The organism is Hymenobacter radiodurans (genome assembly GCF_004355185.1).
GTDB lineage: Bacteria > Bacteroidota > Bacteroidia > Cytophagales > Hymenobacteraceae > Hymenobacter > Hymenobacter radiodurans.
In genome coordinates, this window is record NZ_CP037922.1 from 3,948,985 (window position 1) to 4,006,655 (window position 57,671).

General features: G+C 55.7%; 48 protein-coding genes and 5 pseudogenes (2 of these 53 only partly in view). 35 read left to right on the forward strand and 18 right to left on the reverse strand.

What is annotated here, in order from left to right; all coding sequences use genetic code 11:
• The 5 genes from EPD59_RS17950 to icd form a co-directional block, all read left to right on the forward strand.
• On the forward strand, positions 1-76 hold the 3' portion of the coding sequence (locus tag EPD59_RS17950; RefSeq protein WP_133273991.1) for a hypothetical protein. Its footprint begins 1,568 nt before the window's first position; only the last 76 of its 1,644 coding nucleotides appear in the window; the start codon falls outside the window, past its left edge; its stop codon occupies positions 74-76.
• Positions 77-96: 20 nt separating this feature from the next.
• Entirely contained in the window at positions 97-1,626 is a 1,530-nt protein-coding gene (locus tag EPD59_RS17955; protein ID WP_133273992.1) for an immunoglobulin domain-containing family protein, read from the forward strand.
• Between the two features lie 235 nt (positions 1,627-1,861).
• Positions 1,862-3,511 (forward strand): glycosyltransferase family 39 protein, encoded by a 1,650-nt coding sequence (locus EPD59_RS17960; protein ID WP_133273993.1) that lies wholly within the window; start codon positions 1,862-1,864, stop codon positions 3,509-3,511.
• A 274-nt stretch (positions 3,512-3,785) separates the two neighbouring features.
• The gene (locus EPD59_RS17965) at positions 3,786-6,860 is read left to right on the forward strand and encodes a M16 family metallopeptidase (protein ID WP_240731481.1); all 3,075 of its coding nucleotides are present in this window, start codon (positions 3,786-3,788) and stop codon (positions 6,858-6,860) included.
• A gap of 72 nt (positions 6,861-6,932) precedes the next feature.
• Positions 6,933-8,198: an NADP-dependent isocitrate dehydrogenase gene (gene icd / locus EPD59_RS17970; protein ID WP_133273994.1), complete on the forward strand. Its 1,266-nt coding sequence runs from the start codon at positions 6,933-6,935 to the stop codon at positions 8,196-8,198.
• A 146-nt stretch (positions 8,199-8,344) separates the two neighbouring features.
• Here icd and EPD59_RS17975 read toward each other — a convergent pair whose 3' ends face one another.
• Positions 8,345-9,001, reverse strand: coding sequence for a hypothetical protein (locus EPD59_RS17975; protein WP_133273995.1), 657 nt, complete (start codon positions 8,999-9,001; stop codon positions 8,345-8,347).
• A gap of 426 nt (positions 9,002-9,427) precedes the next feature.
• Here EPD59_RS17975 and EPD59_RS17980 point away from each other — a divergent pair, with 426 nt between their 5' ends.
• Positions 9,428-9,856 carry a putative quinol monooxygenase gene (locus EPD59_RS17980; protein WP_240731482.1) on the forward strand — a complete coding sequence of 143 codons (429 nt, stop codon included), beginning with the start codon at positions 9,428-9,430 and terminating at the stop codon, positions 9,854-9,856.
• A gap of 111 nt (positions 9,857-9,967) precedes the next feature.
• Here the strand turns inward: EPD59_RS17980 and EPD59_RS17985 are convergent, their stop codons facing one another.
• Together EPD59_RS17985 and EPD59_RS17990 are read right to left on the reverse strand one after the other, a co-directional pair.
• Positions 9,968-10,456, reverse strand: coding sequence for a porin family protein (locus EPD59_RS17985; RefSeq protein WP_165963653.1), 489 nt, complete (start codon positions 10,454-10,456; stop codon positions 9,968-9,970).
• Between the two features lie 304 nt (positions 10,457-10,760).
• Complete coding sequence (locus tag EPD59_RS17990) at positions 10,761-11,594, reverse strand: phosphatase PAP2 family protein (protein ID WP_133273997.1); 834 nt, start codon at positions 11,592-11,594, stop codon at positions 10,761-10,763.
• A 260-nt stretch (positions 11,595-11,854) separates the two neighbouring features.
• Between EPD59_RS17990 and EPD59_RS17995 the strand changes: the two genes are divergently transcribed.
• The 7 genes from EPD59_RS17995 (at position 11,855) to EPD59_RS18025 (ending at position 19,294) form a co-directional block, all read left to right on the forward strand.
• Positions 11,855-13,153 carry a PQQ-dependent sugar dehydrogenase gene (locus EPD59_RS17995; protein ID WP_133273998.1) on the forward strand — a complete coding sequence of 433 codons (1,299 nt, stop codon included), beginning with the start codon at positions 11,855-11,857 and terminating at the stop codon, positions 13,151-13,153.
• 705 nt (positions 13,154-13,858) lie between these two features.
• Positions 13,859-14,839: an aspartate carbamoyltransferase catalytic subunit gene (locus tag EPD59_RS18000; RefSeq protein ID WP_133273999.1), complete on the forward strand. Its 981-nt coding sequence runs from the start codon at positions 13,859-13,861 to the stop codon at positions 14,837-14,839.
• Between the two features lie 77 nt (positions 14,840-14,916).
• A complete protein-coding gene (locus tag EPD59_RS18005) occupies positions 14,917-16,197 on the forward strand; it encodes a dihydroorotase (protein ID WP_133274000.1) in 1,281 nt (426 codons plus the stop codon).
• Positions 16,198-16,294: 97 nt separating this feature from the next.
• On the forward strand, positions 16,295-16,591 hold the full coding sequence (locus EPD59_RS18010; RefSeq protein WP_133274001.1) for a hypothetical protein: 297 nt from the start codon (positions 16,295-16,297) through the stop codon (positions 16,589-16,591).
• Positions 16,592-16,613: 22 nt separating this feature from the next.
• Complete coding sequence (gene purE, locus EPD59_RS18015; protein WP_133274002.1) at positions 16,614-17,135, forward strand: 5-(carboxyamino)imidazole ribonucleotide mutase; 522 nt, start codon at positions 16,614-16,616, stop codon at positions 17,133-17,135.
• Positions 17,132-18,382 (forward strand): 5-(carboxyamino)imidazole ribonucleotide synthase, encoded by a 1,251-nt coding sequence (locus EPD59_RS18020; protein WP_205703441.1) that lies wholly within the window; start codon positions 17,132-17,134, stop codon positions 18,380-18,382. The genes purE and EPD59_RS18020 overlap by 4 nt, the downstream gene beginning before the upstream one ends.
• Before the next feature lie 438 nt (positions 18,383-18,820).
• Entirely contained in the window at positions 18,821-19,294 is a 474-nt protein-coding gene (locus EPD59_RS18025; protein WP_133274003.1) for a c-type cytochrome, read from the forward strand.
• Positions 19,295-19,354: 60 nt separating this feature from the next.
• On the opposite strand, the pseudogene EPD59_RS18030 reads toward EPD59_RS18025, so the two are convergent.
• A pseudogene (locus tag EPD59_RS18030) lies at positions 19,355-19,857 on the reverse strand (DinB family protein).
• A 107-nt stretch (positions 19,858-19,964) separates the two neighbouring features.
• Here EPD59_RS18030 and EPD59_RS18035 point away from each other — a divergent pair.
• Both EPD59_RS18035 and EPD59_RS18040 read left to right on the forward strand, forming a co-directional pair.
• The gene (locus tag EPD59_RS18035; RefSeq protein WP_133274004.1) at positions 19,965-21,194 is read left to right on the forward strand and encodes a pyridoxal phosphate-dependent aminotransferase; all 1,230 of its coding nucleotides are present in this window, start codon (positions 19,965-19,967) and stop codon (positions 21,192-21,194) included.
• Between the two features lie 84 nt (positions 21,195-21,278).
• The gene (locus EPD59_RS18040; protein WP_133274005.1) at positions 21,279-21,575 is read left to right on the forward strand and encodes a DUF3817 domain-containing protein; all 297 of its coding nucleotides are present in this window, start codon (positions 21,279-21,281) and stop codon (positions 21,573-21,575) included.
• A 466-nt stretch (positions 21,576-22,041) separates the two neighbouring features.
• Here the strand turns inward: EPD59_RS18040 and EPD59_RS18045 are convergent, their stop codons facing one another.
• From EPD59_RS18045 to EPD59_RS18075, 7 genes are all read right to left on the reverse strand, one after another.
• Positions 22,042-23,085 carry an NAD(P)-dependent alcohol dehydrogenase gene (locus tag EPD59_RS18045; protein WP_133274006.1) on the reverse strand — a complete coding sequence of 348 codons (1,044 nt, stop codon included), beginning with the start codon at positions 23,083-23,085 and terminating at the stop codon, positions 22,042-22,044.
• Positions 23,086-23,227: 142 nt separating this feature from the next.
• Positions 23,228-23,887: a DUF1990 domain-containing protein gene (locus tag EPD59_RS18050; RefSeq protein ID WP_133274007.1), complete on the reverse strand. Its 660-nt coding sequence runs from the start codon at positions 23,885-23,887 to the stop codon at positions 23,228-23,230.
• A complete protein-coding gene (locus EPD59_RS18055; RefSeq protein ID WP_133274008.1) occupies positions 23,877-24,446 on the reverse strand; it encodes a DUF1990 family protein in 570 nt (189 codons plus the stop codon). Before EPD59_RS18055 ends, EPD59_RS18050 begins: the two co-directional genes overlap by 11 nt.
• A gap of 187 nt (positions 24,447-24,633) precedes the next feature.
• Positions 24,634-26,244: a RagB/SusD family nutrient uptake outer membrane protein gene (locus tag EPD59_RS18060; RefSeq protein WP_133274009.1), complete on the reverse strand. Its 1,611-nt coding sequence runs from the start codon at positions 26,242-26,244 to the stop codon at positions 24,634-24,636.
• Between the two features lie 19 nt (positions 26,245-26,263).
• Positions 26,264-29,656 (reverse strand): TonB-dependent receptor, encoded by a 3,393-nt coding sequence (locus tag EPD59_RS18065; RefSeq protein ID WP_133274010.1) that lies wholly within the window; start codon positions 29,654-29,656, stop codon positions 26,264-26,266.
• A 97-nt stretch (positions 29,657-29,753) separates the two neighbouring features.
• Positions 29,754-30,815: a FecR family protein gene (locus EPD59_RS18070; protein WP_133274011.1), complete on the reverse strand. Its 1,062-nt coding sequence runs from the start codon at positions 30,813-30,815 to the stop codon at positions 29,754-29,756.
• 142 nt (positions 30,816-30,957) lie between these two features.
• Positions 30,958-31,557 carry an RNA polymerase sigma-70 factor gene (locus tag EPD59_RS18075; RefSeq protein WP_165963654.1) on the reverse strand — a complete coding sequence of 200 codons (600 nt, stop codon included), beginning with the start codon at positions 31,555-31,557 and terminating at the stop codon, positions 30,958-30,960.
• A 241-nt stretch (positions 31,558-31,798) separates the two neighbouring features.
• On the opposite strand from EPD59_RS18075, the gene nfi reads away from it, so the two are divergent.
• The gene (gene nfi, locus EPD59_RS18080) at positions 31,799-32,476 is read left to right on the forward strand and encodes a deoxyribonuclease V (RefSeq protein WP_133274013.1); all 678 of its coding nucleotides are present in this window, start codon (positions 31,799-31,801) and stop codon (positions 32,474-32,476) included.
• A gap of 156 nt (positions 32,477-32,632) precedes the next feature.
• Here nfi and EPD59_RS18085 read toward each other — a convergent pair whose 3' ends face one another.
• Complete coding sequence (locus tag EPD59_RS18085) at positions 32,633-33,580, reverse strand: glutamate--tRNA ligase family protein (protein ID WP_133274014.1); 948 nt, start codon at positions 33,578-33,580, stop codon at positions 32,633-32,635.
• 99 nt (positions 33,581-33,679) lie between these two features.
• On the opposite strand from EPD59_RS18085, the gene EPD59_RS23845 reads away from it, so the two are divergent.
• From EPD59_RS23845 to EPD59_RS18105, 5 genes are all read left to right on the forward strand, one after another.
• A complete protein-coding gene (locus EPD59_RS23845; RefSeq protein WP_317128393.1) occupies positions 33,680-34,162 on the forward strand; it encodes an MBL fold metallo-hydrolase in 483 nt (160 codons plus the stop codon).
• Positions 34,057-34,731, forward strand: coding sequence for an MBL fold metallo-hydrolase (locus EPD59_RS23850; RefSeq protein WP_317128394.1), 675 nt, complete (start codon positions 34,057-34,059; stop codon positions 34,729-34,731). The genes EPD59_RS23845 and EPD59_RS23850 overlap by 106 nt, the downstream gene beginning before the upstream one ends.
• 110 nt (positions 34,732-34,841) lie before the next feature.
• Positions 34,842-36,344: an OmpA family protein gene (locus EPD59_RS23855; RefSeq protein ID WP_133274015.1), complete on the forward strand. Its 1,503-nt coding sequence runs from the start codon at positions 34,842-34,844 to the stop codon at positions 36,342-36,344.
• 404 nt (positions 36,345-36,748) lie between these two features.
• Positions 36,749-37,996 (forward strand): efflux RND transporter periplasmic adaptor subunit, encoded by a 1,248-nt coding sequence (locus tag EPD59_RS18100; protein ID WP_133274016.1) that lies wholly within the window; start codon positions 36,749-36,751, stop codon positions 37,994-37,996.
• A 6-nt stretch (positions 37,997-38,002) separates the two neighbouring features.
• Positions 38,003-39,487, forward strand: a complete 1,485-nt coding sequence (locus tag EPD59_RS18105; protein WP_240731483.1) for a TolC family protein — start codon at positions 38,003-38,005, stop codon at positions 39,485-39,487.
• A gap of 117 nt (positions 39,488-39,604) precedes the next feature.
• Here EPD59_RS18105 and EPD59_RS18110 read toward each other — a convergent pair whose 3' ends face one another.
• Positions 39,605-40,000, reverse strand: a complete 396-nt coding sequence (locus EPD59_RS18110; protein ID WP_133274017.1) for a YybH family protein — start codon at positions 39,998-40,000, stop codon at positions 39,605-39,607.
• A gap of 409 nt (positions 40,001-40,409) precedes the next feature.
• Between EPD59_RS18110 and EPD59_RS18115 the strand changes: the two genes are divergently transcribed.
• The 8 genes and pseudogenes from EPD59_RS18115 to EPD59_RS22860 all read left to right on the forward strand — a co-directional run bounded on the left by EPD59_RS18115 (position 40,410) and on the right by EPD59_RS22860 (position 46,881).
• Positions 40,410-41,078: an ABC transporter ATP-binding protein gene (locus EPD59_RS18115; RefSeq protein ID WP_133274749.1), complete on the forward strand. Its 669-nt coding sequence runs from the start codon at positions 40,410-40,412 to the stop codon at positions 41,076-41,078.
• A 137-nt stretch (positions 41,079-41,215) separates the two neighbouring features.
• Positions 41,216-42,463 (forward strand): ABC transporter permease, encoded by a 1,248-nt coding sequence (locus tag EPD59_RS18120; RefSeq protein ID WP_133274018.1) that lies wholly within the window; start codon positions 41,216-41,218, stop codon positions 42,461-42,463.
• Between the two features lie 26 nt (positions 42,464-42,489).
• Positions 42,490-43,686 (forward strand): ABC transporter permease, encoded by a 1,197-nt coding sequence (locus tag EPD59_RS18125; protein WP_133274019.1) that lies wholly within the window; start codon positions 42,490-42,492, stop codon positions 43,684-43,686.
• Positions 43,687-43,791: 105 nt separating this feature from the next.
• Positions 43,792-44,677: pseudogene (locus EPD59_RS24285) on the forward strand (sigma-54-dependent transcriptional regulator); the annotation flags it as partial.
• A complete protein-coding gene (locus tag EPD59_RS24290) occupies positions 44,666-45,016 on the forward strand; it encodes a hypothetical protein (RefSeq protein WP_449404376.1) in 351 nt (116 codons plus the stop codon). The pseudogene EPD59_RS24285 and the gene EPD59_RS24290, both read left to right, overlap by 12 nt.
• Positions 45,013-45,171, forward strand: a complete 159-nt coding sequence (locus EPD59_RS22850; RefSeq protein WP_240731484.1) for a helix-turn-helix domain-containing protein — start codon at positions 45,013-45,015, stop codon at positions 45,169-45,171. Before EPD59_RS24290 ends, EPD59_RS22850 begins: the two co-directional genes overlap by 4 nt.
• A gap of 409 nt (positions 45,172-45,580) precedes the next feature.
• A pseudogene (locus tag EPD59_RS22855) lies at positions 45,581-45,997 on the forward strand (HAMP domain-containing protein); the annotation flags it as partial.
• A 599-nt stretch (positions 45,998-46,596) separates the two neighbouring features.
• Entirely contained in the window at positions 46,597-46,881 is a 285-nt protein-coding gene (locus EPD59_RS22860; protein WP_240731485.1) for an ATP-binding protein, read from the forward strand.
• On the opposite strand, the pseudogene EPD59_RS18140 reads toward EPD59_RS22860, so the two are convergent.
• Positions 46,882-49,844, reverse strand: a pseudogene (locus tag EPD59_RS18140) (glycosyltransferase family 117 protein).
• 352 nt (positions 49,845-50,196) lie between these two features.
• Between EPD59_RS18140 and EPD59_RS18150 the strand changes: the two are divergent.
• From EPD59_RS18150 to EPD59_RS24215, 3 genes and pseudogenes are all read left to right on the forward strand, one after another.
• Positions 50,197-51,990, forward strand: a complete 1,794-nt coding sequence (locus EPD59_RS18150) for a S9 family peptidase (protein ID WP_240731486.1) — start codon at positions 50,197-50,199, stop codon at positions 51,988-51,990.
• On the forward strand, positions 51,936-52,640 hold the full coding sequence (locus EPD59_RS22865) for an alpha/beta hydrolase family protein (protein ID WP_240731487.1): 705 nt from the start codon (positions 51,936-51,938) through the stop codon (positions 52,638-52,640). The genes EPD59_RS18150 and EPD59_RS22865 overlap by 55 nt, the downstream gene beginning before the upstream one ends.
• A gap of 464 nt (positions 52,641-53,104) precedes the next feature.
• Positions 53,105-53,296, forward strand: a pseudogene (locus EPD59_RS24215) (hypothetical protein); the annotation flags it as partial.
• Between the two features lie 231 nt (positions 53,297-53,527).
• Here the strand turns inward: EPD59_RS24215 and EPD59_RS24220 are convergent.
• Entirely contained in the window at positions 53,528-54,070 is a 543-nt protein-coding gene (locus EPD59_RS24220; protein WP_394347232.1) for a TraY domain-containing protein, read from the reverse strand.
• 134 nt (positions 54,071-54,204) lie between these two features.
• On the opposite strand from EPD59_RS24220, the gene EPD59_RS18160 reads away from it, so the two are divergent.
• Positions 54,205-54,945: a hypothetical protein gene (locus EPD59_RS18160; RefSeq protein ID WP_133274023.1), complete on the forward strand. Its 741-nt coding sequence runs from the start codon at positions 54,205-54,207 to the stop codon at positions 54,943-54,945.
• Here EPD59_RS18160 and EPD59_RS18165 read toward each other — a convergent pair.
• The 3 genes from EPD59_RS18165 to EPD59_RS18175 all read right to left on the reverse strand — a co-directional run bounded on the left by EPD59_RS18165 (position 54,908) and on the right by EPD59_RS18175 (position 56,016).
• Positions 54,908-55,096 (reverse strand): DUF72 domain-containing protein, encoded by a 189-nt coding sequence (locus tag EPD59_RS18165; RefSeq protein WP_205703442.1) that lies wholly within the window; start codon positions 55,094-55,096, stop codon positions 54,908-54,910. The genes EPD59_RS18160 and EPD59_RS18165 overlap by 38 nt on opposite strands.
• Positions 55,097-55,265: 169 nt before the next feature.
• The gene (locus EPD59_RS18170) at positions 55,266-55,790 is read right to left on the reverse strand and encodes a DUF2243 domain-containing protein (protein ID WP_133274024.1); all 525 of its coding nucleotides are present in this window, start codon (positions 55,788-55,790) and stop codon (positions 55,266-55,268) included.
• Positions 55,783-56,016 carry a hypothetical protein gene (locus tag EPD59_RS18175; protein WP_133274025.1) on the reverse strand — a complete coding sequence of 78 codons (234 nt, stop codon included), beginning with the start codon at positions 56,014-56,016 and terminating at the stop codon, positions 55,783-55,785. The genes EPD59_RS18170 and EPD59_RS18175 overlap by 8 nt, the downstream gene beginning before the upstream one ends.
• A 147-nt stretch (positions 56,017-56,163) precedes the next feature.
• Here EPD59_RS18175 and EPD59_RS18180 point away from each other — a divergent pair, with 147 nt between their 5' ends.
• Both EPD59_RS18180 and EPD59_RS18185 read left to right on the forward strand, forming a co-directional pair.
• On the forward strand, positions 56,164-56,940 hold the full coding sequence (locus EPD59_RS18180; protein ID WP_133274026.1) for a PPK2 family polyphosphate kinase: 777 nt from the start codon (positions 56,164-56,166) through the stop codon (positions 56,938-56,940).
• A gap of 157 nt (positions 56,941-57,097) precedes the next feature.
• Positions 57,098-57,671 carry the 5' portion of a 1-phosphofructokinase family hexose kinase gene (locus tag EPD59_RS18185; protein ID WP_133274027.1) on the forward strand. It continues 386 nt past the right edge of the window, so only the first 574 of its 960 coding nucleotides appear in the window; the start codon lies at positions 57,098-57,100; the stop codon falls past the right edge of the window.

Consider the following 57,671-nt stretch of genomic DNA (forward strand, 5'->3'; position numbering starts at 1 on the left):
CGATAGTCTGGGGCGGGAGGTGTATACCATCCGGGCTGATGGCTTGCGCATCTTCTCCGTATTCAAGCGTTGGTAAGCTGCCTGTTTCTTCATCCTATGCCATCGGTTCGTTTGTCTTTGCAGTCGCTGCTTTCCGTCCGCCGAGTCGTTGTGGGGGGCTTTTTTATCCTGCTCCTACTCACGGGGCTGCTGCTGCACCGCGACTACGGCGTCTCCGTAGACGAGCCACGCCACAAGCTCAATGGCATGGTCAATATCAAGTATGTGGGGGAGATGCTGGCGCCGGAACTTGTGCGGCGGCAAGCGGGCACTGAGTTGATTCCGGCTCTCAAGGGCTACAGCGAAAACGACCACGGCGTAGTATTTGAGGTACCGATGGCCCTGCTGAATTTTGCCTTCACGCGCAACGATACCCAAGCCGCTTACTGGCTGCGACACCTATGTATTTTTCTCGTTTTTGTGGCGGGCGTGTATGCGCTGTATGGCTTAGCTACCCTGCGCTTCCAGAACTGGCGCTGGGGCCTGCTGACAGCTCTGCTGCTGGTACTGTCGCCCCGCTTCTTTGCCGAGGCTTTTTATAATGCGCAGGATATCGTGTTTATGGCACTGTTTACCCTGAGCATCTACTGCCTCGTATGTTTCCTACGGAGGCCCAGCTACCTACGCGCCTTGTTGCACGCCTTGGCTACCGCACTGGCCATTGACGTGCGCATTTTAGGAGTAATGAGTGTAGCCTTTACCTTAGGAATGGTGGGGCTTGAGTTGTTGCTGACACCTCAGGCTGAGCGCTCCAGCGAGCAACCACTCTTCAAAGCCACGTTACTCTACTTAGTGGCAGCTAGCGCTTTCGTTGTGATGGGCTGGCCCGCACTTTGGGAAGCGCCACTCATCAACTTTGTAGCGATTTTTCGAAGCATGAGCCACTTTAGCTGGCACTCCAAGGTGTTTTACTTCGGCCAGTATTTACCGGGCACGCAGCTTCCGTGGCACTACATTCCGGTCTGGATCAGCCTGACCACGCCCCTGCCCTACCTGCTGGCCGCTGGGCTGGGCCTGGCCGCCACGCTGCGGCGCTTCTGGCGGGGCGGGTGGGCGTACTGGCGCGCCCGCGAGGCCCGCTTGAGCCTGCTGCTGCTGCTCTGGCTGCTCACCCCACTTGTGCTGGTCATCGCCCTGCACGCGGTGGTCTACAACGGCTGGCGCCACCTCTACTTTCTCTACCCCGCCCTGCTGCTTTTTGCCGTGCAGGGCCTGCGCGCCCTGCTGCACGTGGGCCGGCACTCCCCCTCCTGGGCGGGGCGCGGGCTAGCCGTGGGCCTGGTGGCCGCTGGCGGGCTGGAAGTCGGGCATACGGTGTGGCGCATGATCCGCCTGCACCCCACCAGCAGGTGTACTTCAGCTTTCTGCCCGCCCCGGCCGTGGAGCAGCAGTTTGACCGCGACTACTGGGGCCTGGCCTATCGGCAGGGCCTGGAGTGGGTGCTGGCCCACGATCCCAGCCCCTCCATCACCTACAGCGGCGATCCATGGATGTTGTATTGTGGCACTTTACTGCTACCGGAAGATCAGAAAAGCAGGCTTAAATACAGCTGGAATGCCAACCGTCCGGAGGTTCAATATTTTCTGACGACCTATCACCAGCATAACTACCCTCACTCCTACCCCGATAGCGTGGGAGTAGGCCGCGAGGTGCATACTATTCGGGTAGAAGGCCTCCCAATTTTATCGGTGTATCAGCAGCAGTAGTTTTTCGGCTACTCCAATCCCAAATCATCCAAGCAGTTACTTTGTACTTTTTAATTCATACCCACAAGTGATTATAGTGCTGGTTCGATAGCTCAAAAAAGCCGCCGTTTTTTCCTATGCCATCAAGTCGTTCTTTTCTACAGTTGCTGCTCACTGCTCGTGGGGTAGTTAGTCTGTTCTTCGGGCTGCTTATTCTCACTGGTGTACTATTGCACCGCGACTATGGCGTATCCATCGATGAGCCGAACAATCATCTCAACGGCTTGGTAAGCGCAAAATATCTGGCCCAGTTGGTAGTGCCCGAGCTGGTAGCGCGGCAGCCAACCAACCACCTGATACCTGATATTCGCTCCTTCCGTGATGCTGACCACGGGGTGGCTTTTGAGCTACCGATGGTGGTAGTGAGCTACCTGTTTACGCGTCATGATGCACAGGCTTACTACTACCTGCGCCATTTGCTTATCTTCTTCCTATTTGTGCTGGGCGTGTGGGCGTTGTACCGGCTTGGCACCCGATGGTTTGGCGACTGGCGCTGGGGGTTATTGGGCGCGGGGCTGCTCGTGCTCTCGCCCCGGTTTTTTGCCGAAGCTTTTTACAACGGCAAAGACATCGTGTATATGGCCTTCTTCACGCTGGCTATCTACACGCTGGTGCGGCTGCTGTACCACCCGACGCGGGGGCGCGCCCTCGTCCACGGGCTCGCCACGGCGCTGGCCGTCGATGTGCGCGTGCAGGGGGTGCTGCTGCTGGTCGTAACGCTGGTTATGCTCGGGCTGGAAGCCGTTAACCGACCGGCCACTGAGCTGCCGCGCCGGCGTGTAGCTGGCGTGGCAGCTCTCTATGTAGCGGCCGCCCTGATCTTTATTATTATCGGCTGGCCTTACCTGTGGGCAACGCCATTGCCTGAGTTGCTCAATGTATCCCGGCGTATCAGTCAGTACTCGCTTTGGCCGGGCCGAGTAGTGTATTTTGGGCAAGTACTACCGGGCACGCAGCTTCCGTGGCACTACATTCCGGTCTGGATCAGCCTGACCACGCCCCTGCCCTACCTGCTGGCCGCTGGGCTGGGCCTGGCCGCCACGCTGCGGCGCTTCTGGCGGGGCGGGTGGGCGTACTGGCGCGCCCGCGAGGCCCGCTTGAGCCTGCTGCTGCTGCTCTGGCTGCTCACCCCACTTGTGCTGGTCATCGCCCTGCACGCGGTGGTCTACAACGGCTGGCGCCACCTCTACTTTCTCTACCCCGCCCTGCTGCTTTTTGCCGTGCAGGGCCTGCGCGCCCTGCTGCACGTGGGCCGGCACTCCCCCTCCTGGGCGGGGCGCGGGCTAGCCGTGGGCCTGGTGGCCGCTGGCGGGCTGGAAGTCGGGCATACGGTGTGGCGCATGATCCGCCTGCACCCCCACCAGCAGGTGTACTTCAGCTTTCTGCCCGCCCCGGCCGTGGAGCAGCAGTTTGACCGCGACTACTGGGGCCTGGCCTATCGGCAGGGCCTGGAGTGGGTGCTGGCCCACGATCCCAGCCCCTCCATCACCTACAGTGGTGATGCTGATATGCTATACTGCGCGGGTTTCCTGTTGCCCCCAGCGCAAAAAGCTCGTTTACAGTACATCTGGAAGGAAAATCAGCCCGCAGCCCGCTACTTCCTTACGAACCACCGACCACGCAACTATTCCAATTCATATCCTGACAGTATGAAGCTCTGGCGCGAAGTGCATACTATTCGGGCAGAAGGTCTTCCAATTCTTACCGTATATCAGCAGAAGCGTTAAAAAAGCCCCCCAATATCATGTTGGGGGCTTTTTTATCGATACTAAATTGATCTTTACATAACGGATTGCCGTGAATAGTGGACGGGCCATTTACCCAGGCACCTCACTTTGCAAGCCGAAACTATTCCAGCTATCGACCCAAGAATTCGTGGCCATCTTTTCGGCTTAGATACAGCATAATCTTACCTAAATGCTGTATCGTTTTTAATTCCAGCCCCCACCAAGTATCTTTGATTTCTTATTGCTCTGCCCTGTTTTCTGCACCGGAAATTCTGTGAAAAAACCTTTTCTGCTTCTATTTCCGGCCATAGCCGCGCTTGGCCTGACTACCGAGTGCCAATCAACGAAGACGGCCTCTACTGGCAATGCCCCCACTGATGCTACAACCCAAGCCAGTGCCCCAGCCGCCAAAGAATACAAATACGAGACAGTAGAAGGCGACCCGCTCAAAGCACGCATTTATACCCTCGACAATGGCCTGACGGTCTATTTGTCGGATTACGATGATGCGCCACGCATCCAGACTTATATGGCGGTGCGGGCAGGGTCCAAGAACGACCCGAGTACTGCCACCGGCCTAGCGCACTACCTGGAGCACATGGTGTTCAAAGGCACCTCGCGCTTGGGTACTCAAAACTGGGAGGCAGAGAAGACCGAACTAGCGAAGATTGAAGCACTTTACGAGAAGTATCGTGGTACCCGCGACGTAGCGTTGCGCAAGCAGCTTTACCACCAGATCGATTCTGTATCGGGGGTAGCGGCTAAGTATGCCGTGGCCAACGAGTACGACAAAGTGATGGGCGCTATCGGCGCTAAAGGCTCCAACGCTTACACCTCCGTGGAGCAGACGGTGTATCAGGAAGACATTCCGAGCAACCAGCTGGAGAAATGGGCCGCCATTCAGGCTGAGCGCCTGGGCGAAATGGTGCCGCGCTTGTTTCACACGGAGTTGGAGGCCGTTTATGAAGAGAAAAACCGGACCCTCGACGACGACTTCAGTAAGGCGTACCAGGCGCTAAATGCCAGTCTGTACCAGAAGCACCAGTATGGTACCCAAACGACTATTGGTACCATTGAGCACTTGCAAAACCCCTCCATCACGGAGATTAAGGCTTATTTCGACAAGTATTACGTTCCGAACAACGTAGCGCTGGCCCTGAGCGGCGATCTGGATTATGATCAGACCATTCGCGTCATTGATCAGTATTTCGGCAAGCTACCCCGCAAGGCCGAGCCCACGTTTAACGTCGCGCAGGAAGCCCCCATTACGGCACCCATCGTGAAGGAAATTGTGGGGCCGGATGCCGAGAACGTGATGCTAGGCTTCCGCTTCCGCGGCACGACCACGGGCACGCCCAATACGGTGGTACTGCGCATGATCGACAAGATTCTGACCAACGGACAGGCCGGTTTGATTGACCTGAACCTGAACCAGCAGCAGAAGGTGTTGCAGGCGGCTTCATTCACCGATATCAACAACGACTACTCTTCCCATATTCTCTACGCTACGCCTCGCCAGGGCCAAAGCTTAGACCAAGTGCGCGACTTGCTGCTGGGCCAACTGGACAAGGTGAAGAAGGGCGACTTTCCGGATTGGCTGATTCCGGCCATCATCAACAACGAGAAGCTGCAGCGCACCAAGAGCTACGAGAGCAATGAGGCTCGTGCTGGTGCTTTTGTGTCAGCTTTCGTGGCGCGGCAGTCGTGGAAAGAGTACCTGCGGCAGCAGGAGATGTTTGCCGCCACCACGAAGGAGGATGTGCTGAAAGTAGCCAACGAGTATTACCAGAACAACTACGCGCTCATTTACAAGCGCACGGGCAAAGACACGAGCACGCCCAAAGTAGTGAAGCCCGCTATTACGCCGGTGCCGGTAAATCGGGAGGTAGCCTCGGCGTTCTACAAGGAAGTGGTGGACAAGCCCACGCCGGAGTTGCAGCCGGTGTTTGTGGACTATAAGAAGGATATTCAGGATCTAAAGCTGGCTTCGGGCGTGCCGGTGTTTTACACCAAGAATACCGAAAACGAGCTATTCAACCTGTACTATATCCTCGACCTCGGCACCAATAACGACCCCAAGCTGGGTTTGGCGGCTGATTACCTGCAATACCTCGGTACTGATAAATACTCGGCGGCGCAGTTGCAGCAGGAGTTCTATAAGCTGGGCTGCTCGTTCAGCGTGAGTAGCGGCGCTGACCGCGTGTACGTGAGTCTGGCTGGTCTGGACAGCAATTTTGAGCCAGCGTTGCAGCTTTTTGAAAGCCTGCTCGCTAATCCCAAGCCTGATGCTAAGGCCCTGAGCGACATGGTGGCTGGTGTGCTGAAAGCCCGCAAGGATGCCAAGCTGAATAAGCAGGTGATTTTGAGTCAGGCGATGCTGAACTACGCCAAGTATGGCCCGAAGAATCCCTTCACAACCCAACTTTCTGAGAAGGAGCTAAAAGCGCTCAAGCCCCAAGACCTGACGGCTCTTACCAAGAAGCTGACTTCCTATCAGCACCGGGTTCTGTATTATGGACCGCGTATACCATTCGAAGGGGAACTTCCCGCAAAAGAAAAAAATCCAATAACGGGTAAGGAAACCAACGTAGTTAAGCAACCTATTACTCGTAGTAGCCCTAGAAACGGCTTACATACAATTCTCAACACTTATCACAAAACGCCCCCCACGCTCACGCCCGTGCCTGCAAACAAGGATTTTGCCGAGCAGCCTATGAAGGACCGCAAGGTGTATTGGGTGGACTACAATATGGTGCAGGCTGAAATCCTGTTCCTCACCAAGGGCGACGTATACGACAAAACCCTGGTGCCCACGGTGAGCTTGTACAACGAGTACTTTGGTGGTGGCATGGGTAGCATCGTGTTTCAGGAGCTGCGCGAATCCAAGGCGCTGGCCTATTCTGCCTCTTCGCGCTACTCTAATGCTGACAAGCTCGGCCGCTCCAACTATGTGATGAGCTACATCGGTACGCAGAGCGACAAGCTGCCCGAAGCCATGACCGGCATGGCGACCCTACTCAACGACATGCCCGTGGCTGAGGCTAACCTGCAAATCGCCAAAAACTCCATTCGCAATAGCATTGCCACGGAGCGCATCACTAAGTCGGATATCCTGTTCAGCTACGAGCGCGCCAAACGCTTGGGCCTCGACTACGATTTGCGGCGCGACGTGTATGAGAAAACGGCCAATATGAGCTTCGACGACCTGAAGAAATTTCAGGAAGCGAAGGTGAAAAATCAAGCGCAGACTATTCTGGTTATTGGCTCGAAAGACCGCTTGAACTTTAAGGAGCTGGCCAAGTATGGCAAAGTAGAGCAGCTCACTCTGCGCGAGATATTTGGGTACTAAAAAGCCCCCAGCACAGTAACAACTCCAATTTCATACTAATAACTGTCAACTAACCACTGACAACTCTTGACAATGGCAGAACAGAAGATCACCATCAAAAACGGCAAGCTGAATGTACCCGATAAGCCTACCATTCCCTTCATTGAAGGCGACGGTACGGGACCGGACATTTGGGCTGCTTCCCGGCGTGTGCTTGACGCGGCCGTGGAGAAAGCCTATGGCGGTAAGCGCCAGCTGATGTGGAAAGAGGTGATGGCCGGCGAAAAGTCGTTTAAGCAAACCGGCAACTGGCTGCCTAATGAGACCTTAGATGCCTTCCGCGAGTACTTGGTGGGCATAAAAGGCCCCCTGACGACGCCCGTAGGCGGTGGCATTCGCTCCCTGAATGTGGCCTTGCGTCAGGAGCTAGACCTGTATGCGTGCGTGCGTCCGGTGCGTTGGTTTGAAGGTGTGCCTTCTCCCGTGAAGCAGCCCGAGTTGACCGACATGGTTATCTTCCGGGAGAACACCGAGGATATCTACGCCGGCATTGAGTACATGAATGGCACGCCTCAGGCTCAGAAAATGCTGGAATTCCTGCAAGATGAGATGGGCGTAAAGAAGATTCGCTTCCCGGAGTCGTCGTCGTTTGGCATTAAGCCAGTCTCGAAGGAAGGCACGGAGCGCTTGGTACGTGCGGCTATTGAGTATGCCATCGAGCACAAGAAGCCTTCCGTGACCATCGTGCACAAGGGCAACATTATGAAGTTCACCGAGGGCGCATTCAAAACCTGGGGGTATGAGTTGGCCGAGCGTGAGTTTGGCGACAAAGTGTACACTTGGGCACAGTACGACCGCGTAGCAATCAAGCAGGGCCAAGACGTAGCCAATGCTCAGCAGAAAGCAGCTCTCGACGGTGGCAAAATCCTGATCAAAGACAGTATCGCTGATGCGTTCCTACAGCAGATTCTGCTCCGTCCCGCCGACTACTCGGTGGTAGCTACCCTGAACCTGAACGGCGACTATATCTCCGATGCGCTGGCGGCTATCGTGGGCGGTATCGGTATTGCGCCGGGGGCCAATATCAACTACCTCACCGGCCACGCCATCTTTGAAGCTACCCACGGCACGGCTCCCAAGTATGCCGGCCAGGACAAAGTAAATCCCGGCTCAGTGATTCTCTCCGGCGCCCTGATGCTGGAGCACCTAGGCTGGCAGGAAGCCGCTGACCTCATCTATAAAGGCCTTGAAACCGCCATCGCCTCCAAGCGTGTCACCTACGACTTCGAGCGTTTGATGGAAGGTGCTACGCTGTTGAAATGCAGCGAATTTGGGGATGAGATTATTAAGGATATGTAGTAGCTTGGCTTTTGCCATTAAATAAAAAGCCCGCGTTAGTTGCAAAGCTAACGCGGGCTTTTTATTTAATTTTTTTGCAAACTTTAATTTATAGTTAGATTATCACACCTAATGAAATAATACAAATGTTTTAGTAGCTAATTATTCTATAGTATTCTATCCCAAACTTCACCTGATTTGCTAATCATTCTCACAAGTCCAGCTTTTTGATCATAATAGAGTGTGTTGATATAGGGCTTTCTAGTTTCCCAAATAGGTCCATTAGGCTGGCTAGGTATAATTGTTATAATATTATTATATGTCTTACCCCGCACTATCAGTTTACTAGTATTCCGCAAATCAAGCTGTTCAGATGAAACATTAATATTACCAGATACTTCTCTTAACGTCTCCCCCCCATTATAGTTCGTCCAGTCACCTCCAAATTTAAATTCACCTTTATCGCCTGGAGGATAACCATTAAGGATATTAGCACCTTGGGGAAGCGTACGACGAAATTCAAATCTATTATAACTAAGTGTGTCAAGTCTCTTCAATTCGACCTTAATTCCATCATAATAATGATCAGGATTTCCTCGTCCAAAAAAACCAAATGAAGCATAACCTGCGCCTTTTTTAATTTCTTCTTTTATCTCGATGACAATGTATAACTGCTGTTTGCCGGTAGAATTCTCGAATATTAATGAATCCGCTACTTTATAATTAAACCAAAGCTTATCCTGGGCAGTAAATTGATAATATGGCGTGTGCGGCTTGTATTCCTCCCCGTCGTCATACTTACAGCTTTGTAAGCTGACTAGCATAAAGTAGATTACTACTAGAAATAATGGATGCTTCGTCGCTCTCATGATAACTGTTGAAAGTGGTTATTTGATGATTCAAATCTATATCAATCGTAGGTCAACAACGGAACCAGAATTCTAAAAAATAAGACTTTTCGACAAAGTAATCACCATATCAATAGCCTGTAATACAACAAATTGGAATCATAAAAAAGGATTTTACAATTCTCCCCGCAGTCGCTCAGCTGTGCCGAGTGACGCTTACGCTCAAGCAGTTGTGCTACGCGCGCCTGCTTTGCCCGCGCCGTTTGGCGACTTATCTTTCCTACGTCCGCAGACGGATTCGCGGCGCAGCCGCTCAAGCGTAGTGGTCACTCGGCGCAGCCGAGCAACTGCGGGGCAATAAAATCAGAAAAATAAAAATTCGGCTTAAATCCAAAAACCAACATGAAGTTCCTAAATATATTATTCGCGGCGTTTACAGCCATCTTATTACTTAATTCTTGTATTAATACGAAACAACCAAATAAGGATATTGAGATGAAAGATATGATGATCAGAATCTCTGAAATAGAACTAGATCCTGATTATCTACAAGAATATAATGCCATTCTGAAGGAAGAATCTGAGGCTTCCGTTAGGTTGGAGCCGGGCGTTATTTCCATTTACCCAATGTACCAGAAAGACAACCCAACGCAGATAAGAATTCTGGAAATGTACGCTAACAGAGCAGCGTATGAATCACATTTAAAAATGCCTCATTTTTTAAAATACAAGACTACCACACTTAAAATGGTGAAAGCATTACGGCTTATTGATATGGAAGCTCTTGACCCAGAAACGATGCCGCAAATATTCTCGAAATTAAATAAATAGATCTCGAGGATTTTAAATATAAAGAATTCGCCAATCTTATTCAGAACTATGGGGACTTTTTTATGCTTGTTGCAAGTTCACAGCTACATCCTTCTAACGCCGGTATTGCAATCAAAAAATAGCGGCAACTGAAAGCTGCACTGATTGAAACATAAATTCCTGCATGCCTGCGCTTTTCCTAAGCCTAATATGATTTAGGCCATGCGTATAGCGGGCGCTGAGGCTTAGGTTATTCAATAGCCTCACTCCTACGCCGGCCGTAGCGCCAATGCTTCGTTCCTCCGTGTCGCGAGTAATATTGAGCGTTTGGCCGTTCGCCCGCTTTTCGGCTTGAATTAACAAATCAAACTGTGGCCCGGCCAAGAGGCTGACGCGGGGGAAAACAGTGTATTGAATCAGGACTGGCAGGGAGAGATAATCGAAGCTGTAGTCCGTGGCGCTATTGGTTTCCTTGCCCTGCATGCGTGACCACAGGTATTCCTGCTGAAAAGCAAGTTTTTCATTCAGCCTGATTCCTACCAGCAAGCCAGCGGTAAAGCCCGGCTTCCAGTTATTTTCAACGGGAGCAGGGGGCTTCGGATAGCCTTTGTTGAAGTTCATGACGGAAAAATTGCCCCCCACGCTGGCCCCAAAGTAGACAACCTTATTTCTGAAGGGTCTTTGTTGCAGAGGTTGTACCTGCGTCACAGTTATTGGTTGGGATAAAGGAGCGGAATCCTGCGCTTTTCCCTGCAAACAAAGACACGTAATCAGACTCACCGCTAGAGCATACTTCATCCTGGAAATATACATAATATCCTATGTATTATGCATAGTCTGGCCACCCGCCTGCTACACGCATTTGGCGTAACAAGTAGTTGTGCCAGTAGGAAGCTGTGGGGGCTTTTTATTCAGGCACTGAAGTCTATAGCAGCTTGGTCAGCAGTAAGCCACCATACGAGTATCCGTTCACATTTACGCCCTGCACAGGCACCATAGAGAAGCCCCGGCGGCCAGCAGTTTTATGGAGCTGTGGCACTACAATCCCGACGGTGGCGCCCACGGCATAGCCCACAATATTGTCGGAAAGGAAATGCTTGCCGGCTTCCATACGGGAGTAGGCAACGGCGGCGGGCACGAGGGCGGCGGCACCCCACACGAAGGGCTCAGCGGGCGAATCGGGGTGGAAATCGTGGAATACTTTGGCGGCGAAGAAAGTGGCCGTGGCGGTGTGGGCGGTGTGGCCGGCGAAGAAGGAATTAGTAGAGATCTTGCTGTTGCGGTCGCCGCCGCCTTCCGTGCCATAGAGAAACGGACGGTAGCGATACACGGTGCCCACTGTCATGGTGAAGGCGGCCGAGGACGTAGCCATCGTTTGAAGATAGAGGCCGAGAATCTGGCCGTAATGTCCACGCACATCCTTATTGAGCGCCAGCAAACCGGGCGCAATCACCAGGGAAGGATAGCAGAGCAGGTCGCCCACGGTTTGGGCCCGGTCGCTGTAGTTGCCGGCCACAAAACGGTCGAACTTGGGCACGTCATTTTTATCGAGGGCAGCCAGTTCGGCGTCGTTCAGCCCACTTTTCTGCTGCACTAGGTACAGGCCCAGGCTGCCCAGAGCGCCCATGCCCAGCGTAATAGGTGCATCGACGGCGAAGCTGGTTCGGTAGGGCGAGGCAGGTGCTTGCTGGGCAGTAGCATTGGGCTTGGGCGCCAGCAGGAGCGTGAAGGAAATCAGGAGGGCGGAGAAATGCTTCATAGAAAAGTATAAATGAATGAGGCTGAAACGGCGAACCCAACTGTAAGGTTAATGTGGGCAGAACTCCTGCTGCGGGGGGCTTTTTTAGGTGGTGATGTTCAGGTAGTAGCCACCGGAAAGCCAATCCGTGGTAGCGCATTACCCCGGCAGAATTTACTCGCCATCAATACTCCTTGCGTAGGGCTGTTACCTTCTTGCCGGCAATTAGTTTACTTGCTTCCTCATCCCGTATACACAGCTCTAACGAACCATTTTCATCTATGAAGAACCATTTGTCCCGCTACTTGCTGCTCCCAACGGCCCTGGTCGGGAGCTTGTCTTTGTTTGCTCTTAAAACCGAGAATAAGGTGCTGGCCGACCCCGATAATGCTGGTCTGAAGCTACCAGCTGGCTTTGGCGCCCTGAAAGTAGCCGAAACCGGCGCTCGCACCCGCCATATCACCGTGACGCCCCAGGGCACTATGTATGTCAAGCTGAACCGACCCAACAAAGAGGGCAAAGGCATTCTGGTGCTGCGCGAGACAACCGGCGGCAAGGCGGAAGTTGTAAATGGGTTTGGCAGCTACGGCGGCACGGGCATCTACAGCGTGCCCGGCTTTTTGTATGCTTCCTCCGATGAGGAAGTGTTTCGCTACAAGCTGAACGCCAAAGGCGAAGTAACCAACCCCACCCAGCCCGAGAAGATTATTACCGGCCTCATCAATCGGCGACAGCACGAAAGCAAGTCGATAGCCCAGGATAAGGCGGGAAATATCTACGTCAATATTGGGGCGTATTCCAATGCCTGTCAGGTGAAAGACCGGCAGAAAGGCTCGCCGGGTAAGCCCAATTGTCCGGTGCTAGATTCGGCGGGGGGCATTTGGCAGTTCCGGGCCGATAAGCTCAACCAAACCTATGGCGACGGCGTGCGCTATGCCACCGGCCTGCGCAACGTGGTAGGCTTGGATTGGAACACCCAGGCGAACCAGCTTTTTGTAATGCAGCATGGCCGCGACCAGCTCCACGACAACTTCCCGGAATTGTACGACACGAAGCAGTCGGCGGAGCTGCCAGCCGAGTGCATGTACGCCCTCAATAAAGGGGATAACGCCGGCTGGCCCTACATCTATTACGACAACGTGCAGCGCAAGAAGATGATGGCTCCCGAGTACGGCGGCGACGGCAAGAAAGTAGCAACCGGCAACTACATAGATCCGGCGGCGGCCTACCCCGCTCACACGGCGCCCAACGCGCTGCTGTTCTACACGGGCACCATGTTTCCGGAGAAATACCGCAACGGGGCTTTCATCGCCTTCCACGGCTCTTGGAACCGCGCCCCCGAGCCACAAAAAGGCTATTACATAGCTTTCCAGCCGTTTAAAGACGGCAAGCCTTCCGGCGAGTGGGAAGTATTTGCGGATAATTTTGCTGGCTCACCGGAAAAAGCCACTGCCGGTCGGCCGGACCACAAGCCCTGCGGCCTAGCCCAAGGCCCTGATGGCTCGCTCTACGTCACCGACGACAAGCAGGGCACGATTTACCGCATTGTGTATGCTAAAGGGTCAAAAAATACCAACTAGCCACGAATACCCGGTTCTCATATAGCCTGACTGAATTTTAGCGAATAATGCGAAGAGAATAAGACCGGGTAACCGCTATACTAACAATTGCTATATAGTTGCCGGCCGAAAATCAAGCAGCCCATGAACGATCGAGTAGTTCATAGGCTGCTTGCCGCCGGAGCGTGACGGCCCGCTAGCTGAGGCGAGCGGAATAAAGAGCTAAAGTTAGGATGGATTGTACTTGCAAAGCAATTGGTTACGCGAGCCATAATTTTTTTTGCTGGCGGAAGGGATGACAAAAAGCGCGTCGTTTAGCCCGTAGGGTCGAAAATAAAAGTTGAGAAAAGTAGCACGAAAAAAAATCAACATTGCCGATGGGGTGCCGGGCGCAACAATGCCGTAGTTTTGCATCATGCTTCAACCAAAAAACTTGTTCCTGAAGCGTGGGACCCTGCTCGGCAGGGAACCGCGAGTAGACCGGAAGGTCTTTGTCACCATCGGTTCTCCCGATTTTGCCTCTGGTATTTCCGTTGTTTTTTCTGAGAGTTGCCCCACTACCGTTTCGGATTCCGAAACGGTTTTTTTATGTCCCTTGAGTTCCTCGGCTGCCGCGCTGCGGCCACTTCACACCTCATAACGCAAACGCGGGGTAGGCACATCGAAAACGGATAGTCTTACCCGTCTCTTACGACTGAACACGTACTTATTTTCCCTAATTCCGGTATGGCACGTAAAGACCTGCTCGACATCGCATCCCTCCACCGTGAGGAAATCGAGTTCCTGCTCGACCAATCCACGTCCTTTAAAAAATTATTCACCCGCTCGGTGAAAAAAATACCCGCCCTCGAGGGTAAGTCCGTGCTCATGCTGTTCTACGAGGCCAGCACCCGGACGCACTCCTCCTTCGAGGTCGCGGCTAAACGCCTCTCGGCGGAAGTAACGAATTTCAACATCGACCACTCTTCCATCACCAAGGGCGAGTCGGTGCGCGAGACAATCGAGACGCTCCAGGCCATGCGTACCGACTACATCGTCGTCCGCCACGGTCACTCCGGCCTGCCCGGCATGATTGCCCGCCAAACCACGGCGTCGGTTATCAATGCCGGCGACGGGGCGCATGCGCACCCCACCCAAGCCCTGCTAGACGCTTTCACCATCAAGGAAAAATTCCCCGACCCTCGGGGCAAAAGAGTCCTCATCATCGGGGATATTCTCCACTCCCGCGTCGCGCGCTCTACCAGCACCCTGCTGCAAAAGCTGGGCGTCGAAGTTGCTTACCTCGGCCCGGGCTCGCTGGTGCCCAAGTACGGCCCAGCCACCATTCCCCGGTTCACCGACTATGAGGCGGCCATGGCCTGGGCGCCCGATGTGGTATACCTGCTCCGCGTGCAGCTGGAGCGCCAGGACGTGCAGTTTTTCCCCAGTGTCCGCGAATACCATCGGGTCTACGGCATCACCAACACCCGGCTGGCGGAAATCAGCGACCGGGGCCTCTACATCATGCACCCCGGCCCCGTGAACCGGGGGGTCGAACTGTGCGACGCCGTTATGGACTACGAGCGCAGCTTGATCACCAACCAGGTAGAAAACGGGATTTCCGTTCGCATGGCCGTACTCGACTGGCTTACGCCGGGCGGAGAGTTCCCACGGCAGGAGGCGTATGCCACACCGCAGCGCGCCAGCTCGACGGTGATTATGCCCTAACCGCTGGATCCGCCGGCTGACTCCACTCTTTAATTTACATCTTCCATAACCCTCTGGTTTACAGAAAATATCACTTCATGCTTCTCCTTCAAAACACCCGCATCGCCTCCGAAAATTCACCCGTGCTACTTGAGAGCGATGTCCTGATTGTCGAAGGAAAAATCCAGGACATCGGCAGCAGCCTAGCCATTCCCGAGGGCGCCCGCGTCATCGACGCGCGGGGTCGCGTTCTTATGCCGGCCATGTTTGATGCCCACGTCCATTTCCGCGCCCCCGGGTTTGAGAACAAGGAAACTATCACCACGGGCAGCGAAGCGGCCATCAACGGCGGCGTGACCGGCGTCGTCATGATGCCCAACACCCGCCCGGCCCTCGACTCGGCAACCGCCGTGGACACTGTGCTGGAAAATGCCACCCACCGGTCCCGCATTCCGGTGTACACCTCTGGCTGCGTCACCAAGAACCGCGAGGGCAAGGAACTGGCGGAAATTGAGGGCATGCGCGGACTCGGGGTGAAGATGCTCACCGATGACGGCGACACCACCGCCGACCCGGCGGTACTGCTGCGGGCAATGCAGTACGCCACTGAGTTTGGGATGTTTTTCGCTAGCCACTGCGAGGTGTCGGAACTGGCCGGGCCGCGCGCCCTCAACGAAGGGGTGATGAGCTACCGGCTCGGCATCAAAGGCTCGCCGGCGTGTGCGGAGGAAATCATTATCGACCGCGACATCCGCCTGGCCCGGGCGGCCGGCGCGCACGTGCACATCCAGCACGTTTCCAGCAAGCTTGGTATGGAGACCATTCGCTGGTGGAAATCGCGCGGCGATGTAAAAGTCACGGCGGAAGTGACCCCGCACCACCTGTTATTCATCGACGAGCACATCGGCGACTACGACACGAACTATAAAATGAACCCGCCACTGCGGACGCAAGCGGATTGTGATGCCCTGCTCGAGGGACTCATCGAAGGCGTATTCGACCTCATTGCCACCGACCACGCGCCGCACACGCCGTTCGAGAAAGCCCAGGATTTTATCAGCGCGCCCAACGGCATCACCGGCTTGGATACGGCCCTGGTATCGCTCCACCATTTCTTCGTTGAGCCCGGCAAATTCGGGTGGGACTTGGTGGTGAAGCGCTATTCGGCGGAGCCCCGCCGCCTGATGGGCCTGCCGGTCGCCGCCATCGAAGTCGGTCAGGAAGCTAACTGCGTTTTGTTTGATACCGCGGCGGAAACGACCTTTACGCGGGAGTTCATGAAATCCAAATCCCAGAATACGCCCTTCATCGACCAGACATTGAAAGGCCGGGTAGACCTGGTGATTCTGGGCACGGAAATCCTGCTGGAGCGGGAGTAGCTAGAGCTTACCCAGATACTAGTCGTCTGTCATGCTGAGCTTGTCGAAGCATCTCTACTGCTTCCTTCCAGTTCAGCATCTTTAACAATCAAGCCTGATGCGTCACGCAGATTTACCCGAACGTTGGAAAATCAAAGTTCGTGAATACCTGACTGCAACTGGGGAAACCAATTATGAAAACCTCAGTTGCCATCATTTTCCAACAGACAGTTTGGTCCGGATCAATTTTGAGGATGGCTCCACAGCTGAGTTCAAGTATGCTTTCGTGATAAAAGCACCTGAATGGCAGGAATTGGCCGTTTTTACGGAACACTGCGGTTACCACCTGTTTCGGTTATATGACGAGCTTGATTTAATAGTCTACCGAAGCGGTAGAGATACTTCGGCAAGTTGAGTATGACACAACTATTTTTTTAATGAGCAATCATTCCACCTCCGATACCCCCGCTTCACCTAAACCACTAATCGGCGTTGTCATGGGCTCCAGCAGCGACTGGGATACCATGCAGCATGCCGTGCAGATTCTCGCCCAGTTTGGCGTGGCCCATGAAGCGCGCGTGGTGTCGGCCCACCGCATGCCCGACGACTTGTTTGCCTACGCCGAACAAGCCGGTCCGCGCGGCTTGCAGGCCATCATTGCCGGCGCGGGAGGGGCGGCCCACCTGCCGGGCATGCTGGCTGCCAAGACAATAGTGCCCGTACTAGGGGTACCGGTGGCCAGCCGCCATTTGCAGGGGGTGGATTCGCTGCACAGCATCGTGCAAATGCCCAAGGGAATACCAGTAGCCACTTTTGCCATTGGCAATGCCGGGGCGGCCAATGCCGCGCTGTTCGCCGTTAGCCTGCTGGCTCTGCACGATCCGGACCTGGCGACCAAGCTGCTAGCGTTTCGCGCCGAACAAACCGAAGCCGCTCGCGCCATGACCTTGCCGCTATGAGCGCCGATACTCACGTTGTAGCCATGACCCCGATTTACCCAGGCAGTGTAGACGCCGCGGGCCAGCGGGCCACCCTGGGGGTGCTGGGGGGCGGCCAGCTGGGTCGGATGTTTGTGCACGCCGCCCAGCGCCTGGGGTACTTCACCGCCGTGCTGGAGCCCGACGCGCAAAGCCCAGCCGGGCTGGTGAGTCACCACCACATCCGGACCGGCTACGACGACCCGACCGGGCTGGCGCAACTCGCCCACCTGTGCCAGGCCATCACCACCGAGTTTGAAAACGTGCCGGCTCAGACCCTGCAAACGCTGGCCCTGACCCGACCCGTGGCGCCGAGCGCGGCCGTGGTGGGTATTGCCCAAAACCGCATCGAGGAAAAAGCTCACTTCACGGCCTGCGCCGACCTATCGGGAGTGAGCTGCGCGCCCTATGCGGTGATTGAAACGGCGGTTCAGCTGCAGGCCGTGCTGGACGAGCGGGCGGATTTGTTGCCCGGCATTCTGAAAACCGCGCGCATGGGCTACGATGGCAAGGGTCAGGTCCGCGTCAAGTCCGCCGCTGAACTGGCTGCTGCCTGGGCGGAGCTGGGCGGCGTGGCCTGCGTGCTGGAAAAGATGCTGCCCCTCACCGCCGAGTGTTCGGTGCTGGTGGCGCGCGGTTGGGATGGGCAAGTCGTCAGCTTCGCCCCGCAGCGCAACGTGCACGTCGATGGTATTTTGGCCGTGACCCACGCCTACGAAGGAAATTTGCCCCCCGCCCTGACAACTAAGGCGCGCGACGCGGCCGTGTCCATCGCGCATCATCTGGGCTATGTCGGAGTGCTGTGCGTCGAGTTTTTTGTGGTGGAAGACGGCAGTGAGCACGGCTGTCTGGTAGTTAATGAGATGGCTCCGCGCCCGCACAACAGCGGCCACTATACCCTGGATGCCTGTGAGGCGTCGCAGTTTGACTTGCAGGTTCATGCCATGGCGGGCTTGCCCTTGCCGCAGCCGCGCCAGCATTCCCCGGCCATCATGCTGAACTTGCTAGGCGAGGTGTGGTTTGACGCCAGCGGTCAACCACAGGAGCCGGACTGGCGCTCTGTGCTGAGCCTGCCGGGAACCCACCTGCATCTGTATGGCAAAGCGCAAGCGCGCGCAGGTCGCAAGATGGGCCACCTGACCATCACCGGCCCGGATGTGGCCAGTGTTAAAACCGTGGCGCGGCAAGCCGCTGGTCTGCTCAACTTGCCGGGGCTGGACGCCATCTAGATACCATTGTCTGATCCTGACCAGAGGGGTGCCCGCTGCTGCTAGCTACCCTAACCATCGTCCAAGACCCGAGCAACGCCGGCACCACCGTTTAAGCATTAATTATTCGTAGTTGTGCCGCCGTGGCTCCCTCTCTTCTTCGGCAGAAGCGACCGGGGGTAAGGCGAATCCTGGGGCCTTTACCGCCGCTGCGGGCGAGGTCTTGGGAGGCTTATCTAAAAGCCGCAGCGAAGTCATAACATTCTAGCCGAATGAGGAGTAAGACGAGCGCAAACCAGAAGGTTTTTTCATGAGGTAAGCGAAAGGCAGACAGCGCTGAAAATTGATTGTTTGAGCACTTTCTTTCCTTTAAGCATTGTTACTACAGACTCAAAATTGAGTTTTTGACATAAGAGCAGAAATTACAATGATTGTTTACGCTAAAAGATAAGCTCTTTGATGAAGCAGATATTGCTCGTTGTGTGCGCGCTGACCTGGGGTAGCCATTCGGCCTTTGCTCAACAAAAAACGCCCCCCAAAACTAAATCAACCACTAAAAGCGCCTCCACTACCGCTGCCAAACCAGCCGCTGTGTCTGCCACTACGCTTGCGGCAGGCAAAGCGGTGTATGTGCAGAACTGCCTGACCTGCCATCTGGCCGATGGCGGCGGCGTAGACCGGATGAACCCTCCTCTAAACCAAACAACTTGGGTACTTGGCGATAAAGCCCGATTGGTGAAAGTGGTACTCAACGGTATGGAAGGCGAGGACATCGACGGCGAATCATACGCCAACATAATGCCTGCCTTCGACGCTCTCACCGACAAGCAGATTGCTGATTTACTGACGTATGTACGCAATAGCTTCGGCAACAAAGCCACTGCTATATCCGCGGCTGAAGTGAAAGCAATTCGGGCCACGAATAAGAAGTAAACGCTCGCGTACAAGGCAAACTCGGCCGTCGTTGCTCCTTGGCAGCGGCGGCCAGTTTATTTAGTATGCCTCAGCGGCATGCTTTAGCACCCGAGCTGTCACGGAAAGCTGCCCCACGTGGCGCATGGTGTGCTCGGCAGCGTGCACGAGCAAACCCAACACCGTAGATGGCAGCATGGCCCGCCCGACGCCCCGCGGCTCCGTTAGGGTGGCTTCGTCGGTGATGCGGAGCTGAGCAAGCGCTTGCTCTACCTGATTCTGGAAAACATCTACTAGCTCGGCTACTAAACAGCCCTCTGGGGGCATTTTCCTTCCAAAGCCAGCATCTCCAATTGCTCAGGTGTGAGTTGCTGGCCTCTGGCGTATGTGAAAATGCGGTCGAGCACGCCGGTGAGGTGCTGGAGGTGAAAACCGACCGAAGCCACACCCGCCGGCTTCTCCCAAAGTAGTGTTTCGGGGAAGCCGTGCAGCAGCTTGGTTACCTCTTCGCGGGCTTGGAGCAGGGCATGGGCGACGGGCTGGAGCAGAGGCGGCACATCGGGCAGCGGACCGCGCAGCCACACTTCCCGGGTATCGGTGGGGGCATTTTAGTTGATCTGAAGTGACAGGTAATAGATAGGAAGTTAGGCAAGATACTGGGGCAATTCTACTTACGGCCGTATCTTTGGGTATGTTGGAAGTATCGAAGCGAGGCCACGCTATGCCCGTGTCGCCTTTTAGGAAGTTGTTGCCCCACGCCGAAGCGGCCCGCAAACGCGGCCTTCAGGTGCATCACTTAAATATCGGGCAGCCTGATATAGAGACGCCTCCCGCAGTGCTCGAGGCAGTACAGAAAGCCAATATCCGGGTGCTGGAGTACAGCGCCAGTGCCGGCCACGAGAGCTACCGCCAGAAGCTGGCCGCCTATTACCAGCGCGCCGGCATCCACGTGACGGCCGACGAAATTCTGGTGACGGCGGGTGGCTCGGAGGCTATTCTGTTTGCCATGCTGAGCTGCCTGAACCCGGGCGACGAGATTATTATGTCGGAGCCTTTCTATGGCGCTTACACGGCCTTTACCGTTGCCGCCGGGGTGAATATCGTGCCCGTATTGGCGCACATCGAGAATGGTTTTGCGCTGCCACCGATTGATGAATTCGAACGGGTAATCACCCCGCGCACCAAGGCAATTCTAATTTGCAACCCGAACAATCCAACGGGCCATGTATATCGGCGCGAGGAGTTGGAACAGCTGCGCGACATTTGCCTGCGCCACCACCTATACTTGTTTTCCGACGAAGCCTACCGCGAGTTCTGTTACGATTCGCCCTACGTGAGTGCCTTGCACCTGGATGGCGTAGACGAGCATGTGGTCTTGCTAGATACTATTTCGAAGCGCTACAGTGCTTGCGGAGCTCGTTTGGGAGCTTTCGTTACCAAAAACAAGGCCCTGTATGCTGTTGCCTTGAAGTTTGCGCAGATGCGGATAAGTCCGCCCGGCTTGGCGCAACTACTCGGCGAAGCTGCCACCGATTTGCCCCCCACCTACTTCGATGCTACCAAAACGGAGTATCTGGCCCGACGCGACTTCATGGTGAGCCGCTTGCTAGCTATGCCCGGCGTAGAGTGCCCCATGCCAGGAGGAGCATTTTACGTCATGGCTCGTTTGCCCATCGACGACTGCCAGGTTTTTGGGCAATGGCTGCTGGAGTCATTTTCGTATGAAAATCAAACGGTGATGATTACGCCCGCCGCAGGCTTTTATGCCACCCCAGGCCGCGGCCGTGACGAAGTACGCCTTGCTTACGTGCTCAACCTCGATACGCTGAATGCCGCATTGACCTGTCTGGAAAAAGCATTGCTAGCTTATCCAGGAAGAACCCAACCGCAAACGCCTGCTTTGGAAGTGGCTACCCTGTAATTTTTGCAGCTGAGCTGAGCTTGCTGCACTGTCATTTAGTTGGCCTTCCTCCTTTATTTTTGCCCCCCAGACACATCATTTTCTATGCTCGCTTTACTTTCTTCTACCCTTGGTCGCCTGCGCATCGTTGGCTTTTTGGAGGGGCTTTCGTTTCTCGTTTTACTCGGCATTGCGATGCCGCTAAAGTACATAGCTGGCTGGCCTGAAGCCGTGCGCATGGTGGGCATGGCCCACGGGTTGCTGTTCGTGCTGTATGTGCTGCTGGTAATTATGGCGACCATCGAATTGGACTGGTCTTTCAAAAAGGCTGTGTTGGCTTTTCTGGCTTCCCTTGTTCCATTCGGCACTTTTTACGCTGATAAAAAGCTATTTCGAGAGTAAAGACTATTTGCCCTTATCTAAAAACGCAAAAGGCCTCCTAGCTATGCTGCTAGGAGGCCTTTTTCAGTTAATATTCGTTCGTTTTACAACTTACAAAGAGGTATTAGCCGAGCGAAAAGAACCTGTTTTGCCATTCAGTAACCGTTGGCTAAGACCAGTACTTGACTGCCAATCCTGCGAAAGCTGTGAGCATAAAGAGCAACAATGCGAAGCGGTTAGCCCGCTTTCGCTGTTTCGGCGACTGGCTGCATTCTTCTGTGAAGATGGGAAAAGCATAAATCATGACGTTTTAAATGGGTTGAGTGAGAGATGCAGGTGATGAATCGCTTAGATGAGCAGCGCATTACAAACCGGCTACCACAACTGCGAAACGAAATGCAGTAACCTCAACCTGTCGCTTTCCTACTAGCCAAAGAAAAAGGGTCGTCATTGCTGACGACCCTTTTTCTTCACTGAAGCTGCAATTTTACAGCGTAACCATATCAATTACGAAACGATACTTCACGTCGCTTTTTACCATGCGGTCGTAGGCTTCGTTAATCTGATCGATGGGAATGATTTCCACGTCCGACATAATGTTGTGCTCGGCGCAGAAGTCAAGCATTTCTTGGGTTTCCTGAATGCCCCCGATGAGCGAGCCAGCCAGGCGGCGACGCTTGCTGATGAGGTTAAAGGCATGAACCTGGGGCGCTTCTGGCGGCACGCCGAGCAGTACCATAGTACCATCGAGGCGTAGCGTAGCCAGGTAGAGATTCAGGTCGAGGGGCGCGGAAACGGTGTTGATGATGATGTCGAAGTAGTTCTGGACTTCTTTCATAGCTTCCTTGTCCTTAGTCACCACGAATTTGTGAGCGCCCAGAGCCTTCGCATCCGCTTCCTTGTTAGGCGAAGTGCTGAGTACCGTTACTTCGGCGCCCATCGCGGCGGCCAGCTTCACGGCCATGTGGCCCAGGCCACCGAGGCCCATTACGCCTACCCGGTCGCCTTGCTTCACGTTCCACTGGCGCAGCGGCGAGTACGTAGTGATACCAGCGCACAACAGCGGCGCTACGCGCGCTAAATCAAGCTTATCCGATACACGCAGCACGAAGTTTTCATCAACCACTACTTGGTTGGAATAGCCGCCATATGTTGGCTCCTGGGTTTTGTACTCGCGGCCGTTGTAAGTGCCTACGAAGCCAACTTCGCAGTATTGCTCCAACTGCTGCTCACAGCTTGAACATGTACGGCAGGAGTCAACCATACAGCCGACGCCAGCTAGGTCGCCGGTTTTAAACTTTTTGACATGGTCGCCGACTTGCGTTACGCGACCCACAATTTCGTGACCGGGTACCATTGGGAAGATGGAGCCGCCCCACTCGTCGCGAACCTGGTGCACGTCGGAGTGACATACGCCACAGAACAAAATCTCTATTTGCACATCGTGCGGGCCTACTTCGCGGCGCTCAAAGTTGAAGGGAGTCAGGGGCGCGTTGGCCGTCTCGGCCGCGTAGCCTTTTACTTGGGTCATGGTCTTGGTTTTGGAGAGTTCTAAAAAGAGCGAAATTCAATAACTCACTGCGGGGCGGGAAGTTTAGCAACTCAACTGCCCACTTTGGTTTAAACGGGCTTTTGCCTTAGTTATCAACAGGTTATAAACAAATTGTGGATAGCTAGTTAGCGAGCTGCGCTGTAGCCAGTTTTTCTTCCACTTGTTCACGCATCCGTCGCATAGACTCCCGCGCAAAGCGCCGCTGTAGCATGCGCCCGAACAGTTTAAAGCCCAGCCAATAAAACGGGTTGCGAATGCGACCTAGCTGCGAGTACGCATGAATACGAAACTCAACCCGGCCGGTTTGCAAATGCTTGTGCACGGTGAAATTAATTTCTCCACGTTCGAAATGGCCTTCCAGCGTCCGGTAGTTGTAGCCCCACACCTGCTCCGAACCAGTATCGGTAGTCCGGGTTTCGTCAAAAACGCCCCCCACGCGCACTCCAAACCAGAAAGTGAAGCCCAGAAACTGTCCGCGCAGCAGCAGCGTGCGCTTTTCCAGGGGCGCGTCGGGTACGAAGATGCCGGTAATCAGGTCGGGCGGCGGGAAGGTATAGTTGAGCAGCACTTGGCGCGCAGCAGCCCAGGAGCCGTGCTCGGCGGGCGGACCGGGCGCTTCGGGGGGCAAATCGGTGGCGTAATCATCGACGTGCCAGCCTGTGGCGGTGGTGTACTCCTGGGCACGCTCGGGGTCAAAGTTATATTTGGCCTCATTGAACGAAGCCAAGCGGGCGCGGTGTACTTCCCAAAGTGGCGGCGCAGTCGTGGTTTCAGGCCTCATGGCGCACGTCAGTTTTGGTATCGTCCTGCTTTATGGTTTCCACGGCCACTGGGCCCAACGGCAAGCCACCGCAATACTCGGCCACCCGCTCACAGAATGTACGCCAAGTCTGCTCCTGCACCTGTTTGCCAATGCCGAGTGTATCGTAGGTAAACGCCACCAGTCCGTCGCGGGAGCGCGCCCAGGAATGAATCTCAAATTGCAGGGTATCGGGCAAGTGCGGGTGCTGACGCAGCGAAAACCGGATTCGGCCCGCCTCGGGGTGGTTTTCGAGAGTCACCAGCTCAAAGAAATCCGAGCCCATTTCCGAGACGCGCACGCTGCCGTTCCAAGGCCCCAGAATGCGAATTTTAAATTCGTCGCCCACAGCTAAGCAATGATCCTGGCCTTTCGTTTTCTCAAAATCGGCTAGTAAATCGGGCGAGAATTGCTCCATCTCGCAGGTGATGGTGTGAAATAGCTCGTCGGCCGACAAGTTGGAGTGCTGGAAAGAAACCTGGTAGCAGCGCTCAAAAAAGGGTCCGGAGCCCGTACTGGCTGGTTGTTCGGCTTTGCTCATGGGAGGTTGGGTCTAAGGCATCCGTAGAGTTTCCTTAACGCAGGTGGGCGGGCAGAGTTGAGGTGCAGGGGGCAAGCGCCGGAATCTAAATCAACTTACCTAAAAAAGCCCCCAGAAATGTTCTGGGGGCTTTTTTAATCACTTCGCTCTACTACTCAGATAATCCTCTTGGGTAACGAGCCAAAGGCTAGTAGCCTGGGTTTTGCGGTACCTTCCAGCTTTGGGCATCATTCAAGGAAATGGGCAGCAGTGGAAAAGGATTCACGGAGGTTTCGGTAGCCACGTGCGACATGGCCCGTGCGCGCACTTCGGGCGGCAGGCTGCTCATGTAGCGGCCCGTCCGAATCAGGTCCCACAGGCGCAACGATTCCTCGCCAAACTCCACCCGGCGCTCGTGCCAGATGGCATTCAGCAACGCCTGGCCCGAAAGGCCAGCGGCTAGGTCGGGCAGGGTGCCGGCTGGCGCGTTGGTGGGGTCGTAGGTGAGGGTGCCCAAGCGGGTGCCCGGCGGCCGGGTAGAAACGCGCGCCCGCTGCCGCACCTGATTGACGAGGGCTACAGCTTCGGCGGGCCGGTTGAGTTGGGCAGCGGCTTCGGCTTTCATCAACAAAATGTCGGCGTAGCGCAGCTTACGAATGTTCTGGGGGCCCGACTCGGGGGCATTGGGGGCGATGATGGCCGCCTTGCGGTTGAAATAACCTGTAGCATTCTGCGTGAGGTCGACGGGGTTGAGGATACCCAGCACGATATCGTTGTTCTTGATAATCGTGACTTCGCGGCGGGGGTCGTTGGGCTCAAACTCGTCCACCAGGCTCTGCGTGGGGTTATTGAACCCGTAGCCAAACGTCCGGCGGTTGTTCTGAAAGATATTGCTGGTCGTACCCACCGAAATGGGGCCGTAGCCGTCGTTGGAGGTGGCAAACTGAATCTCGAACAGCGACTCACTGCTATTCTCGCCAATCTCCTGGTGAATAGCCGCGTAGTTGGCTAACAGGCTGTACTGGTTGGAGCTAATGACACCGCTCGTGATGTCGTACACTTCCTGCCAGGTGTGGTTGTTGCCATTAACAGTGCCCAACTGGTACATGATGACGCGGGCCAAGTAGCCGTTTGCAGCGCCTTTGGTAGCACGGCCCAGGTCGGCGGCGGCGTAGGCGCTTTTTTCCGGCAGCAAGGAAGCGGCTTCCTTCAAGTCCTTTTCAATGAAGGCGTAGGTCTGGGCGATGGTGGCCCGGGTTACGTTGGGTGCTTCCGTCGGGGTTGGGGTTTTGTCGAACAGTGGCACGCCCCCGAAGCCTTTCACCAAGTTGAAGTAGAAATACGCGCGCAGAAACAGAGCTTCGCCCCGCAGGCGCGATTTCAAGGCCGCATCGATGGTACCCGCGTCGATGTTGTTAATCACCGTATTAGCCCGCGCAATACCCGTAAAGCTGTGCACCCACAGGGTGGTAACGGGCGGATTGGATGGCGGAATGTTCCAGGTTTTAAGCTCAATTAAGGAAAGGAAGTCGCTGGGCGAGCTGCCCCCTTTTTCAGCATCATCGGTCATTAAGTCGCCAAACATCCATTCGTAGGTCTGGGCCACGTACTGGCCGCTGGGGTCGCCCCATTTGGGGCCCTGGTCCCAGGCGGCTACGTCGTACACGGCATTGATGGCCTGCACGGCATTGGTTGGGTCTTTGAAAAGATTATCCTGAGTAGTGGTGCCGAGGGGTTCTTTATCCAAGAAGCTCTCGCAGCCAGAAGACAGGATGGTAGTCAGTAGCAGGCCGAGCAAAGCGGCGCGAGTGGATTTCATAGAGGTAGGAAATGACTAATTAGAACTGCACGTTGAAGCCCAGGCGGTAGGTGCGGGCCTGAGGATAGTTGCCGTAGTCGACGCCGTACGCCAGGGGGTTGTTGTAAAAGGCCGACGTTGAAATTTCGGGGTCGTAGCCGGTGTAGTCGGTGATGGTAAACACGTTGTCAACCGAGACAAATAGCCGGGCACCTTTCACCTGCACTTTATCCAAGAAAGCTTGGGGTAGCATGTAGCCCAGCTCCATGTTGCGGGCGCGCAGGTAGCTGGCGTCTTCCACATAGCGGCTGCTCAGACGGTCGTTGCCGTTGGTGTCGGTCGAGGTGACGCGGGGCTGGTTGCTGTTGGGGTTGCTGGGCGTCCAGCGGTCCATGCGGCTCGCGTAGAAGTTGCTCCACACGCCCACAAAGTCAGCCGACTTATTGAGGTTAAAGCCCGCACCGTTCAGCGCTTCAGCCCCCTGCACACCGTAGAGCAATATCTTGAAATCGAAGCCCGAGTAGCTCAGGTTCAGCGAGCCACCGTAGCTGAAGTCGGGGGTGCCGCTGCCCAGGTAGGTGTTGTCGGCAGCCGTAATCACGCCGTCGCCATTGGTGTCCTGGTAGCGCACGTCGCCGGGTAGGGCCCCCGGCTGCACCAGCGCCCCATCGGCGTTTCTATACGCGTCAATCTCAGCCTGATTATTAAATACGCCATCGGCCTGTAAGCCGTAGAAGTAGGCTATTTCGCGGCCCACGCCGGTGAGGGTAGTGTTGCCGATTTGCGTCAGCACGTTGCCGCTGGCAATGGGGTTGCCGCCGCCCAGGCTGGTCACTTCGTTGTTTATTTTAGTGAAGTTAACCCCTACGTTGTACTGCAACTTGCCTATCTCGTTGCGGTAGTTCAGAGCCAACTCCAAGCCGCGGTTGCGCAGAGCGCCCACGTTGGCGCTGGCGGGAGCCTGCCCTACGTAGTCGGGCACGGGCAGCAGGGCAATCATGTCGCGGGTGCGGCGCTCAAAGTAGTCAGCTGTTATGCTCAACTGATTGTTAAACAGTTCGGCATCGATGCCCACGTCGGTAGTGACAGCCGTTTCCCACTTCAGGTCCGGATTGTTGATCTGGCTGATAGCCAATCCCGGTGCAGCCACGCCATTGAAGGAGTAAGTTTGGTTGTTGGTTGCCACCGAGGCGTAGCCGTAGTTGGGGGCGGCGTTTTGGTTGCCCACTTGGCCGTAGCTGGCCCGCAGCTTCAGCACCGATACGTAGCTGACACCTTTCAGGAAGTTCTCGTTGGAGATGTTCCAAGCGGCGCCCACCGATGGGAACGTACCCGTCCGCACCGGCCCGAGAAACTTCGAGGTTTGATCGAAGCGCAGCGTACCCGTCACGAGGTACCGGTCGCGGAAGTTATAGTTGGCCCGGCCGAAGTAGGACAGCAAGCCGCCGTCGTACTGGGAGCTGCGCACCACGTTGCCGGTACTACGCGAGGCCGAAGCGTATTGCAGGGAAGCATCGGCCGGCACATTGAAGGCCGTGATGGAGATGCCATTACCGTAGCCCCGTTGGGCCTCCTGTCCGAGGGTAGCCGAGAAGGAGCTATTGTCGGCGAATTCTTTGGTGTAGTTGGCGTAGTTCGACCACACCCACGAGATATTCTCGTTGCGCGTTTCGATGAGCGCGCTCTGGGCCCGCTGGTCTACCGGTCCGATGTAGTACTGTGGCTGGTATACTTTGGGGTGGTTGTTGAAGTAATTGATGCCAAACGTGGAGCGGAACGACAGCCCCTTGAGCAGCTCAATATCAATATAGCTGCTGCTGAACAAGTTATTGTTCTGCGCCTTATTGAACTTCTGCTCGTCGAGGTAGCGTGGCACGTTCAGCGCATTGCGCGTGATGACGTCGTCGTTGTAAGTCCCGTTGGGGCCGAACGGGTTGAGAACCGGGTTCGTTTGCAGGGCGTATTGCAGCACCAGATAAGGCTGCGAGCCACCCTGACCGTCGCCGGCACCCGTTTGGTTGTTGTTGGTAAACGTAGCCGCTACGCCCGCCTTGATGCGCTTAGTGAGCACGATGTCGTCATTCACCCGAATCACGAACTTTTTGAAGCCCGAATTCTTGATGATGCCGTCTTGCTGAAAATAGCTGCCGCTTATCAGGTAGCGGTTTTGCTCGGTGCCGCCCGAGGCCGACAAGCTGTAGTTGGTAATCAAGCCCTTCTGCGTTACCAGATCCTGGTAGTCAATGCCTTCAGCATTGGTAGCAATGGCCTCCTGCAGTTGTGGACCGTAATCCGGTAGTGCCTTCCCGGCGTTGGCGAAGGCCTCCGTTACGAGCGTGGAATACTCGGCGGCGGTGGTAAGGGGCAGAGTCCGCCGAATCTGCTGGAAGCCCGTGTAGCCTGAAAAGTTAAACTGCGTCTTGCCTGCCTTACCGTGTTTGGTAGTGATAATTACCACGCCATTTGCCCCCCGCGAGCCATAGATGGCCGTGGCCGAAGCGTCCTTTAAAATCTCGGTCGATTCGATATCAGCGGGCAGCAGAAAGCCGATGTCACTTGTTTGGATACCGTCCACCACGTACAGTGGGTCGCTGTTGTTGATGGTACCTACGCCCCGCACCCGAATGCGGGTGCCGGAGCCCGGCTGTCCGCTGTTAGAGGTTACTTCCACACCCGCCACGCGGCCTTGCAACGATTGTACGGGGTCAGAGGTAGCTACTTGCGTGAGTTGGGCTCCGCTCACCGAGGCCACGGAGCCAGTCAGGTCGCTCTTACGGGCCGTACCGTAGCCGATTACAACTACTTCGCTTAGCGCCTGCGTGTCTTCGGCCAGAGTAACTGTCAGGCTGCTGGTGGCGCCGGTTACGGGAATTTCTTGGCGACTGTAGCCTACGTAGCTGAATACCAGCACGCTGTTCTCGGGAGCTTGTAAGGTAAAGCTGCCATCGGCGGCGGTGCCGGTACCAGTAGTAGTGCCCTTCACCACGACGGTTACGCCCGGCAAGCCACCCCCATTAGCATCCACTACCCGACCAGAAACAGTGACGTCTGCCGATACTGAAACGTTTGCGGTAGGTGACCCAGAAGGAACCCGCAGTACCACGCGGTTATTATTCACCTCGTATTGAATCTTGAGTGGCGCCAGAATTTCGTCCACAATAACGGATACAGGTTTATCCTGGGCCTGAATACTTACTTTGCGTCCGGCATTCAGGAGTTGCTGACTGTACACAAAACGAATATCAGCCTGCTTGGCAATCTGATGAAGTGTTTCAGTAATCGTTTGCGCCTCTACTTGTAAAGTAATCTTGCGGTCCAGAGCGGCCTGAGCTAATGCCGGGCGCGCCGAGGCGGTGCCAGCCAGTAAGCAAAGGAGGAGCATGTGCACCGCAGCCGCCCGAAAGGGCGGAAGAAAGTGTAATAGCTTTTTCATAGAATGAATGTAGTGGTGGTAAGTAATGGGGAAGGAAAGCGGCAATCTTTATTCAACTATCTTTTGATCAGGCACTTTTGATGCGTCTACCTGATGCTTACCCGTAGAAATTAGCCCCCAGCGGTTGCTGGCAGCCCTTGCTATGCAGGATAATCTGCGCGTCCGATAGGCTGTAGTAGGCATCCAGCGACTTACATAGGAGGCCCAGCTTTTCGAATAAGGGTTCCTCGTAGAAGGTGATGCTGACGGTGCAGCCAGCTAGGATTTCCTTGTCGTACACGATGTCAACCCCGTAGGCCTTTTCCAGCGCTTCTAACACTTCCGTCACGGGGCGCTCTTCAAACTCGAATGACTGGGGCGCCAGCACAACTGGCTTATCCACCAACTCTTTTTTCAGTCGCTGGCTGGACGCGGAATACACCACCTGCTGATTGGGCAGCAGCAACACGCTCGGAGCAGACGCCAAGGCCGAAGCCGTATCGGAAGCAGTTGGTTTGCGGGCCTGCACAGCTACTTTTCCTTCGCGCACGGCCACGGAAGCCACTTTGCTGTCGGCGTAGGCTTTTACTCGGAAGCTAGTTCCCAGCACGGTAGTCACCACTTGGCGGGTGAAAACCAGAAAGGGACGAGCGGGATTTTTGCTGACTTTGAAGAAAGCTTCACCTTGGAGATAAACCTGGCGCTTGGGGCCCGCAAAAGCAGTGGAATACCGCAAACTGCTACCCGGATGCAGCTCGATCCGACTCATATCCGGCAGCTGAAACTCCTGTACTTGCTGCGTATTGTTCTGGTGACGAGTCCAGCCATCTGCTGTTGCAACCATCTGCTGAGGCTGACGCACCTGAGACTTGGTAAACATCAGCAAGAGGCCTAAGCTGAGCGCAAACAATACCAGCGCTGCCGCCCATTGTACCAGCGGCTTTTGCCAAAAAGTGGCCGGATGCGGCACTACGCGGGTTTCGGAATTCGTGTTGGTCCTGGTGTGCTGGAGGCGCTGCCAAATGGCATCTTCCACCTCCTCCTGATTCTGGCTTAGCAGCATGCCGCCCTGCGCCTCATCTAGGCGGTTGTACCAGTGCTCTACCAACACTTTCTCGGCCGGCGTGCAGCGGTCGTCGAGGTAGCGTTGGAGCAACGCTTGAAATTCGTCTTCAGTCACTGGGAAAGGGGGTTTAGCGGGCTTCTACTTAACAAGTCAACTAACTTGCCTGTAGCCCTAAACTCACCCTGACATTTTTTATAAAAACAGTAGCAATTTGCCCCCCGCCAGCTTTTATATAGCTGGCATCATGTGCTTTACCTTATTTCAGAAAAGCAATAAAAGACAGCGTAAGCATCAGGAAATCGCGCAGATAGCTCCGCAGTAGCTTCAGCGACTTGGTCAGGTGGTATTCCACCGACTTCTCGGACAGGTTTACCCGCGCCGAAATTTCGGGCACAGTGCAGTGCTCTAGGCGGCTGAGCTCAAATATCTGCCGGGATTTTTCGGGCAGGTTTTCAACGCCAGCCATCAGCGCAGCGCTCAGGTCACTGATAGCCAAGGAGTTTTCAGTGTTATCAGTGCTGACCGAAGTATGAAGCTGGCAATAAAACTCGTAGCCTGACTTCAGCTTTTGCGATTTTATATAGTTGATAATCCTGTACCGGATTGCCGAAAACAAGTATTGATCGAGCTGCTGAATTTGAATGGTGGCGCGACGGCCCCAAAGGTCGGCCAGCAGATCCTGCACTAGCTCTTCCGCTTCTTCCCGCTGCTTAAGTTTCCGATACGCCACGGTGAACAGCCGGAAGCAATAACGCTTATAGATTTCCTCGAACGCGCCCTCGTCATCTGCTCGCAAAGCTTGCAGCAGATCGGCTTCTGTATAAGAGGCATACAAGCGAGCAGAAAAGGACTTCACAGAAATAAAAGGGGATAAACGGCTAAGCGGATTGTAAATATACTGCTCGACAATAGGTTGTTCACTGATACCGAAACATCCTGCCACAACAGCCTAACCAATCAACGCATCAATTGATTAGGCAAGCGCCCACGATTTAGCTCGATGGTAGACAAAAAATTCAAGCCGAGTAGCTTTCGTTAGCTTTTCCAGCGGCCACCCGTACAAGGGAAATTTGCCCCCCAACCCACACTCCCACCCTATGTACCGACCCTACCACCCGCCCGCCGACCCCATTGTAGTCCGCGACCTGACCCTACAGCAGGAGGAAATGCGCACCCGCGTGCGCCTGGAGCCCTTGGTCGCCGAGCCCACGTTCATTGCTGGCTGCGACTCCTCGTTTCCGACCCCCGAAACCATTCTGTCGGTGTTTGTGCTGCTGCGCTACCCGTCGCTGGAGCTGGTGGAAAAGGTATATAACGTGGGGCCCGTAACGGTGCCGTACGTGCCCGGCTTTCTGGCCTTTCGCGAAGCGCCGAACCTGTTGGAAGCCTACAAAAAGCTCCACCAAAAGCCTGACGTAATAATGGTGGATGGCCACGGCATTGCTCACAAGCGCCGCATGGGGATTGCTGCCCACCTTGGTGTGCTGCTCGATATGCCCGCTTTTGGCGTAGCCAAAAGCCTTCTCACCGGTCGTTACGAAGAGCCCGCCCCCATTGCGGGCAGCCTGTCGCCGCTGCTCGATAAAGGCGAAGTAATTGGCGAAGTGTTGCGCACGAAAGACAAAGTGCTGCCCGTATTTGTCAGCCCCGGTCACCGCTGCGACCAAGCCACTGCTACGCGCCTGGCCAAAGCCTGCACCCGCGGCTATAAATTACCTGAGCCAACACGCTTAGCTGACCATTGGGCAGAGCAGTTCAAAAAGGAGATTCGCTGAGTTCCTCTAATAGTTAAGGCGGTCATGCAGAGCGCAGCGAAGCATCTCGCGTGCTGACGCTGGATTACTAATCCTGGTAAACACGCGAGATGCTTCGCTGCGCTCTACATGACCGCCTTGTTTAAATTACAACCCAATCTATGGGTCTGCATTTAGCTACTTTTTGTTCTTTATTTCGAACTCAGCAAACGCTTGCTGCAAAGTGTCTAACGATTCGCCAGCCGCATCTGGCAGAGCCAGCAACTCCGCTACGGCGGCGTAGACCGCTCGCGGTGAGTGGCTAGCGCCTAAGATTCCGCGGTCCAGGGGCTGCTGTTGCGACTTGGATAATTTTTGCCCCCCAGTACCGGAAAGCAGGGCATGATGGATGAACTGCGTGTGCGCAAAGTGGGCTGTAGTGGACAATTGTGAAGCTAAAAAAAGCTGTGCGGCAGTGCTCGGCAATAGGTCCTCGCCCCGGACAATAAGCGTAGTACCGAGGCGCTGATCATCGACTAAAGAAGCCACCTGATAAGCCGGTAGCCCGTCTTTTTTACGCACGACAAAGTCACCCATCGTAGCCGCCAAATCTACCTGTAAAGGACCGCGCCACCCATCGACGATAGCAACCGGAGTGGCCGCCGGTACGCGCACGCGCCAGGCGGCGCCAGGCGTAGCGAATGTAGCATGGCAGCTTCGGCAGCCGCTTTCATCAACAGAAGGAGAACCGGGGGGCAAATTACTGGTGCGCGAGCACGTACAGGCATAAATTAACCCCGGCTTCGTGCGCAGATCATCGAGCAGCGCCTGGTAGTCAGCCAGATAATGGAGTTGCGAATAGTGCTCTTCGAATTCCTTTGAATTGCGGGGGCCGGTGTCATAATCCAGGCCAAGCCAACGGATGGTCTCAAAGATGTTTTCCAGATACGCCGGGCGCAGGCGGGCGCGGTCGAGGTCGTCGATACGCAGGTGCAGCGTGCCGCCGGCCCGGCGCACGAGCAGCCACGTGAGCACAAAATTGACCGCGTTGCCTAGGTGCAAATACCCACTGGGCGTAGGAGCCAAACGACTGCGCACAAAACCAAGGGAAACCACATCAGCCATGTTGGGGGGCAAATTACGCACCGCGGGCTATTTGAACGGCTAGCCAAGATCAGGACTCTGGGCAAAGCCAAAACCTTTGACGAGCTAGCCGGTAAAACGAGGAGCTTTTTTCCCTGCCATATGCTGCGTCGCTCCTTATTCTGGGCTCTGGGCCTACTTGTATTGCTGGCCGCGGGTGGCCTTGTGGTAGGTTGCTCCATCTCCGCTCCCAAATACCGGGGCTCCGTTTCCGACCACTTCAATGGCGAGACTTTCGTAAACGCTGGCGGCGTAAAGGCGCAGGAAGGCATGGGCCCTTTGCTGAAATGGATGCTCAACCGCGACAAAGGCGAGTGGCCTGAGCAGTCCAATTTGCCCCCCGGACCCAAGCCGCCCACCCGCGTAGGCCGCGGTGAGGTACGCGTCACATTCGTCAATCATGGCACTTTTCTGCTACAGTTTGATAGCCTGAATGTGCTGACCGACCCCATCTGGAGTGAGCGTACCAGCCCCTACCAGTGGATTGGTCCCAAGCGCCTGCGCCCACCAGGGTTGCGCTTCGACGATTTGCCCCCATCGATGCCATCGTCATCAGCCACAACCACTACGACCACCTCGATGTAAGTACCCTGCGCCGCCTGGCCGCCCGCGACCAGCCGCGTATCTTCGTTGGGTTGGGCATCAAGGCCTTTTTAGATGAGGAGAAAATAGGCAACGTAACTGAGCTAGATTGGTGGCAAGCTTTGCCGCTCAGTTCCTCAGTAAAGCTCACTGCCGTGCCTGCCCAGCACTTTTCTGGCCGGGGCCTGCGCGACCGCGACGCGACTTTGTGGGCCGGTTGGGTCTTGGGCACTAGCCGCGGCAACCTCTATTATGCCGGCGACACGGGTTATGGGGCGTTTTTCAAAGAAATAGGTCAGCGGCTGGGGCCTATTGAGTTAGCTATTCTGCCCATTGGCGCTTATCGGCCCGAGTGGTTTATGGCCCCCATTCACATCTCGCCCGCCCAAGCAGTGCAGGCCCACCAAGATTTGCGCGCTCGGCTCAGTATCGCCACTCACTTCGGCACCTTTCAGCTTGCCGATGATGGGTTGACCGAGCCTGTTACTGACTTGCGAAAAGCCCTACGCGCCCAGAATCTGGCCGACAGCGTGTTTCTGGTATTGCCGGAAGGCGCCGGCTGGACCCTGTAGTCAAGTATTTTGTGAGCTAAGCTCAACAATTACGGAGATTGGAAACCCAATATCAGAATTGATAGTATATAGCCTTAATTCAATAATGCTCTCCTTTTGAACCTTACTCTGTGAGATTACTCCCTACTTTATCCAAATTACTGCTTTCGGGCGCAGCACTGTTCGCAGCATCCCCCGAGGGTCACGCTCAAAGCGCGGACCGCAAGACCGGCATTAGCCTTTACGGCAGCACCCTGCAATACCACGGCGACCTAGGCTCGGAGTGGTTCAAGTCCAACAAGATCGAGTACGGGGGCGGTATCACCCTGTCCCGCTACCTCACCCCGGGCATCGACCTGGGCTTGTCGGCCAACTACGGGGACATGAAGTTCTCCACCAAGGACCCGTTGCGGCTGCCCATCCGCCGCTTCGACGCGAACGTGACCACGATTGGGGTACCCATCAAGTTCAAGCTCAACAACGGCTGGGCCCTAAAGGAGGACGCCGTGTTTGCCCCCTACCTGAGCCTGGCGCCGGGGTTGATGATTGCCTCCTCGGATAAGTTCATCAACACGGGTGTCGGCGGGGAAACCTTCCAAGGCAACAAAGACCACTACGCCGCTTACCTGCACGGGGCAGCCGGTATCGCCCTGAACTTCTCGCCCTCCTTCGGCATCTTCGTGCAGACGGGCCAGATCTATGCCACTACCAACACAATTGATAACGTAGACGAAGGGGATCTGAATGACCGCTACCTCCAGCACTCGGCCGGTATTACGGTGAATATGGGCAGAGCGAAAGATGAAGATGGCGACGGCATTGCCGACCGCAAGGATAAGTGCCCCGCCACTCCAGCCGGCGTAGCCGTAGATGCCAATGGCTGCCCTATTGATGGCGACGGCGACGGCGTACCGGATTACCAGGATAAATGTCCGGCTGAAAAAGGCCTGGCTGCCCTCGAAGGCTGCCCCGACCGTGATGGCGATGGCGTGCGCGACGCCGACGACAAGTGCCCGGATACAGCTGGCAAAGCCGAGTTGCAAGGCTGCCCCGATGCCGACAATGATGGTGTAACCGACGCCAACGACAAGTGCCCTGACACGCCTGCCAATGTAAAAGTAGACGCCACTGGCTGCCCTGTTGACTCAGATGGCGATGGTGTGCCCGACTTCCAAGATCGTTGCCCCAACTCAGCGGGTCCAGCGTCGAACAGAGGCTGTCCAGAGATTAAAGTCGAAACCAAGAAGCGCTTGGAGGCTGCCACCAAGTTCATCCAGTTTGAGTTGAACAAGGCCGTTCTCAAGCCAACTTCTTATCCTACACTCGAAGATTTAGTGAAGGTGCTCAATGAGTATCCTGACTATATCCTGAGCATTGCCGGCCACACGGACAGCCAAGGTAGCGATGCTTACAACCTGAAGCTTTCCGACGACCGCGCTGCCGCTGCCCGCACCTACATGCTGACAAAAGGTATTCCCGCGGAGCGGATTGAATCACGTGGCTACGGTGAAAGCAAGCCTATCACCACCAATGCCACCGCCGCCGGCCGCGCCCTCAACCGTCGCGTCGAGTTCGACCTCGTTTTGCCACAAGAGGCTAACGAAACGCCCAAGCCTGAAGGCGAGCAGAAATAAGCCCCCCAGGCAATAGAAATTGCGCAAAAAGCGGCAAGCCACACGGCTTGCCGCTTTTTTGTTGCCCGAACATCAACATCCCCTCCTCAGATGAGGAGGAGATGTTGTCGCGAAGTGGCAACTGGGGTGGTTGAGGTCGTTGTTTAGTTGTTTGGCTGGGCAATTGACTACATAATCTCAGCAACGACAAGACGCAAAGTATTGCGTCTCTACATTGTTCTGATTAGTACTGTACACATCCGTTCATTGCAATTTTCAATACCGAACACTCTGTCCAATAATGGACACCTTATCAACTGCTTACCACTTCCTGATTTCCATTAAATTATTCATTATTAGATAGTTAATCCGTTGGCATAGGGCTTGGCTACTTAGATAGAAAACCACCTCATTTCTATCTAAAAATGGACAGAGCTATTTCTCCCGCCACAAAAAGCAAGCGCCGTCGCCGTACCTGGCTGCTAGCCGGACTCGTGGTGCTGGGAGTGGTGGTGGTGCTGGTTGCCTTTCGGGGAGTACTGAAGCCGAGCATCAACCGCCACGATATTCTCACGACCAAAGTCGAAATAGGTGATGTAGAGGCGGCACTAACGGCCACTGGCTTCGTGATTCCGGGACGCGAGGCCGTGATTACCAGTCCTATTCAATCGACGGTGCGCCGGGTAGTGGTGCCGGTGGGCAGCGCGATACAACCGGGCCAGACAATTCTGGAGCTAGACAAGGAATTGACCAGCAGCGAACTAGCCAAGCTACAGGATGGGCAGCTGCAAAACCGCAACAAGAGTACCCAGCTCAACCTAACGATGGAGCGCACCCTGAACGACCTGCAAAGTCAGGCCCAGGTGCAGCAGGTCAAGATTCGGAGCCAGGAATCGACGCTCCGCGACGAAGAGCATTTGCTGAAAATAGGGAGCGGCACAGCCGAAAGCGTGCGGCAGGCTGAGCTAAATCTGCACCTAGCCAAGCTGGAGCTAAAGCGCCTCCAAGATCAGATTCGCAATCAGCGCCAGGCCAACGCGGCCGATACCCGCGAGTTGGGCTTCACCATGCAGATTCAGGACCGCAACATCACGGAGCTAGCCCGCAAGTTAGGCCAGGCCGACATCAGCGCCCAGCAGCCCGGCGTGCTGACGTGGGTGAATGAAGACATTGGTGCCACTGTGAACCAGGGCGACGTGCTGGCCCGCGTAGCCGACCTGAGCAGCTTTCGGGTGCGCGCCACCATTGCCGATGCTTACGCCGAGGCACTGCACGTGGGCGACCCCATAGTTGTGAGGGTAAACGACACGGACCTGCGCGGCAGCATCAGCGCCGTGAGCCCGGCCGTGGATAAGGGCGCAGTAACGTTTTATGCCAAGCTTGATGACGACCACCATCCCTTGCTGCGCTCCAACCTGCGCGTGGATGTGTATGTGGTAACCAAAGCGCATACGAAGGTGCTGCGCGTCAAAAACGGCCCTTTCTACCAAGGTGGTACTGAGCAGGCAGTGTTTGTGGTGCGAGGCGATAAAGCCGAGCGCCGCACGGTAACCTTCGGCGACAGCAATTTCGACTTCGTGCAGGTAACCAACGGCCTGCAACCCGGCGACGAGATTATTCTGACCGATATGAAGGATCGTGAAGAAACCCGTGAGCTAACCATCAAGCAATAACGCGCCATGCTACGCTCAAAAATGCCCCCCAGAGCCCTACGTAACGGTCTGCGCGCCGTTAGCGTTGCCTTATTGCTTGCCGTTGCTCCTGCCGCCCACGCCCAGCAACAGCTTAGCCTTCCTCAGGTAATTGAGCTGGCTCTTGATCAATCGGCCGTAGCCCAGCAGGCTCAGACGAGCCGCGAAACTAGCTACTGGCGCTGGCGCACCTACCGCGCGGCCTACATGCCCCAGCTGTCGTTGCAGGGCACTGTTCCCGATTTCAGCCGGGTAATTGCCCCCGTTATTCAGCCCGACGGCACCACCGACTTTCGGGCCGTACGCATCAACAACTCCAACCTGGCCGTGACAATGAGCCAGAACATTGGGCTCACTGGGGGGCAAATTTTCGTCAGCTCCGATGTGCAGCGCTTCGATGACTTCGACCGCAAGCAGCGGCGCTACAACACTACGCCCGCCATCATTGGACTCAGCCAACCTATCGGCGGCTACAACCGGCTGTATTGGGCGCGCCGCATCGAGCCCCTGCGCTATGAAGAATCGCAGCGGCAGTTTGTGGCCCAGCGCGAAAACATTGCCCAGCGCATAGCAGAGCTATATTTTGACGTATTGCAGCAGCAGGTAAACGCCGAAGTAGCGGGCCAGAACGTGCGCGCAAATGAGGAAATGCTGCGCATGGGCAAGGAGCGCTACCAGCTTGGCCGGCTGTCGCAGAACGACCTGTTGCAGCTCGAAGTAAACCTGCTCACGGCCCGGCGCAATCAGGGCCAGGCCGTGCTGGATGCCCAGAATGCGGCCCTGGAGTTGCAAAACTACACCAGCATTGGCGGCACCACCGTTTCCTTGCAAGTTCCTCCGGCCCCGGCTCTGCTCGCGGTAGCGCCGGATAAAGCGCTGAACTTGGCCCGCCAACACCGCAGCGAGATGCTGACCTTTCAGCGTCAGCTGCTGCAAGCCGACAGCAGCGTGGCGGGGGCCAAAGGCACCACTGGTCTGCAAGCCAGCCTGACCGCTAATCTGGGCTACGTAAACCGCGCCGACCGTTTCCTCGACAGCTACCAAGATCCCCTGAACCAGCAGCAGGTACGGCTGGCCTTCTCAATGCCGCTTGTGGATTGGGGCCGGCAGAAATCTATTATCAAAACCGCCGAGCTGACGCGCCAGCAGGTGCAGCGCAACGTGCAGCAAAGCCAGGCCACCTTCGAGCAAACGGTGCTGACGCAAGCTGCCCAACTAAGTACTTTAAGTGAGCAGCTGGCCCTGGCCGCTCGCGCCGATACGCTGGCCCAGCGCCGCTACGATATTGCCCGCGCCACCTACCAGGTAGGCCGCTATAGCCTCACTGATCTGAATATTGCCTTGTCGGAGAAAGATCAGGCTAAGCGCGCCTATATCGTGGCGCTGCGGGCGGGTTGGGTAGCCTACTACCGCTTGCGGGCCCTTACGCTTTATGACTTTGAGCGGCAGCGCCCCTTAGTCGAGAACCCGTAATGAGGTAGTTAGCTCCGAGTAAGCCCCTACGGGGTGGGGATGGCCTGAAAAGCTATTGGTTTTCAGGCCATCCCCACCCCGTAGGGGCTTATTTTATCTAATTAATAACAGGTTGTTCTATTGATTGGCCGCGGGCAGGTTAGTGTTCCAGATGTCCTGGTGAAGTCGCCATTGCCCCTCTTGCTCCTTCCACACCACGAGGTATTTGCCCTCATCCATCTGCTGCCCATCGGCACCAAACAGTGTGTAAGTCCCCAGTTCAATGGCCGTATCCTCTAGCTCTTCCACTTCTCGGGTTTTCAGCTTTACTTTCTTGACACCCATATCTATGGCCCCTTGCCAAAAAGCCTGCACACCAGCTACGCCTTGAATTGGCTCCATACCTGTTGGAAGCAGACTGCCATCAGGAGTATATAGGGCAGCTATAGCAGCGGCATCGCCCCGCTCAAAACCCGATTCAAACATGTCATTAGCACGCCGAATTTCGGCGCCGATACTGGTGGTAGTAGGCATAAGGGTGAGATTTGGGTGAACCTGAATTATAAGTAATATATAAACTAATCTAAATAAAAAACAATGTGTAGCGATACTTATCCATCTGCTGAAGAGCATTAATGCACAACTGCTTGCCAGAAGCGCACACGCCTCACCTCATATCCGAACACCTTGTCCATTTCTGGACACTATTTATAAAATCGTGACGCTTACTAATTCATATAAAATATTGGTAAACAATATTTTATGCTATTGGCATAGCGCTTGGCTAATAAGATAAGAACCGGCCCTCCAATGCCTCATAACCGGACAGTAAGTCCCGATTCTATATCATCTCCGCTACACTTCACCTGCTTTTGCCATGATCTCCACTGCCACACAGCCTCGTCCTGCTTCACCTTCGTCCACTTTTTCTACCGCGCCGCCCATGATTAAGCTCACCGACATTGAGAAAGTATACCAGACCAAAACCATCGAAACGGTGGCGCTGAACCGCGTGAATTTGAGCATCAATAAGGGTGAGTTCGTGTCGGTGATGGGACCGTCGGGCTGCGGTAAATCCACGCTGCTGAGCATCATCGGGCTGCTCGATGAGCCTACGGGGGGCATTTTAGAGTTGGATGGACGTCCCGTGAAGTCGTACTCCGATAAGGAATTGGCGCATCTGCGCAATCAGAAAATCGGCTTCGTCTTTCAGAGCTATCATCTGATCAACGACCTCTCGGTGCTCGACAACGTGGAGTTGCCCTTGCTCTACCGCGCCGGCGTGGGGGGCAAAGAGCGGCGCCAACGGGCCCACGAAGCCCTCGACAAAGTAGGTTTGAGTGCCCGCACTACGCACTTTCCCAGCCAGCTTTCCGGTGGTCAGCGCCAGCGCGTAGCCATCGCCCGGGCCCTAGCGGGCCGCCCCGAAATCATCCTGGCCGACGAGCCTACCGGCAACCTTGACTCGGTGATGGGCGAGGAAATTATGGACTTGCTGCTGACGCTGAATCGGGAGGAAGGCACCACCATCGTGATGGTAACCCACGACGAGCATCAGGCGCTTAAAACGGAGCGGTTAATCCGCTTTTTCGACGGCAGCCAGGTGCAATAAATCAATTAAGAATAAGCCATAACGTCATGCAGAGCGCAGCGAAGCATCTCGCTCGCGGTAGTAAGATTAGTACTCTTAGTAAACACGCGAGATGCTTCGCTGCGCTCTGCATGACCGCCTAATAACATTCTAAACCCATGCTTCTTTCCTATCTAAAAATCGCCTGGAAGGTCTTGCTACGGCGCAAGTTTTTCACCTTTATCAGCCTGTTCGGTATCAGCTTTACGCTGATGGTGTTGCTGGTGATTGTAGCCATGTCCGACCACATTCAGGGCGCCCACGCCCCGGAGTCGCGCATTAAGCGCCTCGCGTTTATCACGTTTATAAGCCAGGGCTTTGCGGATGGGGGGCAAATGAATACCCCGCCCAGTCCCTACTTTCTGGAAAAGTATGTGCGTTCGATGAAGACGCCCGAGAAAATAACTTTTTACTCGATGTTTAACTCCACGCCCAGCTACGTGGGCAACAAGAAGCTGGAGCTCGACTTAAAGTTTACCGACAACGTGTTCTGGGATGTGTTCGATTTCCACTTCCTCGACGGCAAGCCCTACAACGCCAACGATCTGCGCGATGCCAACCGGGTAGTAGTTATTTCGGAAACCACGGCCCGCGAATACTTCGGCACGGCCGAGGGCGTAGTGGGCCGCATGATTGAAGTAGATCAGACCAAGTTTCGGGTGATGGGCGTGGTGAGCGACGTGCCAGTGATGCGCTTCAACTCCTACGCCGAGGTGTGGGCCCCCATGACCACCACCAAGGCCGACATTCGCGACCCTGCTCTGGCGGGCGAGTATTTCGCGGCGCTGCTGGCCCCGGAAGGCACCGACCTGGCAACTATCGACGCGGAGTATCAGCAGGTGCTGAAGGGCGTGGTCAATCCTAACCCCGATATCAAGTCTCTGTACTCCCACGCTGACGGCCTGCTGGCCACGTTTACACGTCAATTTCTGGGGGAGGGCGAGTCGGAATCATCCAAAATCACGGTATTCTATTTTATCATCTTTGGTCTGGCTTTGCTGTTCATGACGTTGCCGGCGCTGAACCTGGTGAACATTAACCTGAGTCGGATCATGGATCGCAGCTCGGAAATAGGCGTGCGCAAAGCATTTGGAGCTACCAGTAATACCCTGGTGGGGCAATTTCTGATTGAGAATATCTTCCTTACGCTGCTGGGCGGACTGCTCGGGCTGCTGCTAGCGTACGTCGCCTTACACTTTATCAGCGACTCCAACTTTATTCCTTACGCCCAATTCACTTTGAATCTACGGGTGTTTGCCTGGGCTCTGCTGGCGGTAGTGTTTTTCGGGGTGCTGTCGGGGGTGTATCCGGCCTTCAAAATGTCGAGAGTACAGCCCATTCAAGCCCTGAAAGGCGGCACCAACTAATCGTATTTTCCTAGCCTCTTCCTCCCATGATACGTCATCTGTTTACCCTGATTTGGAACCGTAAGCGGTCCAACATGCTGCTGATTGTGGAAATCGTGCTGTCCTTTTTCGTGCTCTTTGTGGTGAGCAGTCTGCTCGTGTACAATATATACTACTACCGCCTGCCTATGGGCTTCGATTACAATAATGTGTGGGAAATCAACATGAACCCCGGTGCCGACACGGTAGCATTCAATCAGAAGCTTCACCTTACCATGCAGCGCTTAAAAGCCACTAAAGGCGTGGTTGGCGTGAGCAAAACGGGTAGCAATACGCCCTTCTCCTTTAGCGGGATGAACGGCCACCTGCACTACAAAGGCAAGAAAAGCCCACTTACCAAAAACTACGACGCCGATGATGATTTACGGGATGTGCTGAAGCTACATGTGATAGAAGGTCGTTGGTTTGACAAGCGCGATGTGGCCAGTACCCGCAAGCCCATTATTATCAACCAAGCCTTCAGAAACGCTATGTTTCCGGGAGAGAAGGCGGTGGGCAAAATTTTGACCGACGCGAAAGGCGAAAATGAATCACAGGTGATAGGCGTGGTAGACTACTACCGTTCAGCCAATGATTTTGCTGAAGATGAGCCCATCAACTTTCGACGCAGAGCGCTGGACTACGACGTTTCCACTAAAAAACTATCCTATGAGCGTCCCAGCTTACTGGTGCGCGTGCAGCCAGGCAGCGGTGCCATACTGGAGCAGCAATTGATTAAGGAAATATCTGGCGTGGCCAAGGGCTGGTCGGTGACAGTAAACTCCTTGGCTCAGAACCGCGTGACGCAGCTGAAAGTCGTGGTCACGCCTTTCATCGTGCTGGGCTTCGTGTGCGGATTTCTGATTCTGAACGTGGGGCTGGGTCTGTTTGGGGTGCTGTGGTACAACATCAACCAGCGCAAAGCTGAGATTGGTCTGCGGCGGGCCCTGGGTGCCACCGGCGCCGGCATTGGGGGGCAATTTTTGAGTGAAATGCTGGTTGTCACCACCTTGGGGGTAGCGCTGGGCATGCTGCTAGCCGTACAATTTCCATTGCTGGGCGTCTTTGGTGTCGCGTCGGGGGTGTACTTGCAGGCCATGCTGTTGGCTACGATTATCATCTTCGCACTCACCGCCATTTGCGCCTGGCAGCCTAGCCGCATTGCCGCTGGCATTCAGCCCGCTGTGTCGTTGCGCGAAGAGTAAGCCTGTGCCTGCCGCCGTGGCATTGCCAGGCTCCGCAATAGAGCTTGGCATTGCCACGGCACTTTCAAATTTCCGCCCTAACCTCGTTCTTCGCCTTTCTGCGCTATGATTCTGATTATTGATGACGATGTGGCCGTACGCACCTCGTTGGGACTGTTGCTGAAGCAGGCTGGCTACCAAACCAAAGGGGTAGCCACGCCGGCCGAGGCACTGCAAAGCTTGCAGGAGGCAGCGCCCCAACTGATGCTTATGGATATGAACTTCTCACTCGATACGAGTGGGCAGGATGGGCTTGCCTTGCTGGGTTTGGTCAAGAAAATTGCCCCCCAGGTGCCCGTTATCCTCATCACGGGCTGGGGCTCTATCTCGTTGGCCGTGGAAGGCATCAAAGCGGGCGCGGCGGAGTTCGTGACGAAGCCCTGGAATAATGAGGCCCTGCTTCAAACGATTCGCACGATTCTGAGTTTACCGGATGCTTCGGCCAAAGAGGATATGCTCAGCCGGCGAGAGCTCGACAAGCGCTACGATTTTGCCAACATCGTCGGCACCGATCCGCAGCTACTGCACTTGCTGCGCAGCGTGGGTCAGGTAGCCACCACCGATGCGTCGGTGCTTATTGAGGGCGAAAGTGGCACGGGCAAAGAGCTAATTGCGGAGGCCATTCACCACAACAGTCACCGCCGCGACAATCCCTTCGTAAAAGTGAACCTGGGGGCATTTCGGCGTCGTTGTTTGAGAGTGAGATGTTCGGGCACCGTCGGGGGCTTTTACCGATGCCAAAGCCGACCGCGTGGGCCGCTTCGAGCTGGCCAACAAAGGCACCATCTTCTTGGACGAAATCGGCGAGCTGGACCTGAGCAGCCAGGTAAAATTGTTGCGCGTACTCCAGGACCGCACCTACGAAGTGCTCGGCGATAGCCGCCCCCGCACCCTCGATATCCGCGTGATTTGCGCCACCAATCGTAATCTGGCGGAGCTGGTGCGCGAGGGCCGCTTCCGCGAAGACTTATTCTACCGCATCAACCTGATCACCGTACGCCTGCCCGCCCTGCGTGAGCGGCCCGACGATATTCCGCTGCTGGTTAATTTCTTTGTTCAGAACCTGCGCACCACCTACCACCGGCCGGCCCTGCGCATTAGTACGGCGGCTCTGCACTGGCTGCGCACGCTGCCTCTGGCAGGCAATATTCGAGAGCTGAAAAACCTGGTGGAACGGGCCGTGCTAGTAAGCGGCAAAGACGAGCTAGGGCCCGAAGACTTCCAGGCTCACTTCCAAAAAATGCCCCAAGAAATGCGGAGAGCACCGATTTGCCCCCAGTCGGCACGATGACTCTCGACGAACTGGAGTCGCAGATGATTCGCAAATCGATGGAACACTACAGCGGCAATGTGAGCCGCGTAGCCAAAGCCTTGGGACTAAGCCGGGGTGCTTTATACCGTCGCTTGGAGAAGTTCGGTATTCCATATGATACGGCCGAAAAGTAAAATCTGAGAACGACCAACTCCCCTCCTCAGCTGAGGAGGGGACGCGGCGCCGCAGGCGACGCTGGGGTGGTTGAGGTCGTTGTTTGGTTGTTATGAAAGACCGTCATGCTTGATCTGGCGTCCGCTTGTCGAAGCATCTCGCGTGCAATGGTAATCTCAATGAAGCGGGAAAGATGCTCCGGCAAGCGAACGCCAGATCAAGCATGAAAATTAGTGTGGTAACGACCGCGAGCGAGATGCTCCGCTACCTCTCTGCATGACCGCTTTTTAAAACAACTAAACAACATCAGCAACGAGGCCAACCACCCCAGCCGCGCCTGCGGCGCGGCGTCCCCTCCTCAACTGAGGATGGGAGCTTGTTCTAATTTCCTATTTCTCTAGCTTGGCGTTCGATTTTCTGCCTCCTTATATGACCCTGCGCGTCAAATTCCTACTTTTTGTCGTCATCATTCACGGGGTTTTGATTGTGCTGGCCGCGCAGTATATCCGCACGAACACTGAGCTGTTCTTGGCCACGGAGGTGCTGCTCATTGTGTCTATTGTGCTTACCACGCAGCTGTACCGCGGGTTTGTGCGGCCGTTTCAACTCATTGCGGCCGGTACGGAGGCCATTCGGGCCAAAGATTTCTCCATGAAATTTGTGCCCGTTGGCCAGCGTGAAATGGACCAGCTCATCGATGTATACAACCACATGATTGACGAGCTGCGCCAGGAACGCGTAGCGCAGCATGAGAAAAGCTTTCTGCTGGAACGCCTGATTCAGGCCTCGCCAGCGGGCATTCTGATCCTAGATTTCGATGGCAAAATAGAAGCTACCAACCCCGCCGCCGAGCGCTTTCTCGGACAAACTACCCCGGAGCTACTCGGCCAGCGCCCCACCAACCTGACCGGCGACTGGGGGGCTTTTTTAAGTCAGCTGAAGCCCAATGAACCCCAGGTAATTCAGCTGTCGGGGCTGCAAACCTACCGCGCCTCCACGGCTCACTTTCTGGATCGGGGCTTCGTACGCTACTTTATCTTGCTGGAAGAGCTGACCCAGGCGCTCATCCGGCAGGAGAAGCAGGCTTACGAAAAGCTGATCCGCATGATGAGTCACGAAATCAATAACTCCATTGGCGCCATCAATTCCATCCTGCAAAGCTTCCACCATTACACTCCCCAGCTAGCGCCCACCGACCGTCCCGATTTTAGCGAAGCTCTCGACGTTTCTATTGCCCGTAATACGCACTTAGCCAACTTTATAGCCAGCTTTGCCAACCTCGTGCGCCTGCCCGTACCCACCCGGCGCCCCTGCGACATGCACGAGCTACTGCACGATATTCACCGCCTCATGCAGGTTCCCAGTGAGCGGCGTCACGTAACCTGGCACTGGGATTTGGCCCCGAGCCGCTCCGCGCCGACCTCGACGCGCAACAGCTTGAGCAGGTGCTTATCAACATCACCAAAAATGCCCTCGAATCCATCGGTGAGCATGGCACCATCACTATTCGCACCCGCTTGCAGCCGCCGTTGCTACAAATTGAGGACGACGGGCCAGGAATCGCGCCGGAGGTGCAACGCCGCTTGTTCACGCCATTTTTCAGTACCAAGCGCGACGGTCAAGGCATCGGCCTGACCATGATTCGGGATATTTTGCTCCAGCATGGTTTCCGCTTCAGCCTCGAGACCGTGGCAGAGCGCCGGACGGTATTTAGTGTCTGGTTGAGTTAATTATCTGCCGCCATACTGCTCCGCCAGCGCCACCACGCGAGCGGCCCGCACCTGGTCGCCGGTGTCGGTGGCGGCTTGGTAGAGGCGTTGCAGCGTCATCAGGTTGGTGCCGATTTCCTGCTCGAATAAGGCCTGCTCGTCGTGGGTGCTGTAGTACGCCAGGGCCTGCTGCGTGCGGTTGGTGAGCGTATCCATTATTTCGTCGGCGCGAGGCTTTTCGCCAGCCGCCGCGAGTGGCGCTACCAGCTCGGGCGTGTATAGGTCGTAGGGAATTGCGGCGTCGGGCATTACTTGCAAACAGCGCAGGGCTACTTCTTTCGCCTTCGCTAACTCCCCGGCCCGCAGATAGGCTTGGGCTAACTGGCCGAATTTGTCGCGGTATTGGGCCAGCGTACGGCGGTTAATTTCGTCGTAGAGCACGTCCGGATTATCGAGGTTACGATACGCGAATTTATTCATCAGCGAATCGTACGTGAGCTGGCGGGCCACGTAGCCCACGCGCTGGGGCTTTGGATCGGGGTTGCGGCAGGGCAAAATGCGATACGCCATGCCCTCGAGCTGTAAGTAAGGCTCCAGCCCCATGCCTTCCTGCTGGGCCACGGCGTTGGCAAAATACACCGGCCGCTGCCAGTCGTTGGTAGCCAGAATATCCAGAATCACCAGCTTGCTCTTATCCATGTACTGCTTGCCCACGCTCCACTCCATTCGGTCAACCAGCTGGCTTTCCCGCTCCTTGGGAATGATGCCCAAGCGCTTGATTTTATTCTTGTCAACAGGCAGATAAAACTGGTCGGAGGGGTACGACAATAGCTCCTGGCCACCTTGCGTCTGGACTTGCAGCAGGGGGCTATTCTGCCGTACCAGCTGCATAAATTCCTGCACATTCACGGCCGGCACCGCCGGGTTGGCCACATAAGGCAAGTGGTCATTGGTGCCCGATTGGTAGCTGGTTTGGGGCAGCGTCAGGGCTACCGGGGCCGAGTCGTAGCTTTGGCGCCGCAGTTGCCCTATATGCCAATCGGTGGGCAAGTATTGGAGCACGGCAATGCGCACGTCGCGGCGGACGCCTTCCACTTCCTGCGCGTACCAAAGTGGGAAGGTATCGTTGTCGGCGAAGGTAATGAGAATGGCATTGGGCGCGCAGGAGTTGAGCAGGTTGTGGGCCGAATCGGCAGCGCTGTAGCGGCCGGAGCGGTCGTGGTCGTTCCAACCCTCTACGGCCAGTATGCCCGGCACTAGTAAGCCCACTACCATAGCCGTAGCCACTCGCAGGTTAGGAGTGCGCAGCAGATACCGCAGCAGTTCGTGAAGGCCCAGCACACCTAGCCCAATCCAGATGGCAAAGGCGTAAAACGAGCCCACAAACGTATAATCCCGCTCTCGTGGCTCGATAGGCGGCTGGTTTAAGTACAGTACAATAGCCACGCCTGTCAGTCCAAACAGCAGCCCCAACACTAGCGCTTTGCGGCTGTCGCGGCGCACTTGATATACCAAACCCAAGCCACCCAACAGCAAGGGCAACAGCAGAAAATTATTGCGGGCTTTATTGTCAGCTAGCAGTTGGGGCAAGCCGTCTTTAGTAGCTGTGGGCCACAAAGTGCCGGCCTGCTGCACGTCGCTTTCGCGGCCTACAAAGTTCCAGAGAAAGTAGCGCCAGTACATGTGGCCCAGCTGGTAGCGCACCAAGAAACTCAGGTTTTGAGCCATCGTGGGTTTCGCGTCTTCCTGCACATCCACCCACTTCTGATACTCGCTTACATGGCCAGGGCGGTTGCTATACATGCGGGGCAGCAAGGTTTTATCCTCAGAAGCGTACACGTTCTCAATGCGACGCTCAGTGACGATGTATTTATCACCCTGACGCTCATAGCGCGGCGCGCCTTCTATTTGGGCAACGGGCTGGGCATTAAATTGCGGGCCGTAGAGCAGAGGCCGGTCGCCGTACTGCTCGCGCTTCAGATAGCTCACGAAGGAAAGTACATCGTCGGGCTTGTTCTCGTCGATGGTGGGGTTGAAACTTGAGCGAATCGGCACAATTAGATAGGACGAGTAGCCGATCAGAATAAACACGAAAGCCAACATAGCCGTGTTCATTGCCTGATTTTTGGTGCGCGCAGCGTAGCGAAACCCAAACCAGATAATCGCCCCAAAAACAGCCAAGAAGATCAGCAAGCCGGAGTTGAACGGCAGCCCTACGGAGTTCACGAAAAACACCTCAAAGTCGCCGGCCAGCGAGGGCAACCCGGGAATAACACCCACCAAAATGCCCCCCAGAATAGCGCTGCTCACCACCAGCGTCAGCAGTCCACCTTGCCACGTTGGCTGGGCGCTGCGGCGGAAATAATAAATGAACCCGAGCGCCGGCAGCGCCAGCAGATTGAGCAGATGCACGCCAATGGACAGCCCCACCGCGTAGGCAATCAGAATCAGCCACCGATCAGAATGGGGTTCCTGGGCACGTGCTTCCCACTTCAGCATGGCCCACACCACAAACGCCGTGCAGAGCGTGGACATGGCATACACTTCGGCTTCTACTGCGTTGAACCAGAACGAATCGGAGAAGGCAAAGGCCAGCGCACCCACGGCTCCCGCCCCAAAATCAGCACCTTCTCACTGGCCGACGGCTCAGCTGTCGTCGTCTGAGCTTGCATTAGTTTGCGGGCTAGGAGCGTGATAGTCCAGAAAAGGAATAGCACCGTAAAGGCGCTGCTCAGGGCCGAAACCCCATTTATCAGGCCCGCTACCAGCGTGGCATCGCCGAATGAAAACAGCGAAAACACCCGGCCCAGCAGTAAAAACAGTGGCGCGCCCGGCGGGTGCGGCACCAGCAAATGATGGGCGCTGGCAATGAATTCGCTGGTATCCCAGAAGCTGGCCGTCGGCTCCAACGTGAGTATATACACCGTGAGGGCACTGGCAAATAGCAGCCAGCCAAGCAGGTTATTCATCCGCTGGAAATTCATAGGCCGTGGGGGCTTTATTAAGTGAAGGTTTGGGAAAGATGCGGATAAGGTGCTTACAGTTGCCTGGGCCTCACCCCCGGCCCCTCTCCTAGGGGAGAGGGGAGCCAGCCGCTAAGCCTGCGCAGCAGCGTCGGCTACCGCCTTCGCAACTGCTACCATTATTTAAAAGAATCTAGTGGGCACTTTCAGTAAATTTCATTGTAGTGCGACAATGGTAGCAGTGCTTGAGGCAATAGCTGAAAGTGCTACGTAGCACGACTGAAGTTAGGCCCCCCTCTCCCCTAGGAGAGGGGCCGGGGTGAGGCCCGCTAAACCTTCTTATCTTACGACTGCCAATCCAACCTTTCAATTCATGAAAAAACTCTTCTTTCTAGGCGTTGTGTTCCTGAGCCACTTATCGGTGCAGGCGCAGGACTTGACGTACCAAACGCCCCCCAAGGCCATTGCCGACCTGGTGGATGCGCCCATTACGCCCCGCGTGAGTATCGCCTCCGATGGCAAGTGGATGCTACTCATGGACGTGCAGGACTTGCCCACCATCGCCGACCTTTCTCAACCCGAATTGCGCATTGCGGGCCTGCGCCTGAATCCGCGTACTAATGGGCCCAGCCGCGTAAGCTACTCCACCGCTCTGAAGCTGAAGCGCCTCTCGGGCGGGACCGAAATTGCGGTGAAAGGCCTACCCAATCCGGCCAAAATCAGCGAGGTAAGCTGGTCGCCGGACGACAGCAAGATTGCCTTCGCCCTCACCACCGAGGCCACGGCCGCCGCTGGGGGGCAAATTCAATTGTGGGTACTGGATGTAGCCACCGCTACCGCCCGCCAGATTCCGGGTGTGCGCCTGAACAGCGTGTTTGGCACTGCCTACCGCTGGCTACCCGACAACCAGACCCTAATTGCCCGCACCGTGCCCGCCAACCGGGGCCAGGTGCCCGATGTTACGGCGGCGCCCACGGGACCAATCGTGCAGGAAAACGTGGGCCGCACTGCCGCCGCCCGCACCTACCAGGACTTGTTAAAAAACCCCACCGACGAGAAAATCTTCGATTACTACGCCACCACGCAGCTCCTGAAAGTGAGCTTGGATGGCAAGACCCAGCCGCTGGGCCAGCCAGGCGTGATTCAGGGCGCTTCGCCCTCACCCGATGGCAAGTATATTCTGGTAGAGACGCGCCACCGACCCTATTCCTACCAGCTCACCGTGGGTGATTTTCCGGTGAAGGTGGACGTGCTGGATTTAGCGGGCAATTTGGTAAAGTCGATAGCTGACCTGCCGCTGGCCGACAACGTGCCCACCAGCTTCGACGCCGTACCTACCGGCCCGCGCAACCACGATTGGCGTGACGACGCGCCGGCTACTATTTATTGGGTAGAAGCGCAGGACGGCGGCGACCCTAAAAAAGAGGCTCCCATCCGCGACAAAGTGCTGGCCCTGGACGCGCCCTTCAGCGCGGCGCCCAAAGAAGTGGTTGACTTGCCGTTGCGCTACCGCGGAATCAGATGGGGCAACAACACGACTGCCCTGGTAAGCGGCGGCCGCTGGTCTGACCGCAAAGTGATGACTTGGGTCTTCAACCCTACCACCAAAGCAGCCCCCACCGTCCTCTTCGACCGCTCGTCCCAGGATACCTACAACGACCCCGGCACGCCTTACATGAAGCCCAACGCTGCCGGCCGCGATGTGCTGGCTCTCGGCGGCGCTGATAAGCAGACAATTTACTTGCTTGGGGAAGGCGCCTCGCCCGAAGGCAGCCGTCCTTTCGTCGATCAATTGAACCTGAAAACCCGCAAGACGGAGCGGTGGTGGCGCTCGGAGGCTCCTTTCTACGAGATACCCGTCGCTATTTTGGATACGGATAAGCGCCTGCTCGTGACGCGGCGCGAATCGGTGGAGCAGGCCCCCAATTACTTTTTGCGCGACGCGAAGAAGAAAAACAAGCTGACCGCGCTGACCACCTTCCCGAACCCTTACCCCGCTTTGGGCACGCTAAAAAAACAGGTGCTCCAGTATAAGCGCGCCGATGGCCTGCCACTCACAGCCAATCTGTATTTGCCCCCAATTACAAAAAAAGTGATGGACCGCTACCTGCTTTGCTCGAAGCCTATCCCACTGAGTATAAGGACAAAAGTACCGCTGGTCAGGTAAAAGGCTCGCCATACACCTTCACCCGACTGTCGTGGGGCTCGCCTATTTTCTGGGTGACGCAGGGCTACGCGGTGCTGCAAAACACCTCCATCCCGATTGTGGGTGAAGGCGATGCCGAACCCAACGACACCTACATCGAGCAGCTGGTAGCCGGTGCAAAAGCAGCTATTGATGAAGGCCAGCGCCTAGGCGTGGTTGACCCCAAGCGCGTGGGCGTAATGGGTCACTCTTATGGGGCCTTTATGACTGGCAACTTGTTAGCGCACAGCAATCTGTTCAAGGCTGGTATTGCCCGCAGCGGCGCCTACAACCGAACACTTACTCCTTTCGGCTTCCAGTATGAACAACGCACCTATTGGGAAGCACCACAGGTGTACGATAAGATGTCGCCCTTTACGGCAGCCAATAAAATCAAGACGCCCATCCTACTCATCCACGGCGAGGCCGATAATAACTCCGGTACGTTCCCCATTCAAAGCGAGCGGTTTTACAACGCCCTGAAAGGCCACGGGGCCACGGCCCGCTACGTGGTGCTGCCGTTTGAGTCGCACGGCTACGCGGCCCGCGAGTCCATCATGCACATGCTGTGGGAAATGGATTCGTGGCTAAATAAATACGTGAAAGAAGCGCCGGCCGCCCCAGTGAATTAAGCACGAAGCGTTGCCGCTTTTACCCTTACAGAACCGCGCCGGTGGCGCGGTTCTTTTTTTGCCTAAAGCTGACGCTTTAGGCAAAAAAAGACCGTCATGCTTCACTCCGTTCAGCATGACGGTCTTTTTTGCAAAAAGTCATTGCAACCTTTTACTACTCTCGCGGCTCCAATTAACAAAGCAGCAGCTCTGCTTTTTCGCCTCGTTTTTTATACTCCTACCTTTCACTCCAAGCTATTTATTGCAATGACTAGATTTTACAAATACCTGCTCAGTTGTGCATTGCTTCTGGGCATGGGCGCCTGTTCCGATGAGTCTGAAGAAACCCGCAGCCGGGCGGACTAATAGATGCGAACTGGGCGGGCAGGTTCGCTAGCGGCAGCAACACCATGACGGCGTACTGCCCTCTGCTCATGTCGCGCGAAGTGTTGGAACAATCGGTAGCGTCGCGGCCGGCACAGGCCATGCACAACACCGGCAAGATTTATCTACGCGGCCGGTATGTATTTGTAAATGAGCGCTACGAAGGGGTACATATAATTGATAATCAGGACCCTAAAAACCCGCGCATTATTAGCTTCCTGCGCATTCCGGGCAACGTTGACATTGCTATAAAAGACAACCTACTCTACGCCGACAATGGTCCCGACTTGGTTACCATCGACATCAGCAATCCGCTGGCCGTAAATGTGGTGAGTCGCGTGCGCGATGCCTTCCGTGAGCTACCCCTCCCCGACCGTTCGCCCTTGCACCCCGACTGCTATACCACTAACCGGCCGAGTAATACGGTAGTGGTGGGTTGGCAGAAAAAGGAGCTTGCAATAGCTAACAACTCGTTTTTTGGATGGGGCCCGCTGGCATCGGCCAATGGCGGCCCTTCTTCCTTCTCAGATCGGAGCGTGGGCGGCGGCACGGGTAAAGCCGGTTCGCTGGCGCGGTTTGCGGTGCTTGACGAAACGCTTTATACCGTGGATGAGAGCAGCCTGCGCCTCTTCGATCTGGCTTCGCCCACCTCGCCCGCTGCCGGCCCCAAGCTCCCGCTGATGTTTGGCGTCGAAACCATTTTCCCCTACGACCACTACTTGTTTCTGGGCACGCAGCGCGGCATGTACATTTATGACGTTGCCACGCCGAAGTCGCCCCGGCAGGTGTCGTTTTTTCAGCACGCTCTGAGCTGCGACCCTGTTGTGGTAGATGAGCGCTTCGCCTACCTCACGCTCCGCAGTGCCCCCAATACTTGCCGCAACGGCGTAAATGAGCTTCAGGTCATTGATCTTACTACCCTGAGCAACCCCAAGCTGATGCGCACCTACCCCATGACCGGTCCTCAGGGTTTGGGTGTAGATAACGACCAGCTTTTCGTGTGCGACTCCGATGGCCTGAAAACCTTCGATATCAGCCAGGCGCCCGCGCTTACTCAGAAGCAGCACTACAAAGTGGCCGTCACGGATGTAATTCCCAACAACGGGACGCTGCTGGCCATCGGCTCCAATGGCTTGTATCAATACAGCTATGCCGGTGCCCAATTGCAGCAGCTAAGCTTCCTCCCGATTACCGACAAGTAATGGCTTCCCAACTACAAATTTGCCCCCCAGCGCCGCGCTGGGTGGGCTTTTGGCTGGTACTGGCCCTGCTGAGCTATAGCCTGAAAGCTGGGGGGCAAAATTTGCCTTCCCTAAACTCCCTATCGCTCAAATTTGCCCCCCAGCACTTGGTGCAGAGTGGTTATTGGCTGGAAATAGAGCACCAAAGAAAAAGCAATCCGCAGCAAAGCATTATCCTGACGCCCCAGTTTTACAGCGGCCCCGCCGGGAATCCAAACGGTGCGCGTCAATCTATTCCGGCCAATGAGGATGAATCGGTGCGCGGGTTTGGCCTGCAGGTGCAGCACCGCTTATATGAAACGCCATCCAAGGCAGTTTTTCCGGCGGGTTTCTATGTAAGCTACGGCCCGCATATTCAGCACTTCGAGATGACCTTTCACCGCAACAGCTGGCGCGAGATACAGGGGCCCGGTGATCTGCCGTACTATGAGTATGGCCCCGTGCCCTACACCGAAAAAATTACCCGCTACGGCGCCTCGGTGCAGCTAGGCTATCAGGCTCCACTGCCTCCCGGTCCGGTTTTCGTTGACCTTTACGTGGGGCTGGGTTGGCGCCAAAGCAACACCAAATCACCCTTCGACGGCAGCCAATACCGTTCCGGCTCCTCCGACTATGGGCATGAGGGGGTTTATTTCCCGGCGGGCGTCAAGATTGGGTTTGCCCTCAGCGCCCTGCGCTCACGTACGCCTGCAACCATGTAGCATCGCCAATGGCCGAGCCGCCGATGTCGTTGTTGAACTGCTTGTACTGCGTAATCAAGCGGGGGGCTTTTACGGCGAAGCGAAAGTCGACGGGGCTGCTTTGGCACCAGTTTTCCAGAAAAGAAAGCAGCGGAAAACGGTAAAACGTCACGTTCAGCTCCAGCGTCCGAAGTGCTTACTGTAGTACTCAAGCCAGCGTTTCATCAGGAGCTAGCCGGACAGCCAATGCGCCAAACGGGCATTGAAGGTGCTTTTGGTGCACTCATGCCGCCACACAGCAGTCACCAATCAGGATAATTACCGGTATATTTTAGCTACACTCAGCCATTGCCGGAACGCTCGCCGCGCCAGGTTATATCGCCGCCGCGAACCGTTGTGTCGGCGCGGCCAGCCCGGATTAAGGCCCAGCCAAGCAGGATTTGCAGGGCTCCAAAGGCTAAAAAAGCAAGGTCCCAAGGCAGTTTGTCGGCCATGTATTCGTGCACATGGTGAAGGCCCAGCAGCAAGTGGTCAATTACACCCTCAATTACATTAAATAACCCCCAGCCCAGCACCAATGCGCCCCCAAACGTGCGACCCGACCACGGCACATCATGCCGGCGGCCGGCCGCCCAGAGCATGCGCAACCCTACGGCGGTCATCACCCACACGGCGGCGTGAAACATGCCATCCCAGTACATATTGGCCTTGGCAGTGAACAGCGTATTAGGAGGATATTTAGCCGACAGCATGTTGTGCCACTGCAAAATCTGGTGCAGCACGATGCCATCTACGAAGCCGCCCAGACCAGCGCCCATTAGTATTCCGGCCGCGACCAGCGGAGTGCGGTGTAACTGATCAGCCATGCGTAGATTTCGGTAAGAAATAGCGTTTGATAGCATCAGCAAAGTATAGTCCGATGCCGCCCACCAGCAGAATGCTGATGGGCAAAAGCAATAGTAGTAGATTACCGGTGTATTCGGGGGTGTGGATGGTGGCCTGCACCCGCGGCCGACAAGCGCGGCAGGCCCAGGCAGCAGAATGAACCAGCCACAGCGCCCACGTCAGCAGCCCAGCAAGTAGGTTTTTCATCTGGGGGGCTTTTTCAGCTTTCATCGCCGCTACCCTAGCAGTTCGTTCTAGCCTACGTTGGGCTAAAAGCCTGAGTTGTTAGGGTTCAGCTTAACACCCTTACCTTGGTCCGCATACCTGAACAACGAACTACACACCCGCCAGCCAATGAAAACTCCTGCTGCTTACAACCTGCTCAAGGCGCGCTCCGAGGCCCCGGAGAGCTTTCAGAAAGAAGACGCCGAGCGTGAGCTGACGCGCATACAGCAGGAACTAGAGGAATTGCAATACCGCCTTTACGCCGAAAACCGGCGGAGCGTACTGGTGATATTGCAGGGTATGGATGCCAGCGGCAAAGACGGCCTGATTCGGCGGGTATTCAGCGGTATCAATCCGCAGGGCGTACAGGTACATTCGTTCAAGGAACCTACGGAGGAAGAGCTGGGCCACGATTTCCTGTGGCGGGTGCACCACCATACTCCACGCGCCGGCATGATTCAGGTGTTCAACCGCTCTCATTACGAAGATGTGCTCGTCACGCGCGTGCTGGGTCTTATCGATGATAAAGTGGCCAAACACCGTTTCGAGGCCATCAACGCATTCGAAAAACTGCTTCAGCAGTCTGGTACCACAGTGCTGAAATTCTACCTCCACGTATCGGAGAAGGAGCAGCGCGAGCGGCTAACCGAACGCGTGAAGGACCCGGCCAAGCAATGGAAATATGAGGCTGGCGACGAAGACAAAGCCAAGCAGTGGCCCGAGTATCGCGCCGTGTACGAAGACGTTTTCCAGCATTGCAGCCCCAAGTCGTGCCCCTGGATTATCGTGCCCTCCGACCAGAACTGGTACAAAGCCTACGTAGTGGCCAAAACCCTGCATCAAGCGCTGCAAGACATGAATCCGCAGTATCCGAAACCCAAATCTGAGAAGCGCAAGCAAAAGTAATTCGGGGCATAGTGCCGCGCTACCGGCCTTATCTGGATGGCAGCTACAATACCTTCTAAACAGACATAGCGCAACCCCAAGCCCTGAGGGTAGTAAACGGGTAATGACTATTGGCCGAAGCACTTTCGGGCAAACAATTAGCACTGACTCTTTCCCTATGAAACCTATAGTCACGCTCACCCTGAACCCCACGGTAGACAAGAGTACTTCTGTCGATAAGATTGTACCGGAGCATAAGCTGCGGTGCGCGACACCCAAATTTGAGCCCGGCGGCGGTGGCATCAACGTATCGCGGGCGCTGAAGCGTCTGGGCAACGATTCGTTGGCCGTCTTTCCCGCTGGGGGCCCTATTGGCTCGTTGCTTCAACACCTGCTCACGGAAGAAGGTATCGACCAGCAAGTTATTGAAACAGCCAACTGGACCCGCGAAAACTTTATCGTAGTCGATACTTCCTCTAATCAGCAGTACCGCTTTGGTATGCCCGGCCGGGAGCTATCGACCGATGAGCAGCTGCAAGTGCTGGTGGCGCTCAAAAGCATCACGCCCCGCCCCGAGTTTCTGGTTATGAGCGGCAGTTTGCCCCCCGGCGTGGAGCCTGACTTCCTGGTAAAAATTGTGCACGCCGCTAATCAGGTCGGCGTAAAGGTGATCGTCGATACCTCGGGCCCGGCCCTACAGCATGTCATCGACGCGGGAGGTGTGTACCTAATCAAGCCTAACTTGGGCGAGC

Excerpts from the sequence above, each read along its gene's own strand:
- EPD59_RS17955 (WP_133273992.1), top strand. The coding sequence starts at position 97 with ATGCCATCGGTTCGTTTGTCTTTGCAGTCGCTGCTTTCCGTCCGCCGA.
- EPD59_RS17960 (WP_133273993.1), top strand. The coding sequence starts at position 1,862 with ATGCCATCAAGTCGTTCTTTTCTACAGTTGCTGCTCACTGCTCGTGGG.
- icd (WP_133273994.1), top strand. The coding sequence starts at position 6,933 with ATGGCAGAACAGAAGATCACCATCAAAAACGGCAAGCTGAATGTACCC.
- EPD59_RS17975 (WP_133273995.1), bottom strand. The coding sequence starts at position 9,001 with ATGCTAGTCAGCTTACAAAGCTGTAAGTATGACGACGGGGAGGAATAC.
- EPD59_RS17980 (WP_240731482.1), top strand. The coding sequence starts at position 9,428 with ATGAAGTTCCTAAATATATTATTCGCGGCGTTTACAGCCATCTTATTA.
- EPD59_RS17985 (WP_165963653.1), bottom strand. The coding sequence starts at position 10,456 with ATGAACTTCAACAAAGGCTATCCGAAGCCCCCTGCTCCCGTTGAAAAT.
- EPD59_RS17990 (WP_133273997.1), bottom strand. The coding sequence starts at position 11,594 with ATGAAGCATTTCTCCGCCCTCCTGATTTCCTTCACGCTCCTGCTGGCG.
- EPD59_RS17995 (WP_133273998.1), top strand. The coding sequence starts at position 11,855 with ATGAAGAACCATTTGTCCCGCTACTTGCTGCTCCCAACGGCCCTGGTC.
- EPD59_RS18000 (WP_133273999.1), top strand. The coding sequence starts at position 13,859 with ATGGCACGTAAAGACCTGCTCGACATCGCATCCCTCCACCGTGAGGAA.
- EPD59_RS18005 (WP_133274000.1), top strand. The coding sequence starts at position 14,917 with ATGCTTCTCCTTCAAAACACCCGCATCGCCTCCGAAAATTCACCCGTG.
- EPD59_RS18010 (WP_133274001.1), top strand. The coding sequence starts at position 16,295 with ATGCGTCACGCAGATTTACCCGAACGTTGGAAAATCAAAGTTCGTGAA.
- purE (WP_133274002.1), top strand. The coding sequence starts at position 16,614 with ATGAGCAATCATTCCACCTCCGATACCCCCGCTTCACCTAAACCACTA.
- EPD59_RS18020 (WP_205703441.1), top strand. The coding sequence starts at position 17,132 with ATGAGCGCCGATACTCACGTTGTAGCCATGACCCCGATTTACCCAGGC.
- EPD59_RS18025 (WP_133274003.1), top strand. The coding sequence starts at position 18,821 with ATGAAGCAGATATTGCTCGTTGTGTGCGCGCTGACCTGGGGTAGCCAT.
- EPD59_RS18035 (WP_133274004.1), top strand. The coding sequence starts at position 19,965 with ATGTTGGAAGTATCGAAGCGAGGCCACGCTATGCCCGTGTCGCCTTTT.
- EPD59_RS18040 (WP_133274005.1), top strand. The coding sequence starts at position 21,279 with ATGCTCGCTTTACTTTCTTCTACCCTTGGTCGCCTGCGCATCGTTGGC.
- EPD59_RS18045 (WP_133274006.1), bottom strand. The coding sequence starts at position 23,085 with ATGACCCAAGTAAAAGGCTACGCGGCCGAGACGGCCAACGCGCCCCTG.
- EPD59_RS18050 (WP_133274007.1), bottom strand. The coding sequence starts at position 23,887 with ATGAGGCCTGAAACCACGACTGCGCCGCCACTTTGGGAAGTACACCGC.
- EPD59_RS18055 (WP_133274008.1), bottom strand. The coding sequence starts at position 24,446 with ATGAGCAAAGCCGAACAACCAGCCAGTACGGGCTCCGGACCCTTTTTT.
- EPD59_RS18060 (WP_133274009.1), bottom strand. The coding sequence starts at position 26,244 with ATGAAATCCACTCGCGCCGCTTTGCTCGGCCTGCTACTGACTACCATC.
- EPD59_RS18065 (WP_133274010.1), bottom strand. The coding sequence starts at position 29,656 with ATGAAAAAGCTATTACACTTTCTTCCGCCCTTTCGGGCGGCTGCGGTG.
- nfi (WP_133274013.1), top strand. The coding sequence starts at position 31,799 with ATGTACCGACCCTACCACCCGCCCGCCGACCCCATTGTAGTCCGCGAC.
- EPD59_RS23845 (WP_317128393.1), top strand. The coding sequence starts at position 33,680 with ATGCTGCGTCGCTCCTTATTCTGGGCTCTGGGCCTACTTGTATTGCTG.
- EPD59_RS18100 (WP_133274016.1), top strand. The coding sequence starts at position 36,749 with ATGGACAGAGCTATTTCTCCCGCCACAAAAAGCAAGCGCCGTCGCCGT.
- EPD59_RS18105 (WP_240731483.1), top strand. The coding sequence starts at position 38,003 with ATGCTACGCTCAAAAATGCCCCCCAGAGCCCTACGTAACGGTCTGCGC.
- EPD59_RS18110 (WP_133274017.1), bottom strand. The coding sequence starts at position 40,000 with ATGCCTACTACCACCAGTATCGGCGCCGAAATTCGGCGTGCTAATGAC.
- EPD59_RS18115 (WP_133274749.1), top strand. The coding sequence starts at position 40,410 with ATGATTAAGCTCACCGACATTGAGAAAGTATACCAGACCAAAACCATC.
- EPD59_RS18120 (WP_133274018.1), top strand. The coding sequence starts at position 41,216 with ATGCTTCTTTCCTATCTAAAAATCGCCTGGAAGGTCTTGCTACGGCGC.
- EPD59_RS18125 (WP_133274019.1), top strand. The coding sequence starts at position 42,490 with ATGATACGTCATCTGTTTACCCTGATTTGGAACCGTAAGCGGTCCAAC.
- EPD59_RS22850 (WP_240731484.1), top strand. The coding sequence starts at position 45,013 with ATGACTCTCGACGAACTGGAGTCGCAGATGATTCGCAAATCGATGGAA.
- EPD59_RS18150 (WP_240731486.1), top strand. The coding sequence starts at position 50,197 with ATGAAAAAACTCTTCTTTCTAGGCGTTGTGTTCCTGAGCCACTTATCG.
- EPD59_RS18160 (WP_133274023.1), top strand. The coding sequence starts at position 54,205 with ATGGCTTCCCAACTACAAATTTGCCCCCCAGCGCCGCGCTGGGTGGGC.
- EPD59_RS18170 (WP_133274024.1), bottom strand. The coding sequence starts at position 55,790 with ATGGCTGATCAGTTACACCGCACTCCGCTGGTCGCGGCCGGAATACTA.
- EPD59_RS18175 (WP_133274025.1), bottom strand. The coding sequence starts at position 56,016 with ATGAAAAACCTACTTGCTGGGCTGCTGACGTGGGCGCTGTGGCTGGTT.
- EPD59_RS18180 (WP_133274026.1), top strand. The coding sequence starts at position 56,164 with ATGAAAACTCCTGCTGCTTACAACCTGCTCAAGGCGCGCTCCGAGGCC.